This is a genomic window from Pigmentiphaga sp. NML080357 (assembly GCF_002188465.1).
Lineage (GTDB): Bacteria > Pseudomonadota > Gammaproteobacteria > Burkholderiales > Burkholderiaceae_B > Pigmentiphaga.
Map to the genome: position 1 here is coordinate 222,082 of NZ_NINW01000003.1, position 55,742 is coordinate 277,823.

Annotated in this window: 55 protein-coding genes and 1 pseudogene (2 of these 56 only partly in view); 28 read left to right on the plus strand and 28 right to left on the minus strand. The window is 67.7% G+C overall.

Annotation, left to right across the window (positions count from 1 at the left end; genetic code table 11):
* Window positions 1-418: the end of a citrate synthase/methylcitrate synthase gene (locus tag CDO44_RS01225; protein WP_198951263.1), read on the plus strand. The gene continues 674 nt to the left of window position 1, outside the view; 418 of the gene's 1,092 nt are visible here — the last part of the coding sequence; its start codon lies off the left edge, out of view; the stop codon is at window positions 416-418.
* A gap of 183 nt (window positions 419-601) precedes the next feature.
* Window positions 602-1,846, plus strand: coding sequence for a polyamine aminopropyltransferase (speE, locus tag CDO44_RS01230; RefSeq protein ID WP_087778306.1), 1,245 nt, complete (start codon window positions 602-604; stop codon window positions 1,844-1,846).
* Between the two features lie 21 nt (window positions 1,847-1,867).
* Here speE and CDO44_RS01235 read toward each other — a convergent pair whose 3' ends face one another.
* The 8 genes from CDO44_RS01235 to CDO44_RS01270 form a co-directional block, all read right to left on the minus strand.
* Window positions 1,868-2,842, minus strand: a complete 975-nt coding sequence (locus CDO44_RS01235; RefSeq protein WP_158213182.1) for a tripartite tricarboxylate transporter substrate-binding protein — start codon at window positions 2,840-2,842, stop codon at window positions 1,868-1,870.
* A complete protein-coding gene (locus CDO44_RS01240; RefSeq protein ID WP_087778308.1) occupies window positions 2,839-3,609 on the minus strand; it encodes a hypothetical protein in 771 nt (256 codons plus the stop codon). The genes CDO44_RS01235 and CDO44_RS01240 overlap by 4 nt, the downstream gene beginning before the upstream one ends.
* 115 nt (window positions 3,610-3,724) lie before the next feature.
* Entirely contained in the window at window positions 3,725-4,222 is a 498-nt protein-coding gene (locus CDO44_RS01245) for a MarR family winged helix-turn-helix transcriptional regulator (RefSeq protein ID WP_144389446.1), read from the minus strand.
* A 156-nt stretch (window positions 4,223-4,378) separates the two neighbouring features.
* Complete coding sequence (locus tag CDO44_RS01250) at window positions 4,379-5,383, minus strand: tripartite tricarboxylate transporter substrate binding protein (RefSeq protein WP_158213183.1); 1,005 nt, start codon at window positions 5,381-5,383, stop codon at window positions 4,379-4,381.
* A gap of 78 nt (window positions 5,384-5,461) precedes the next feature.
* Window positions 5,462-6,565 (minus strand): cupin domain-containing protein, encoded by a 1,104-nt coding sequence (locus CDO44_RS01255; RefSeq protein ID WP_087778311.1) that lies wholly within the window; start codon window positions 6,563-6,565, stop codon window positions 5,462-5,464.
* Window positions 6,562-7,335, minus strand: a complete 774-nt coding sequence (locus CDO44_RS01260) for an alpha/beta hydrolase (protein WP_087778312.1) — start codon at window positions 7,333-7,335, stop codon at window positions 6,562-6,564. The genes CDO44_RS01255 and CDO44_RS01260 overlap by 4 nt, the downstream gene beginning before the upstream one ends.
* A gap of 56 nt (window positions 7,336-7,391) precedes the next feature.
* Window positions 7,392-8,342 (minus strand): LysR family transcriptional regulator, encoded by a 951-nt coding sequence (locus tag CDO44_RS01265; RefSeq protein ID WP_087778313.1) that lies wholly within the window; start codon window positions 8,340-8,342, stop codon window positions 7,392-7,394.
* Between the two features lie 33 nt (window positions 8,343-8,375).
* Window positions 8,376-9,272 carry a LysR family transcriptional regulator gene (locus tag CDO44_RS01270; RefSeq protein ID WP_087778314.1) on the minus strand — a complete coding sequence of 299 codons (897 nt, stop codon included), beginning with the start codon at window positions 9,270-9,272 and terminating at the stop codon, window positions 8,376-8,378.
* 229 nt (window positions 9,273-9,501) lie between these two features.
* Between CDO44_RS01270 and CDO44_RS01275 the strand changes: the two genes are divergently transcribed.
* Both CDO44_RS01275 and CDO44_RS01280 read left to right on the plus strand, forming a co-directional pair.
* Window positions 9,502-10,701 carry an MFS transporter gene (locus CDO44_RS01275; RefSeq protein ID WP_233145986.1) on the plus strand — a complete coding sequence of 400 codons (1,200 nt, stop codon included), beginning with the start codon at window positions 9,502-9,504 and terminating at the stop codon, window positions 10,699-10,701.
* Window positions 10,698-11,444 (plus strand): SDR family oxidoreductase, encoded by a 747-nt coding sequence (locus CDO44_RS01280; protein ID WP_087778315.1) that lies wholly within the window; start codon window positions 10,698-10,700, stop codon window positions 11,442-11,444. Before CDO44_RS01275 ends, CDO44_RS01280 begins: the two co-directional genes overlap by 4 nt.
* A 12-nt stretch (window positions 11,445-11,456) precedes the next feature.
* Here CDO44_RS01280 and CDO44_RS01285 read toward each other — a convergent pair whose 3' ends face one another.
* Window positions 11,457-12,404: a LysR family transcriptional regulator gene (locus CDO44_RS01285; RefSeq protein WP_087778316.1), complete on the minus strand. Its 948-nt coding sequence runs from the start codon at window positions 12,402-12,404 to the stop codon at window positions 11,457-11,459.
* Between the two features lie 186 nt (window positions 12,405-12,590).
* Here CDO44_RS01285 and CDO44_RS01290 point away from each other — a divergent pair, with 186 nt between their 5' ends.
* The 8 genes from CDO44_RS01290 (at window position 12,591) to CDO44_RS01325 (ending at window position 19,528) form a co-directional block, all read left to right on the plus strand.
* Window positions 12,591-12,998, plus strand: a complete 408-nt coding sequence (locus tag CDO44_RS01290) for a RidA family protein (RefSeq protein ID WP_087778317.1) — start codon at window positions 12,591-12,593, stop codon at window positions 12,996-12,998.
* A 15-nt stretch (window positions 12,999-13,013) separates the two neighbouring features.
* Window positions 13,014-13,820 (plus strand): alpha/beta fold hydrolase, encoded by an 807-nt coding sequence (locus tag CDO44_RS01295; protein WP_198951264.1) that lies wholly within the window; start codon window positions 13,014-13,016, stop codon window positions 13,818-13,820.
* Window positions 13,821-13,830: 10 nt separating this feature from the next.
* The gene (locus tag CDO44_RS01300; RefSeq protein WP_087778318.1) at window positions 13,831-15,186 is read left to right on the plus strand and encodes an amidohydrolase family protein; all 1,356 of its coding nucleotides are present in this window, start codon (window positions 13,831-13,833) and stop codon (window positions 15,184-15,186) included.
* Window positions 15,187-15,210: 24 nt separating this feature from the next.
* On the plus strand, window positions 15,211-16,491 hold the full coding sequence (locus tag CDO44_RS01305; protein ID WP_087778319.1) for an aromatic ring-hydroxylating dioxygenase subunit alpha: 1,281 nt from the start codon (window positions 15,211-15,213) through the stop codon (window positions 16,489-16,491).
* A gap of 15 nt (window positions 16,492-16,506) precedes the next feature.
* A complete protein-coding gene (locus CDO44_RS01310) occupies window positions 16,507-17,025 on the plus strand; it encodes an aromatic-ring-hydroxylating dioxygenase subunit beta (protein WP_087778320.1) in 519 nt (172 codons plus the stop codon).
* Window positions 17,026-17,074: 49 nt separating this feature from the next.
* Window positions 17,075-18,049, plus strand: coding sequence for a tripartite tricarboxylate transporter substrate binding protein (locus CDO44_RS01315; RefSeq protein WP_087778321.1), 975 nt, complete (start codon window positions 17,075-17,077; stop codon window positions 18,047-18,049).
* A gap of 22 nt (window positions 18,050-18,071) precedes the next feature.
* Window positions 18,072-18,935 carry a fumarylacetoacetate hydrolase family protein gene (locus CDO44_RS01320; protein ID WP_087778322.1) on the plus strand — a complete coding sequence of 288 codons (864 nt, stop codon included), beginning with the start codon at window positions 18,072-18,074 and terminating at the stop codon, window positions 18,933-18,935.
* A 116-nt stretch (window positions 18,936-19,051) separates the two neighbouring features.
* Window positions 19,052-19,528, plus strand: coding sequence for a BON domain-containing protein (locus CDO44_RS01325; protein WP_233145987.1), 477 nt, complete (start codon window positions 19,052-19,054; stop codon window positions 19,526-19,528).
* Between the two features lie 7 nt (window positions 19,529-19,535).
* On the opposite strand, the gene CDO44_RS01330 is transcribed toward CDO44_RS01325, so the two are convergent.
* The 3 genes from CDO44_RS01330 to CDO44_RS01340 all read right to left on the minus strand — a co-directional run bounded on the left by CDO44_RS01330 (window position 19,536) and on the right by CDO44_RS01340 (window position 22,460).
* The gene (locus CDO44_RS01330; RefSeq protein WP_087778323.1) at window positions 19,536-20,504 is read right to left on the minus strand and encodes an alpha/beta fold hydrolase; all 969 of its coding nucleotides are present in this window, start codon (window positions 20,502-20,504) and stop codon (window positions 19,536-19,538) included.
* Window positions 20,501-21,451: a bifunctional helix-turn-helix transcriptional regulator/GNAT family N-acetyltransferase gene (locus CDO44_RS01335; RefSeq protein ID WP_087778324.1), complete on the minus strand. Its 951-nt coding sequence runs from the start codon at window positions 21,449-21,451 to the stop codon at window positions 20,501-20,503. Before CDO44_RS01335 ends, CDO44_RS01330 begins: the two co-directional genes overlap by 4 nt.
* A gap of 79 nt (window positions 21,452-21,530) precedes the next feature.
* Window positions 21,531-22,460: a LysR family transcriptional regulator gene (locus CDO44_RS01340; RefSeq protein ID WP_087778325.1), complete on the minus strand. Its 930-nt coding sequence runs from the start codon at window positions 22,458-22,460 to the stop codon at window positions 21,531-21,533.
* 134 nt (window positions 22,461-22,594) lie between these two features.
* On the opposite strand from CDO44_RS01340, the gene CDO44_RS01345 reads away from it, so the two are divergent.
* The 9 genes from CDO44_RS01345 to CDO44_RS01385 all read left to right on the plus strand — a co-directional run bounded on the left by CDO44_RS01345 (window position 22,595) and on the right by CDO44_RS01385 (window position 30,910).
* Window positions 22,595-23,191, plus strand: coding sequence for an NADPH-dependent FMN reductase (locus tag CDO44_RS01345; RefSeq protein ID WP_087778326.1), 597 nt, complete (start codon window positions 22,595-22,597; stop codon window positions 23,189-23,191).
* Between the two features lie 28 nt (window positions 23,192-23,219).
* Window positions 23,220-24,377: an ABC transporter substrate-binding protein gene (locus CDO44_RS01350; RefSeq protein WP_087778327.1), complete on the plus strand. Its 1,158-nt coding sequence runs from the start codon at window positions 23,220-23,222 to the stop codon at window positions 24,375-24,377.
* Between the two features lie 16 nt (window positions 24,378-24,393).
* Entirely contained in the window at window positions 24,394-25,278 is an 885-nt protein-coding gene (locus tag CDO44_RS01355; protein WP_158213184.1) for a branched-chain amino acid ABC transporter permease, read from the plus strand.
* Window positions 25,275-26,264 (plus strand): branched-chain amino acid ABC transporter permease, encoded by a 990-nt coding sequence (locus CDO44_RS01360; RefSeq protein ID WP_087778329.1) that lies wholly within the window; start codon window positions 25,275-25,277, stop codon window positions 26,262-26,264. Before CDO44_RS01355 ends, CDO44_RS01360 begins: the two co-directional genes overlap by 4 nt.
* Window positions 26,261-27,049, plus strand: a complete 789-nt coding sequence (locus CDO44_RS01365; RefSeq protein ID WP_087778330.1) for an ABC transporter ATP-binding protein — start codon at window positions 26,261-26,263, stop codon at window positions 27,047-27,049. The genes CDO44_RS01360 and CDO44_RS01365 overlap by 4 nt, the downstream gene beginning before the upstream one ends.
* Window positions 27,042-27,773, plus strand: coding sequence for an ABC transporter ATP-binding protein (locus tag CDO44_RS01370; RefSeq protein ID WP_087778331.1), 732 nt, complete (start codon window positions 27,042-27,044; stop codon window positions 27,771-27,773). The genes CDO44_RS01365 and CDO44_RS01370 overlap by 8 nt, the downstream gene beginning before the upstream one ends.
* A gap of 25 nt (window positions 27,774-27,798) precedes the next feature.
* On the plus strand, window positions 27,799-28,329 hold the full coding sequence (locus CDO44_RS01375) for a VOC family protein (protein ID WP_087778332.1): 531 nt from the start codon (window positions 27,799-27,801) through the stop codon (window positions 28,327-28,329).
* A gap of 20 nt (window positions 28,330-28,349) precedes the next feature.
* Complete coding sequence (locus CDO44_RS01380; RefSeq protein WP_087778333.1) at window positions 28,350-29,528, plus strand: S9 family peptidase; 1,179 nt, start codon at window positions 28,350-28,352, stop codon at window positions 29,526-29,528.
* A gap of 257 nt (window positions 29,529-29,785) precedes the next feature.
* Window positions 29,786-30,910, plus strand: a complete 1,125-nt coding sequence (locus CDO44_RS01385; RefSeq protein ID WP_087778334.1) for a porin — start codon at window positions 29,786-29,788, stop codon at window positions 30,908-30,910.
* Between the two features lie 50 nt (window positions 30,911-30,960).
* On the opposite strand, the gene CDO44_RS01390 is transcribed toward CDO44_RS01385, so the two are convergent.
* A complete protein-coding gene (locus CDO44_RS01390) occupies window positions 30,961-31,851 on the minus strand; it encodes a dioxygenase (protein ID WP_087778335.1) in 891 nt (296 codons plus the stop codon).
* 135 nt (window positions 31,852-31,986) lie between these two features.
* Between CDO44_RS01390 and CDO44_RS01395 the strand changes: the two genes are divergently transcribed.
* Window positions 31,987-32,907 (plus strand): LysR substrate-binding domain-containing protein, encoded by a 921-nt coding sequence (locus tag CDO44_RS01395; protein WP_087778336.1) that lies wholly within the window; start codon window positions 31,987-31,989, stop codon window positions 32,905-32,907.
* A gap of 21 nt (window positions 32,908-32,928) precedes the next feature.
* Here the strand turns inward: CDO44_RS01395 and CDO44_RS01400 are convergent, their stop codons facing one another.
* The 9 genes from CDO44_RS01400 to CDO44_RS01440 form a co-directional block, all read right to left on the minus strand.
* Window positions 32,929-34,080, minus strand: coding sequence for a CaiB/BaiF CoA-transferase family protein (locus CDO44_RS01400; protein WP_087778337.1), 1,152 nt, complete (start codon window positions 34,078-34,080; stop codon window positions 32,929-32,931).
* A gap of 45 nt (window positions 34,081-34,125) precedes the next feature.
* Window positions 34,126-35,094 (minus strand): tripartite tricarboxylate transporter substrate binding protein, encoded by a 969-nt coding sequence (locus CDO44_RS01405; RefSeq protein ID WP_087778338.1) that lies wholly within the window; start codon window positions 35,092-35,094, stop codon window positions 34,126-34,128.
* A gap of 55 nt (window positions 35,095-35,149) precedes the next feature.
* Entirely contained in the window at window positions 35,150-35,971 is an 822-nt protein-coding gene (locus tag CDO44_RS01410; RefSeq protein ID WP_087778339.1) for a citryl-CoA lyase, read from the minus strand.
* 125 nt (window positions 35,972-36,096) lie between these two features.
* Window positions 36,097-37,143: a LacI family DNA-binding transcriptional regulator gene (locus CDO44_RS01415; RefSeq protein ID WP_087778340.1), complete on the minus strand. Its 1,047-nt coding sequence runs from the start codon at window positions 37,141-37,143 to the stop codon at window positions 36,097-36,099.
* 82 nt (window positions 37,144-37,225) lie between these two features.
* Window positions 37,226-38,239: a tripartite tricarboxylate transporter substrate binding protein gene (locus tag CDO44_RS01420; RefSeq protein WP_087778341.1), complete on the minus strand. Its 1,014-nt coding sequence runs from the start codon at window positions 38,237-38,239 to the stop codon at window positions 37,226-37,228.
* A 40-nt stretch (window positions 38,240-38,279) separates the two neighbouring features.
* Complete coding sequence (locus tag CDO44_RS01425; RefSeq protein ID WP_198951266.1) at window positions 38,280-38,783, minus strand: 3-isopropylmalate dehydratase small subunit; 504 nt, start codon at window positions 38,781-38,783, stop codon at window positions 38,280-38,282.
* Window positions 38,780-40,039 carry a 3-isopropylmalate dehydratase large subunit gene (locus CDO44_RS01430; protein WP_087778343.1) on the minus strand — a complete coding sequence of 420 codons (1,260 nt, stop codon included), beginning with the start codon at window positions 40,037-40,039 and terminating at the stop codon, window positions 38,780-38,782. Before CDO44_RS01430 ends, CDO44_RS01425 begins: the two co-directional genes overlap by 4 nt.
* Before the next feature lie 19 nt (window positions 40,040-40,058).
* Window positions 40,059-40,979, minus strand: a complete 921-nt coding sequence (locus tag CDO44_RS01435; RefSeq protein ID WP_087778344.1) for a ketopantoate reductase family protein — start codon at window positions 40,977-40,979, stop codon at window positions 40,059-40,061.
* An 11-nt stretch (window positions 40,980-40,990) separates the two neighbouring features.
* Window positions 40,991-42,157, minus strand: a complete 1,167-nt coding sequence (locus CDO44_RS01440; RefSeq protein WP_087778345.1) for an enolase C-terminal domain-like protein — start codon at window positions 42,155-42,157, stop codon at window positions 40,991-40,993.
* A 189-nt stretch (window positions 42,158-42,346) separates the two neighbouring features.
* Here CDO44_RS01440 and CDO44_RS01445 point away from each other — a divergent pair, with 189 nt between their 5' ends.
* Together CDO44_RS01445 and pcaD are read left to right on the plus strand one after the other, a co-directional pair.
* Window positions 42,347-43,708, plus strand: a complete 1,362-nt coding sequence (locus tag CDO44_RS01445; protein WP_158213185.1) for a lyase family protein — start codon at window positions 42,347-42,349, stop codon at window positions 43,706-43,708.
* Window positions 43,709-43,711: 3 nt separating this feature from the next.
* The gene (gene pcaD / locus CDO44_RS01450; protein ID WP_087778347.1) at window positions 43,712-44,878 is read left to right on the plus strand and encodes a 3-oxoadipate enol-lactonase; all 1,167 of its coding nucleotides are present in this window, start codon (window positions 43,712-43,714) and stop codon (window positions 44,876-44,878) included.
* Between the two features lie 320 nt (window positions 44,879-45,198).
* Here pcaD and CDO44_RS01455 read toward each other — a convergent pair whose 3' ends face one another.
* The 3 genes from CDO44_RS01455 to CDO44_RS01465 all read right to left on the minus strand — a co-directional run bounded on the left by CDO44_RS01455 (window position 45,199) and on the right by CDO44_RS01465 (window position 49,653).
* Window positions 45,199-47,058 (minus strand): PhoX family phosphatase, encoded by a 1,860-nt coding sequence (locus tag CDO44_RS01455; RefSeq protein ID WP_087778348.1) that lies wholly within the window; start codon window positions 47,056-47,058, stop codon window positions 45,199-45,201.
* Window positions 47,059-47,226: 168 nt separating this feature from the next.
* Window positions 47,227-48,000 carry a citryl-CoA lyase gene (locus CDO44_RS01460; protein ID WP_087778349.1) on the minus strand — a complete coding sequence of 258 codons (774 nt, stop codon included), beginning with the start codon at window positions 47,998-48,000 and terminating at the stop codon, window positions 47,227-47,229.
* A gap of 60 nt (window positions 48,001-48,060) precedes the next feature.
* Window positions 48,061-49,653, minus strand: a complete 1,593-nt coding sequence (locus CDO44_RS01465; RefSeq protein ID WP_087778350.1) for a class I adenylate-forming enzyme family protein — start codon at window positions 49,651-49,653, stop codon at window positions 48,061-48,063.
* Window positions 49,654-49,806: 153 nt separating this feature from the next.
* On the opposite strand from CDO44_RS01465, the gene CDO44_RS01470 reads away from it, so the two are divergent.
* The 4 genes and pseudogenes from CDO44_RS01470 to CDO44_RS01485 all read left to right on the plus strand — a co-directional run bounded on the left by CDO44_RS01470 (window position 49,807) and on the right by CDO44_RS01485 (window position 54,322).
* Window positions 49,807-50,781, plus strand: coding sequence for a tripartite tricarboxylate transporter substrate binding protein (locus tag CDO44_RS01470; RefSeq protein WP_087778351.1), 975 nt, complete (start codon window positions 49,807-49,809; stop codon window positions 50,779-50,781).
* A 70-nt stretch (window positions 50,782-50,851) separates the two neighbouring features.
* Entirely contained in the window at window positions 50,852-51,544 is a 693-nt protein-coding gene (locus tag CDO44_RS01475) for a GntR family transcriptional regulator (RefSeq protein WP_087778427.1), read from the plus strand.
* A 469-nt stretch (window positions 51,545-52,013) separates the two neighbouring features.
* Window positions 52,014-53,279 (plus strand): annotated as a pseudogene (locus CDO44_RS01480) (malic enzyme-like NAD(P)-binding protein); the annotation flags it as partial.
* A gap of 68 nt (window positions 53,280-53,347) precedes the next feature.
* A complete protein-coding gene (locus CDO44_RS01485) occupies window positions 53,348-54,322 on the plus strand; it encodes a D-2-hydroxyacid dehydrogenase (protein WP_233145988.1) in 975 nt (324 codons plus the stop codon).
* A 188-nt stretch (window positions 54,323-54,510) separates the two neighbouring features.
* Here the strand turns inward: CDO44_RS01485 and queC are convergent, their stop codons facing one another.
* The 3 genes from queC to CDO44_RS01495 form a co-directional block, all read right to left on the minus strand.
* Complete coding sequence (gene queC, locus CDO44_RS01490) at window positions 54,511-55,221, minus strand: 7-cyano-7-deazaguanine synthase QueC (RefSeq protein ID WP_087778353.1); 711 nt, start codon at window positions 55,219-55,221, stop codon at window positions 54,511-54,513.
* Window positions 55,221-55,382, minus strand: coding sequence for a DUF6726 family protein (locus tag CDO44_RS27765; protein WP_198951267.1), 162 nt, complete (start codon window positions 55,380-55,382; stop codon window positions 55,221-55,223). The genes queC and CDO44_RS27765 overlap by 1 nt, the downstream gene beginning before the upstream one ends.
* Window positions 55,383-55,524: 142 nt before the next feature.
* Window positions 55,525-55,742, minus strand: partial view of an MFS transporter gene (locus CDO44_RS01495; protein WP_087778354.1) — the 3' end only. It continues 1,015 nt past the right edge of the window; the window shows 218 of its 1,233 coding nt (coding positions 1,016-1,233); its start codon lies beyond the right edge, outside the window; it ends in the stop codon at window positions 55,525-55,527.

Below are 55,742 nucleotides of genomic sequence, written 5' to 3' on the forward strand. Positions count from 1 at the left end.
GCGCGCATGGCTGGAGGCCGTGCTGGACCGCGGGGACAGGCTGATGGGCTTCGGACACCGGGTCTATCGGGTCCGCGATCCGCGCGCCGACGCGCTCAAGTCCGCCTTGGGCCCGCTGCTCCAGGACGGCCGCGCCGACCGCGAACGCGCCGCGCTCGCGCAGGCGATCGAAGCGGCGGCCCTGGATACGCTGCGCCGGCGCAAGCCAGGCCGGACCCTGGAGACGAACGTGGAGTTCTACACCGCGCTGCTCCTGGATGCGCTGGGATTCCAACGCGACACCTTCACCTGCGTCTTCGCGATGGGACGCGTCGCCGGATGGATCGCGCATGCGCGCGAGCAGGCCTCGACGGGACGCTTGATCCGCCCGCAGTCCCGCTACGTGGGCCCGCCGGTAGGCGAGGCGCAAGAACGCTGACGCATGGACCTCGCGGCTCCTCGTCTCGCGCATCCTGGTGGGTTGGGGTAGACTCGGCCATTTTGCCCAGCCGTTCCGCAAGGAACGGGCCGTTGTCACTCGAATCGGAGGCCATTGGTCTTCCGGGCTTTCGTTGTGCCATCCCCTTGGTCGCAAGACTTCTTTCCAAGGAGCATCGACACCATGCAAGGCCTGCACCTCACCGCAGATCTTTATCACTGCGCCTGCGAGTCCGCCCTGATGACGGACGCCGACACGCTGGCGCGTCTTTGCCGCCGCCACACACTCGAGGCCGGGCTCACCCTGGTCGACGAGAAGTGGCACACCTTCCCCGAGTTCCAGGGCCAGCCGGGCGGCGTCACCGGCATGCTGCTGCTGGCCGAATCCCATCTCGCGGTCCATACCTGGCCCGAGCGCAGCGGCGTCACGCTCGACGTCTACGTCTGCAATTTCCAGGAAGACAACTCGCGCAAGGCCGAAGCGCTCATGAAGGCCGTCGTGGAAGCCTTCCGGCCGAACGACCTGCAGCGCCAGCACCTGATCCGCGGCGACGTCGACGGCCCGTCGGACGCGGGCGAACTGGTGCTCGAGGACGTGGCCGACGCGGCCTATTTCGGCTTCCGCTTCGACCGCCGCATCCTCAGCCGGCAGACGGCCCACCAGAGGCTGGAGCTGCTCGAATCCTCGACGCTGGGCCGCACCCTGAGATTGGACGGCCGCTACATGACGTCCGAGGCGGAGGAGTTCTTCTATCACGAGGCCATCGTGCACCCGGCCGCCACGGCCCATCCCTCGCCACGCACCGCGCTGATCATGGGAGGCGGCGACGGCGGCGCCCTGGAGGAATTGCTCAAGCACCGCGGCATGGAGCGCGTCACGCTCGTCGACCTGGACGGCGAAGTCATCGAGGTGGCGCGCCGGTATCTCGAGAAGATCCACCGGGGCGCCCTGGACGATCCGCGCGCCACGGTGCTGGTGGAGGACGGCGCGGCCTTTCTTGCGCGCACGTCGGAACGCTACGACCTGATCCTGCTCGACCTGACCGACCCCGATACGCCGGCGGGCCCGCTCTATACCCCGGAGTTCTTCCGCCGCTGCAAGCAGGCCCTGGCGCCGGGCGGCGCCCTCGTGCTGCACATCGGCTCTCCCTTCCATCAGCCCGACCAGGTCCGCGCGTTCTGCCGGACGCTGCGCGGCGAGTTCGCGCACGTGCGCCCTTACGGCGTGCACATCCCGCTGTACGGCACCTACTGGGGCCTCGCGGTCGCCTCCGACGGACTCGATCCCTGCGCCGTACCGGGCGAGACGATCCACGCGCGGCTGGAGGAACGCGGAGTCGGCGACCTGCAGTACTACAACGCGCAGGTCCACGGCGCACTGTTCGCGCTGCCGAACTACTATCGCCGGCTCACCGTGGACGCGGACTGAGGCATCCCCAGGCGGCGCGCGTCATTGCCTGACCCACCCCGAAGCGGCAATGACGGGCGCCCACTGGTCCAGCTCGGACGCGATGCGCCGCTGCAGCGCCGAGGGCGGGCCGGGCCTCGGATCGAAGACCACCGCCGCCATGCGTTCGCGCACCTTGGCCGCGGCCAGCGCCTTGTTCAGCGACGCGTTGAACCGCTCGACCACGGGCGGGGGAGTCCCCGCGGGCGCGAACATGCCCACCCAGAAATCCAGGCGCAGCGGATAGCCGGACTCCGCCGCCGTGGGGACCTCCGGCAGCAGGCTGGAGCGGCGTTCGCCCGTCACGGCGACCACACGCAGCTTGCCGGCCCGATGGAACTCGAGGAAGTCGCCGAGCGCGGTGATGCCCGCCACGATGTGCCCGCCGGCGAGATCCTGCACCATGGGCACCGAGCCGCGGTAGGGCACCGCCGCAAGCGGCAGGTTGCGCGCCTTGGCCAGCGCGTCCAGCTGGAATTGCGGCTTGCTCCCCGGCGCCGACACGCCCACGCCGCCCGACCCCGGGTGCGCCTGCACGTAGCGCATCAGGTCCGGCAGGTCCTTGACGGCGCTTGCCTGGCTCACGGCCAGCGCGCCCGCGTAATCGGCCACCATCCCCACCGGCGCGAAGTCCGTGCGGCTGTCGAAGCCGGGCCGGGCCACGGTCAGGGGAACGATGACGGCGGTATGGTCGGGCGCGATCATCAGGGTGCGGCCATCCGGCGCGGCGCGCTTGAGAGCCTGGGCCGCGAGCTGGCCGCCCGCGCCGGCCAGCGTCTCGACCACCACGGGCACCGCCAGGTCCTCCTGCATCTGCTCGGCCACCAGCCGCGCCACCAGGTCGATGGTGCCGCCGGCCGGAAAGCCGACGAGGATCTTGACCGGACCGGGCACCGCGGTGCCGGCGGCCGGAACGGAACAGGGAAGCGCCATCGCGGCGGCGGCAAGCAAGCGGCGCAATGCGCGAAACGGGCTCATGACGCACTCCTGGCGGAAGACAGCAGCAATTGGCGCGACACGCGCCGCGCATCGATTTCTATCTCGATATCGCGCACCGGCGGACGAACCCAGTGCCATGCGAGGCCGCCCGCGAGCAATCCGCGGCGGACGAATTCCGACGCGATGGCGGGATACAAGTCATGGACCGTGTACAGGCTCATGTCCGTCACGTCCCCGGCGGACACGCCCAACGCGTCGAGGCGCGATTGCAGGTCGCCCAGCGCGAAGCGCAGTTTGTCCATCAACGCGTCGGGCGAGGTTTCCCCCAACCGGACGATGCTTGCGCGGTAATTGGGCCGGTCCGGACATTCCGCCGCGCCGGAGGTCACGAAATCGGGCGGGCCATCCGTCGACGCGGGCACCGTGTAGCTGAACGCGTAAAAGCCCGCCTCGGGGGGAGGCGACGCCTCGGGGACCAGGTTGCAACGCGCAACGGGATTCGCCCCGTCCTTGTAGAGTCCCCAATCGGCCAGCGGCTGCACGTACCGGCGATTGAAGGCGACGAAGTCGGGTTCGCTCATGGGCGCCGGCGACCGCAACTCGCACGCGCATAGCGCGGTCAACGGCCGGCCCCGGGCGGCCAGGTGTTCCCGGACGCGGTCGAACCCCTCGGCCAGCGGCACCGGCCGGTCAAAGCGCGCCCGCTCGATGGCGTGGCCCGCGTCGGCGACGACCGCGGCGCTGTACTGGAATCCTCCGGGCAGATAACGATAGTTGCCTGGAGCAAATGCGATGAGTTCCGCCATGGACACGCGCCCCTGTGGTAGACATTCCCACGCCGGCCGCGCCGGCTCGATGGCGCATTTAATACGAATACGTAGTTTTATGCGATCAGGAAAACCCCCGGGGGACAGGCTCGCCTTATTCGTCGAAACCCAGCATCTTGCGCAGCAGGGCAGTGAGCTGCTCGCGCTCGTCCTTGTCCAGTCGCGCCGCCAGCCTGGCCTGGTACCGGGGCGCGACGGCGACCGAGGCCGCCATGACCTCACGGCCGGTTTCCGTCAGATCCAGGCAGAACGTCCGCCGGTCCGTCTCCGATCGCCGGCGCACCAGGTATCCCTTGGCAACCGTGCGCGCCACGAGGTCGCTGCAGGTGTTCAGGTCCAGTCCGATGGCCTGCGCGACCTGGCTCTGCGAGGCGCCCGGCATCTGGTGGACGGCAACCAGCAGCGCCATCTGGCGGGACGTGGCGCCGTCATCCGACATGCTGGCGAACAGCGCCTCGGCCTCGAAATGGGCACGGCGCAGCAGGTGCGGAAGATGGCGGCGCAGGTCGAAATGCTTGGCGGATCTCAGGGCGGGCCTCCTGGCGGGAACGCGGATGCATTGTAGAGGACGGTCCCGGCATGGCGCTGTCACGCCGCGCACCACGGCGGCCGGGGCCGGGAGGCCTTCTTCAGCATGTCCACGAACAGCCGAGCCTGTGCGGCCGGCCGTGCCCGCGCCGGCGCTGCATTACGGCGTGCCGGTCGATACCGAGGCGATAGCGTCGCGGCCCGCCTCGTCGCCCCCTGTTTAATCCAGCACGATGTTGGCCTCGGCGGCGATGCGGCGGAACTTGGCAATATCCTGGACGACCTGGGCAGCCAAGGCATCGGCCGGGGCGTACTGCACATTCAGGCCGATATCGTAGGCCTTGCGGCGGAAGGCTTCGTCCGCGGCCATGGCCCGCGCCGCCCGCCCCAGCCGGTCCACCACGTCGGGCGGTGTCCCCGCCGGCGCCATCAATCCCTGCCACCAGGTCATGTCATAGCCCTTCAAGCCCGCCTCGTCCACCGTCGGCAGGCCGGGAAAGCGCGGATCCCGGGCGATGCCGGTGGTGGCGATGGCCCTGACCTTGCCCGCGTCGACATGGGGCTTGGCGGCGCCATCATGGGTGCAGCTGACCTGGCCCGCGATCACGTCCTGCAAGGCCGGGCCGCTGCCGCGGTAAGGCACGTGCACGATCTTCACGCCAGCCATCACGTTGAACAGCTCGCTGGAGAAATGATTGCCCGTGCCAGGCCCGGCACTGGCATAGCTGAGCTTGCCGGGATGCGCCTTGGCGTGGGCCACGAGTTCGGCCACCGAGCTGGCCGGCACCGAAGGATGACAGACAATGGTGGACGCATACCAGAACAGCTTGGCCACCGGGGTGAAATCCTTGACGGGATCGAAGGGCAGCGAGGCCGCCGTGGCCGGCAAGGTGCCGTGCGTGATGGAGTTGGCGTAGAGCAGCGTGTAGCCGTCTGGCGCGGCGCGCGCGGCCTCGGCCGCCCCGATGCGCGTGCCGCCGCCACCCTTGTTCTCCACGTAGACGGTCTGGCCCAGCAGCTCGCCCAGCTTCTGCGCCACCAGCCGCGCCGACACGTCGGTGACACCGCCCGGCGCATAGGGCACGATCAGCTTGATCGACCTGGCGGGATACGATTGCGCGGTCGCCTGCCCCGCGCCCAGGACCAGGCCGGCGGCGGCAAGCGCCGCGGCCAGGCGCCGCCCCATTCTCAAGGCACGGCCCAACGCTCCATGTTCGTGCTTCATCTCCATCCTCCTGGCTGCGCCGCCCCTCTTCGGAGGCTCGCGCGTGATCGGTCCCTTCCCGAGGGCAGGGGGCAACGCTCAGGCCCGTTCCGCGTCGAACGTGATGTTCACCTTGCGGAAAGCTTCGACGACGTCGGGGCCGAAACGCTGTCGCACTTCCTCGCCCACCTCGGGCGAGTACACGACGGTGTCGCTCATCCGTTCCTGCCCCTGGATGATGACGAACAGCCGCGCGGTTTTCTTGCCGGTATTGCGGAAAGCCCGCATCGCGCCGGTGGGCACGCCGACCAGGTCAAAGGCGCGCAACGGGATGCGGAACTCGTCTTCGAACCCCCAGCTGACGTCCCACTCGCCGTCCAGCACGAAGAACGACTCCTGCGTGTCGAAATGCGCATGCGGCAGCGGACCGTCGTCCGGCACGCATTCGGCGATCGCCACATACAGGCCGGGCAGCCCTTTGAGCGGCGCATCCTGCGAACGTCCGGCGTGTCCTTCGGGAACCAGCAGCGGGAACACCGAACTGGCGGTCAGCCACTCGGTGGCCTCGGGAGGAATGGCGCTGCGCGCGTTCAGGGCGCGCTTGTACGGCACCAGCGAAGCAAAACGCGTCACCCGCCGCGCCAGCGCCTCGGGGTCGACGTCGCAACCGCCGCCGGAATCGAAACTCGCATTCAACAGCGCCAGCGTGCCGGTGTCCGCCGTGGCGGGGGGCTGGCCCCGGAACACCGCGGGATAGGCGCAATCCGGAGCGCCATTGAGCATCATCAGCGCCTTGGCGCCGCCCGTCTCGCCGCAGCTGACTTCGTGCAGCACGTTGGCGGGAATGGAAAGCATGTCGAAGCGCTCCAGCCGGATCTCGTGCGCCAGGTCCGGGCCCATGCGCACATGCAGCGCGCCTTCCAGGCACAGGATGTTCTCCATTGCATCGGGATTGCGATAAGGAAGCGACCTGCCGCCCGCGCCCCAGGCGGCGTAGCCAGTGCAGGCGCGCGCCGGGCTGGGTACGCGGGGATCGGTAAAACGGCCCCGGGTATTACGCGCGCCCATCAAGGCAACCAACTGCCCGCCCCACAAGGCCCGCGTGGCGGCGGCCCGCGCACCGTCCGGTTCCGCTCTGGCATAGTCGTCGAAGCGCGCCGTGCGGGTGCGCATGGTTTCGGGAGATACATCCAGCGTTTTCATCCAGGCTCCATCGATGATGGCCGGCCCGCGGCCGGCTGGCTCGCGGCATGCAGCCGCTTAACGAGAAAGGCGGCGGCGTCCTCGAGCCGCTCGCCGGCGAGTTCCAGGTGCGGTCCGGGATAGGCCACGAGCCGCTTGTCGCGGCTGCCTATGGCATCGAACAGCTCGGCCACGCCCGCGCGGTCGAAGATTTCATCGTCCCATTGCTGGGTGAACCATACGGATGCCCGCACCCGCCTGGCGGCCGGTGCGAGATGCTCGCTGGCCGGATACGACGTGCCCCACAAGCCCAGCACGGCCGCGCGCACACGTCCGTCCTGGGCGAGATAGGGCAGCCCATAGGCGGTGCCCATGGACACGCCGATATAGCCCACCGGGCATCCCGACAGCGCGGGCCGCGCGAGCAGCGCATCTAGAAAGGCCCGCCAATCCTCGGTCATGTCGTCGCGGGCGGCGCCGTTGCGCCAAGCGGCCCGGAAATCCGCCCGTGCGGCGCCGGGATCGCGCGAACCATCGGCCCGGCGGTCGCCATGCACCGGACCATCGATGGCGGCCACCGCATGCCCTTCGGGCAGCAGCCGGTCGCGGATGGCGAGCACGGCGGGTGATTCCTTGTGGCCGCTGCCGCCGTGGCAGGCCAGCACCAGCCCGGCGCATGCTCGCGGCGGAAACCATGCGATGCCGGGCACCGCGCGGCCGCCGACCTGAAGGCTGAAGCGTTCTTCCCGCCAGGGGCGGCCGGTGGAAGAAAAAGGGCGATCGTCTTGCATGCCGGCGATTACAGCAAGCCGGCCTGGCGCGGGACAATCGCCCGCATCCGATACCGCTATTGAGGCCCGTCAATCGCAGCGTCTTGCCGCAGCTGGGCGGCCACGTCGCGCATCACTCCACGCAGCCAGACGTGCGCGGGCTCCCGATGCACCCGCTCGTGCCACAGCATGCTCAGGTCGGCGCGGTCGGCTTCGAAGGGCAGCGGCAGGATCTGCAGCGGCAAGGCGCGCGCCGCGTCGCAGGCGATGCGCTGCGGCACGATGGCCAGCATGTCGGTCACCGCCACCACGTCGGCCGACAGCAGCACATTGGGCACGCGCAGGCCCACGTCGCGCGCGAGACCGCGGCGCTCCAGGATGTCGTCCACCATGACTTCGATGGTGGGATAGGGCACGGGACCCGTGCCCCACACCACGTGCGGGTAGGCAATGAACTGCTCCAGCGTGAGCGAGCCCCGGATATCGGGATGGCGGGCCGCCGCGATGCATACGATGCTCTGCGGATACAGCACCGTCTGGTGCAGGTCCTGGGGAATCTGCCGGACGTAGCCGATGACCAGATCGCCTTCGGCGTCGCGCAGGTACTCGTGGGTACGGCGGATGTCCACCGGGCGCGACGTGAAGCGCAGCCGCGGCGCCTCGCGCCGCGCACGCGCCATGACGCCCGGCAGGAACTGGCGGGCCACGCCTTCGGAGGCCAGGATGCGGAAATGCCCCTCGGCCACGGCCGGCACGAACTCGTCGGTGCCTCGGGTAGCCGCCTCGATGAGGTCCAGCGCCTCATGCACCTTCCGCGCCAGCTCCAGGCCACGGGCCGTGGGCTCCATGCCCGCGGACGTCTTGACCAGGAGCGGATCGCGGAAGATCTCCCGCAGCCGGGCCAGCGCGCTGGACATGGCCGACTGCCCGATGCCCACCCGCTCGGCGGCTCGCGTCACGTGCCGCTCCTTCATCAGGGCATCGAGGTAGGCCAGCAACTGGAGGTTGATTCGCTTATGGTCCGGCATGAAGTCTCCCTGCTTCCATTCTTGACGGGCGAGCTACGTGCGCGCGGCGGCCCGCAGCCCCAGCACCGCCTCGCTCACCATCCCCAAGGCGCGGCTCAGCGGTTTGTCGCGCCGCATGACCCAGGCCAGCGTCCGCTCCAGGCCCGGGGCGAGCCGGACGACGTCCAGTCCCCCCCGCCGCCCCGCGGGGGCAACGGCGAGCTCGGGCAGGATCGACCACCCGAGCCCCGCCGCCACCATTTCCTTGATCGCCTCCACGCTGCCGAGCTCCATGACGGGTTTCACGCGGCAACCCGCCCGCGCGAACCATTCGTCGATCAGGCGGCGGGTATTGGCGCCGGTTTCGAACAGCACGAGCGGATGGCGCGCCAGTACTTGCGGCGAGATCCGGCGCGTCGCGGCATCGCCGCGCGGCGCGATGGCGACGAAGGCATCGAGAATCACGGGCTTGATATCCAGGCTGCGTCCCACCGCGGGGAGGGTCACCAGCGCGGCGTCCAGCGTATTGTCTTCCACGCGGCGCAGGATTTCCGGCGTGTTGCCGGTGCTGACCACGATGTCGAGCAGCGGCATCCTGCGCTTGAGCTGCTTGAGGACCGGCGGCAGCAAGTGGATGCACGCGGTGGCGCCCGTGCCGATGCGCACCAGGCCGCCCGGCGTGCTGGCATGGCGCTGCATGGCCGCTTCGGCGTCATCCAGCGCCAGCTTGATGCGAGCGGCGTGCTCCAGCAGCAGCTGGCCCGCCTGGGTCGGCGCCACCCGGCGTCCCACCCGCTCGACCAGGCGCAGCTGCAACCGCCGCTCGAGTTCGCGGATCTGATGGCTGACGGCGGGTTGGGTCATGCCGGCGCGCTCGGCGGCGGCCGTGAAGCTTCCCAGCTCCATTGCGCTGCTGAAGGTAAGCAGGTAGGCGGGATTCAGCGATTTCATAGAAAGAATTTATGCATTGCATAAGAAAGCGGCGATTCATTTATGTAACGCCAAAAGCTAGAGTGCGGTCAACGGCGTGCAAACCCGGTTTTCCCGCCCTCCTGCCGCTCATCCGCGGCCGCCGTGCCGCCGCAACCAGACCGCCTTTCCGCACGCCACCATGCCCGACCGCCCCGCCATGTCCGCCCGCGAACCCGCGGATGCCGTTCCCGCGCCAGCAGGGCTAGCGATGGATACCCCGGCAGGCGAGGGCGCCATCCCCGCGCGCCTCATTGTCTGCCTCGGCCTGGCGCAGATCGTCGCCTGGGGCACGATGCACTACCTGGTATCGGTATTCGGCCCCGCCATGCAGGCGGAACTCGGCTGGAGCCCTGGCTTCGTCTACGGCGGCTTTTCGTGCGCGCTGGCCGTCATGGGCCTGGCATCGGTCCGGGTAGGGCGCTGGATCGATGCGCGCGGCGGGCGCGCCGCGATGATGACCGGTTGCGGGCTCGGCGCCGCGGGCTGCGTTGTGCTGGCCGCCGCCCATCACGGCTTCGTCTACTACCTGGGCTGGGTGCTGCTGGGCCTGGGCATGCGCCTGGCGTTGTACGACGCGGCCTTTGCCGCGCTGGCCCACCTGGGAGGCTCCGGCTCGCGCCAGGCCATGTCGCAGGTCACCCTCTTCGGCGGCCTGTCGTCCACGCTCTTCTGGCCGCTGGGCCAGTGGATGGATCACGCCTGGGGCTGGCGCGCCGCGCTGCTGGCCTACGCGCTGCTGCTGGCGGCCTCGTCGCTGCTGCACCTGGCCCTGCCGCGCGGCCGGCGAGCCGCGGCCGCCGGAACCGGCCGGGCCGTCGCCGATCCGCCGCCCGCCGCTGCACGCATGGACGTGATGCTGTACGGGTGCATCGCGACCCTGGTGCTGTTCCTCCAGACCGGCATGTCGGCGCACCTGCCCGGCATCCTGCGCGGCCTGGGCTGGGCGCCCGCCGCGGCGGTCACGCTATCCACCCTGTTCGGCATCGGGCAGGTCGCCGGGCGCGTAGGCATTGCCCTCGCCGGCAATCGCATCGGCGTCCTCGCCGTCAATCTCATTCCCTGCGCGCTGCTGTGCCTGTGCTTCGCCGCCGCGCTGGCGGCGGGCGCCTCGCTGCCCGGCGCGGCCGCCTTCACCTTGCTGTACGGCGCGGGCAACGGCATGGCCACCATCATGCGCGGCGCCATCCCGCTCGTGTTGTTCGACACGCGGCAATACGGGCGCATCGTGGGCGGCGTGCTGCGTCCGGCCTTCATGCTGTGCGCGACGGCGCCGGTCGCCTTCGCCCTCGCCATCGATAGCTTGGGCTACCCCGGCATGCTGGCCGTCACGCTGGTCCTGGCTGGGATATTGCTCGCGGCCGCTCTCGTCCTTCATCATCGCCATCGACCCAAGGAGATCCAACCATGACCCACCCAGGTACCGTCATCGTCACGGGCGGCAGCCGCGGCATCGGCGCCGCCACGGTCCGCCTGGCCGCCGCCGCGGGATACGACGTCTGCTTCACCTACCGGGAACAGGACGCCGCCGCCCACGACCAGGTACGGGAGATCCAGGCCCTGGGCCGCCAGGCGATGTGCGTGAAGGCGGACGCCGGCGGCGACACGGCCGCGGAGCACGTGTTCGAACTGGCCGGCGCCCTGCCGCAACCCGTAACGGCCCTCGTCAACAACGCCGGCATCACCGGCCCCATCGGCCCCTTTTCCGCCACGACGGCAGCCACCATGCGGCGCGTGCTGGACGTGAACGTCATGGGCACCATGCTGTTCAGCCAGCAAGCGGTACGCAGGTGGCTGGAAGAAGGGCGCGCGGGCAGCATCGTCAACATCTCCTCCATTGCCGCCACCCTGGGCGCGCCCGGCGAGTATGTGCACTACGCGGCATCCAAGGCGGCAGTGGAAGGCTTTACGGTTGGTTTGGCGCGCGAAGTGGCGGCCCAAGGGATACGTGTGAATGCGGTGTCGCCGGGCACCGCCCTGACGGACATCCATGCCACGGCGGGGGAGCCCGACCGGCCCAGGCGCATAGCGGCGAAAGTGCCGATGGGCCGGGTGGCGCATGCCGAGGAGATCGCGGAGGCGGTGGTGTGGCTGCTGTCGGACAAGGCGCGATACGTGACGGGGGCCGTCCTGCGGGCGGCGGGCGGGCTATAGGGTTCAGCCGCCCTACGCCGTCCGGGTTTCCTGCTTGAGCCATTCCCGGAACTGCTTGACCACCTCGCGCTTGGAAGCCGGTTCGTTGCTTACGATGTGATAACTCGACGCCAGCCGCACCTCCAAGGGGAATGGGGCCACCAAACGGTGGGTAGACAGATAGAGGTGAGCCAGTTCCTTGGTGGTGGCAACGACGCCCTTGTTGGCCACGGCTGCTTCCATTGCCGGAATCGAATGCCAGAAATGCAACCCCCGGCTGGTGTCTACCCCTTCCACGCCGGCCTTCTCGAGCCACATCTCCCAGAATGACGGGCCCTCGTAGAGCACCCCGCGGTCATCGTGCAGCAACATGTGATGGCGCAGGTCCTCGGGTTTTCGCAACGGATGGGGACCTTCCAGCAGCGCCGGGCTGCACAGCGGCGTCACGGTCAGCGGAAGCAGCATGTCGACGCGCGTGCCGGGATAGTCTCCATTGCCGAAGACCACCAGCACGTCGACTTCATCGACCCATCCCATGACGCTGGCCACGTCGCCGCGCACGCCGCGGGGCAGTTGCGAAAACTGGCGCACCCGCGTCGATACGCGCACGTCGACCTCGGGATAGGCCGACACGAAGCGGTGCAGCCTGGGCATCAGCCAGTTGGAAATAAACGATGGCGGTGCCCCCACTTCCAGCACATCGGCGCCGCGATGCTCGCGCAGCCGGCCCACCGCCTGGCGCAGGCACTCGAATCCCTCCTGCAGCTTGGGGGCAAAGATCTCGGCACTGGCCGTCAATTCGATGCCTCGATGCACCCGGCGGAAAAGCCGTACGCCCAGCAACTCCTCGAGCATCTGTATCTGATGACTCACGGCCGCCGGCGTGACATTCAGTTCTTCGGCGGCCTTCTTCAGGCTGCGATGCCGGACGGCAGCCTCGAACGCACGCAGGGCCGTCAAAGGGGGCAGGGACGCGCTCATTTCAATTTAGTTTTACTAATCTGAATCGAAAACATATTCGTGTGACAGCGGCGTTGCCCCTCTCTATATTGGCCGAACGGTTCATTGGGAATTCCGCTAGACATAGCATCCAAGGAAAGCGCCGCGGCAGCTGGCCTTCGGGTTCAGTTTAGTTCACCTAACGATTTCTTCGTCCACAGGTTTGCCATGCCCCAGATTCAGATCCTCAATCCCGCCGGCTTGGGTACGCCGCTAGCCCAGTATTCGCAGGTCGCCCGCGTCAAGGCTTCCGAGCTCCTGTTCATCGCGGGTCAGGTGTCCACCAATGCCGCGGGCGATACGGTCGGAGCCGGCGATTTCGACGCGCAGTGCGTCCAAGTATTCCGCAACATCGGTATCGCCCTGGCGGAAGTCGGCGCGGGATGGCAGAACGTCGTGCAATTCACCACCTACCTGGTGCATTCGCAGGACATTCCGCGGCTGGGAGCCTTTCGCACTCGCGAGTTCCCGGCGATGTTCGGCGACCGCGCCTATCCGACCAACACACTGCTGATGATCGATCGCCTGCTGCGCGAAGACTTCCTGATCGAAGTCCAGGCGATCGCCGCGCTATAGCAGCAGGTTGGCATCATGGAAGAACGCCGCTTCACCTGCCGGGGAATGTCCTGCCGCTACGTCGAGGCCGGTTCGGGCGCACCCTTGCTCATGCTGCACGGGTCGGGCGCCGGAGCCTCCACCGAGGGGAACTGGCGGCGGGTGCTGCCTGCGCTGGCAGAGCGCCATCGGGTGTATGCCATGGATCTCATCGGTTTCGGATCGTCGGACCCGAAGCCGGCTGCCCCGCATTTCGACTATCCGCTGTGGTTGGAACAGTGTCGCGAAATGCTGCGCCGTATCCCTGGCGACGGCATCGGCATCGTCGGCCATTCGCTCTCTGCCACGCTGGCATTGCGCTTGGCCGCACTTGAGCCCCGGGTCAGGAAGGTCATGACGACCGCAGCGATGGGCGCGTCCTTCGAGCCCAATGCTGCAACCGAGCTTGCTTGGACCTTCCCGCGGAACCGGGACGAGCTCCTGCGGGTAGCGCGCTCTCTGGTCCACGACCCCCGGCTCATCGATGACGCCTATCTGGCCAACAGGGAGAGCATCCTGTTCAGTGGCGATTACGCACAACGTTTCTCCGACATGTTCTCCGGCGACAAGCGCCGATTCATCGACGAGACTGCGCTCGCGCCAGCCGAGCTCGAGCGTATCCAGTGCGAGGTACTCATGCTGCATGGCCGGAACGATGCCGGCTTCCCGGCCGAGGCGCTGACGGTGCAAATTGCCCAATGCATCCCGCAGGCCGACGTTTACCTGCTCAGCCGCTGCGGACACTCCGTGGCCTTCGAGCACCCCGAAAAATTCCTCGCGCTGGCTGGCGCTTTTTTCGGTTGAGGAGCGTCCCATGCCAGATACGCCGGCTTACGTCATCAAGGGGAAAATCATCGACGGAACACTGGGTCCGCCGATCGCGAACGGCGCCATCGCCACGAGAGGCGAACGGATCGAATGGGTCGGCGAGGCGTCCGCGCTGCCCGAGTCCTGCCGGAGCCCCGATTACGAAGTCATCGACCTTCCCGGCCGCAGCATCCTGCCCGGCCTGATCGACGGTCATATCCACATATCGTTCGGGGAAGCACGCTCGGAGGAAGAGCTGGCGTTGTACACGCCAGTGGAGTTCCGCACGCTCAAGGCGGTCTGGAATGCCCGGAAGGTCCTGCAAGCCGGCGTTACGAGCGCGTTTGACGCGGCGACGACCTACAACATCGCGCAATCCGTGCGCGATGCCATCGACAGCGGCATGTTCGAGGGGCCGCGGCTGGCCGTTTCGGGACGCCAGCTTACCTCTCATCAGGGGCTGGAGGACTCCTTCCCCAACGGCATGGAGTTTCCCCCTGGCCAGGCCGGGGTGCTGATTCGCTCCAAAGACGACCTGATCGAGCAGATCCGTTACCAGGTGAAAGACAACGTAGATGCCATCAAGGTCTCGGGTTCGAACGATTCCTTCATCACCCCCGACTCCCTCGACGGCTCCGCCTTCACCTATGAGGAGTACCGAATCGTCGCCGACGAGGCTCATCGCCTTGGCCGCATGTGCACGGTCCACGCGCGTTCGCGCGATGCAGTTGCCGACGCGGCCAGAGCTGGGTTCGACGTCATTTTTCATGCCTCGTTCATCGATGAAGAAGGCATAGACTGGTGCTTGCGCAACCAGTGCGTCATCGTTCCCACCCTGCCGCTGCTGGTCAACGCGATTGCCGCCACGGGAGGATCCGGAAATCCCGCGAACGCCGGCTTTCAGCGCGAGGTCGATGCCGCCATCGTCAATCTCGGACGCGCTCACCAGGCAGGCGTCCCACTGGCGCCAGGGTCGGAAAGCGGATGGTCACCGGTTCCATACGGCCAGTGGCATGCCCGGGAATTGCAGATCTTCGTCGACGATCTCGGGATGTCGCCGCTTCAAGCCATCCATGCCGGCACACTGGGCGCCACGCGGTTATTCAAGCGTTTCGGCGCCGATATCGGGCGACTCGAACCGGGCCGCTATGCCGATCTCATCGTGATCGACGGCGACCCTGGCGAGGACATCGCGTTATTGCAGAAGCCGTCGCGCTTCGACTGGATATTCAAGTCGGGCCGGCCGGTGGATCGCACTCCGCCCGCACCGCGCCGCCGGATGCACTACGAACGCCACAAGATGTTCCTCGATGGCTTCTATCAGTACGACGAGGATGAGGGCAGGGGCGTCTTGAGGCGCTGACGGATACACCGAGAGGAAGCTCGAATGACATATACGAACGAAGAATTCGCAAACATGGTGCAGGCCGATCGCGTGCATCGCGCCTACTACACCGACCCGGATGTTTTCGACGTCGAAATGCGCAAGGTGTTCGGCAAGGTATGGGTCTACGTCGGTCACGACAGCCTGGTGCCCAGGCCGGGCGACTACTACTGTACGACGCTGGCCGGCCAGCCGGTAGTGCTGAGCCGAGACGACAAGGGAGGGGTACACGTCCTGTACAACCGCTGCGGACACCGGGGCGCCAAGGTGCTTTCGACGACGCGCGGCAATGCCAGGGTCTTTTCCTGCATGTATCACGGCTGGGGGTTCCGCCCCAACGGCGAGCTCGCGGGAGTTCCCATGCGTGCCGATTTTCCCGAGGCATCGTTGAACGAGGCCCGCGCCGGAATGGAACGGCTTGCGCGGGTGGACAGCTATCGCGGCTTCGTTTTCGCTTCCATGGATCCGGACGTCATGCCGCTGCTCGATTTCCTCGGCGTGGCCAGGCAGGGCATCGACGAGCTTGTCGACCGCTCTCCGGAGGGGCGGATCGAGTTCTCGGCGGGGTGCCATCGCTACCATTTCCGCGGGAACTGGAAACTGCAGATGGATAACATGGCCGATACCTATCACCCCGCGGCGGCCCATGGCTCGACGGTCGGCCGCGATGGACGCCAATTCCAACGCCGTGCCGGCCAGGAAGGAGGGGCCGCGCTCTTCTTCGCCCCCAACGGCGAAGCCGTCGTGTCGCAGCTAGGCGTACGGGGTTTCAAGCATGGCCACAGCTCCGAACAATCACTGTTCGACAAGGAGCAGTCGGGCGGTGTTTGGGACGAGTATCGCGCGATGCTGGTGGCACGCCACGGCGAGGAACGTACAGCCGACATCCTGAAAAACCGCCGGCACAGCCTGACGCTCTTTCCCACCCTGGACATCCTGATCGCGCAGACTTCTGTCCGCGTGGTCAAGCCCATAGCCGTGGATTTCACGGAAGTGGAAGTCTGGCCGGTGCGGCTCGCCGGCGCGCCGGAAGTGATCTCCGAAGACCTGGTCAAGTACCTGAACATGACCCATTCCGCATCTTCATTCATCCAGACGGACGATCTTGAAGCCTTCGAACGCTGCCAGGAGGGCATGAAAGCGCATGGCAGCGACTGGATCCTGGTCGCCCGTGGCATGGGGAGCGAAATCGACGAAGGAGACGGCGTGCTGTTCGGTGCGCGTTCGAGCGAAGTCGGCCAACGTGCGAAGCACTATGCCTGGCGCGCCCTGATGAGCGCCTGACCCAAGGAAGACGATATGAAAACCGTTGCAAACCTGGCCCCCGTCGGCCAGGCCGGCCCGACGCTGGAAGAACTGCGTGACTTCATCGAGCACGAGGCCGAGCTGCTTGACGAACGCCGATTCGACGAATGGCTGGATCTCTACAGCGAGGACGCGGTGTACTGGGTACCTGCCGCTCATGGACAGCAGGATTGGACCAGTCACGTCTCGCTCTACTACGACGAGAAACATACCATGAGGACCCGCGTCACGCGCCTCAAGCATCCCATGATCCATTGCCAGGATCCCCCCTCGGCGACGGTTCGCGTGCTTTCCAATTTCAAGCTGGCGCCCGCCGGCGATACCGGCGGCGAATATCGGGTACACAGCAAGTTCATCATGCTGGAGGACCGCGTGGGCGCAGATCGCCGCGTATTCGGCGGCCGCTACCTTCACACGCTGCGCCAGGAAGATCGCCGCCTGCGGATCGTTCAGAAACGCGTCCAGCTTACCAATTGCGATCAGAGTTTTCCCCTGCTGACCCAGCCCTTCTAAGCTTGGCCGGCGGTTCGTCATCCCCATCCACGTCCATTCGAGGTCCTAGATGAACCCCCGTCGTCGCACAGCTTGCATCCTGGCAGGATTGGCCCTGCTGGGAAGCGCCATATCCATACACGCCCAGACCTACCCCACCAGACCGGTGCGCATGATCGTGCCCTACGCGCCGGGAGGCGCTCCCGACGTCCTTGCACGATCGCTCAGCCCATCGCTTTCCGATACCTTCAAGCAGCAATTCATCGTCGAAAACCGGCCAGGCGCCGGCGGCATAGGAGCAGCGGAGGCAGTGGCCCATTCCTCTGCCGATGGGCAGGTCCTGTTCTTCTCCGATATACAGCAACTGGCAATCAATCCTTATCTTTTTGCCAAGCTGCCCTATGAGGTCGCGAGAGACTTCACCCCGGTCGCGCTGGCGGCAACCATTCCCCTGTATGTCGCCGTGCAATCGTCGCTGAACGTCCATAACCTGGCCGAGCTGGCGGCATTGGCGAAGGCCAAACCGGGGGTGCTGACGTACGGCTCCTCTGGAATAGGCAGCATTCATCACATCACGATGGAGTCGCTCAAGAACGGCTTGGGCATAGACATCGTGCACGTTCCCTACAAGGGTTCGGGCCAGTCCATACCGGCCTTCATGGGTGGAGAGACCTCGTTGGTCATCGCCGCCTATCCGGCCCTGGAGCAGTATGTCAAGACGGGCAAGGCGCGCTTCATTGCCGTGACGACGCTGGATCGTCCCACCATGACTCCGGACGTACCGGCGGTCTCCGAGACCATTCCCGGCTTCGACTTCAGTTCCGAGATGGGGATCGTCGTGCCGGCGGGTACTCCCGCCACTATCGTCAATCAGCTATCCAGCGCTCTTGCCGCCGCGCTCAAGCACCCCGATGCCGTCCAGCGCCTGAAGGCAATGGGTGCGACCCCCATTGGCAGCACACCGGAGGGCTACGCCTCGAATATCCGCACGAACTTGGAAAAGTTCGGCAAGGCCGTGAAGCTGGCCGGTATCACACCCAATTGATGCACCATTATCGGAAACGGAATTGAAGCTATTGAGATACGGTCCCGCCGGACAAGAGCGCCCCGGCCTGATGGACGCGCAGGGCCTGATCCGCGACTTGTCCGGACTGCTGGACGACATCGGGCCGCGCACGCTGGATCCGGCGGCGCTAGGCGCTTTGGCCGCGCTCGACACTTTTCGCCTGCCGATAGTCGAAGGCTCGCCGAGGCTGGGCGCGCCGTGGCGGGGTATCGGCAAGTTCGTGGCGGTGGGCCTAAACTACCGACGGCACGCCGCAGAGGCCGGCATGCCCATTCCCTCGGAACCCACGCTATTCCCCAAGTGGACCAGCTGTATCGGCGGGCCGAACGACGATATCTTGATACCTCGGGGCTGCGACCGGCTCGACTGGGAGGTCGAACTCGGCATCGTCATCGGGCGGCGCGCACGCTCCATCAGCGAAGCCGATGCCCCCGGTCACATTGCCGGCTACTGTCTGGCGAACGATGTGTCCGAACGCGAATATCAGCTCGAGCGCAGTGGCGGCCAGTGGGGCAAAGGCAAAGGGTTCGACACCTTCGGCCCGATAGGCCCGTACCTGGTAACCACCGATGAGATCGATGATCCGCAGGCGCTGGAGCTCTGGCTGGATGTCAACGGCGTTCGCCAGCAGCAAGGCCATACCGCCGACATGATCTTCTCGTGCGCTCAGTTAGTCAGTTACTGCAGCCATGTGATGACGCTCGAACCGGGCGACCTCATCATCACAGGAACACCCGCTGGCGTGGGCATGGGCGCTCGCCCGCCGCGGTACCTGGCCGCCGGCGACACCGTCACGCTGGGCGGCACGGGCCTGGGAACCCAGACACAGCGCGTGGTCCGTCAACCTGGCAGGGAAGCGGGATAACCGCAAAGGGGGTTGCTGGTCGTTTCTTCTACAGGCACACGCCGTGCTACGAGAACGGTGGCGAGGACCGCGCGTAGGCCTCGCATCCATCCGCCACAGATCGTCGGGAGAAACACGTGAAAGCCTTACTCAACTATGCCGCGGCTGCCGTGCTGGGCGCGACAGCCATGTATCTTCTCGACCCCAGACTGGGACGCCGGCGCAGGGCATTGCTGCGCGACAAAGTGGTCGCGGGCCGCCACGACGTGGACCGCTATGCGCGCAAGACGGGCAAGCGCGCAGCGGACCACCTGCGGGGCATGGCGGCGGAGGCCCGGGCAGGAGCGGGCCTGGGCGCGCACCCGCCGGGAGACAGACAGCTGGAGGAACGGGTTCGGGCCGCGCTCGGCCGGGCAGTGAGCAATCCCGGGGCTGTCGATGTCGGCGCGGCCGACGGCCAGGTTTGCCTCAGCGGAAAGATCCTGGCTTCCGAGCACGAGCGCCTGATCGCGGAAGTGAGCAGCGTCGCCGGCGTGGAGAGCGTGGAGGACCGCCTGGAAGTCTACGAACGGCCGGGCTTCGTTCCCGAGCTGCAGGGCGCCACAAGGTCGTAGGCCACGTTCAACCGGGCCATGCGCGGGCAGGCACGCCGAGCAATCGGCCGGTGTCCTCGCGGCTCGCGCCTTGCAGCCACGCCAGCGCCACCGGCCACAGACTCTGCTGGTAATCGCTGTGGAAGAACGCGAAATGCCCGACTCGCTCCCGGCCGATCTGGCCTGGCGCGATGCGCAGGTGAGTGCGTTCGCTGCGTTCGAAATACCCGAGCGTACGCTCGATGGCCTCGACCGTTCCGAACGGGTCGTCGGTCAGGCTCACGGCGAGGATCCGGGCGCGCGCCTGTGCCGCGGGCAGCCCCGCGCCGAAGGCCCCGCGAGCGCTGGGCCGGTCTTCGTAGCGCGGCGTGGGCGTGCTCCAGTCCAGCGCCACGCCGGTCGGCGTATCTTCCAGCCAGCCGAGCCGGCGGCCCGGGAAGTATCCGCATAACCGCGCCAGGAGCGGCATGGCCACATGCCATTTGATGGCCATGCGCCAGCGCACGTTGGCGGCATAGTCGCGCCAGTAGGCGAACTGCGCGCCCACGGTGACCATCCGGCCGATGAGCGGGCACGACCGGGCCAGCGCCGGCGCCCACCCGCCGAAGCTGTGGCCCACCAGGTGGAGCTCGCGTCCCGGCCACATCCGCGCCGCATAGTCGAGCACCGCCTCGCAATCGAGCGCGCCCCAGTCGGTCCAGCTGGCCTGGAAGCCGCGCAGGCGGGTAGGCCGCGATTCGCCTATGCCCCGGTAGTCGTAGGCGACGACGTCCATGCCGTTGTCGTGCAGGTATTGCGCGAAGCGAAAGTAATAGCGGCACTTGACCGAAGTCGCCGCGTTGATGACGACCACCGGACGGGGCGCAAGGGCGGGAGAGTCGACGCCGCGCCAGACGAAGGCGGCAAGCGGATAGCCGTCGGCGGCCGGGATGGTGACCGGAAGCGCGGCGCCGGGCAGGTCGAAGCCCGTCGGCGGCGGCTTGGGCAGTGCGCTCATGGGCGGCTCCTTTCGAATCGCTGCTCGACCACTTCCTTGCCCCATTGGTTGCCCGTCCATTCTTCGGCCAGGACAAAGCCGCGGGCTTCGTAAAGGCGGCGCGCGGCATCGAGCCCCTGGAAGGTCCAGAGCCGGACGGTACCGAAGCCTTGCTTGTCGCAAAAGGCGACCGCCTCGTCCAGCAACTTCCCGCCTATGCCCGCGCCGCGCAATCCGTCGTCCACGATGAACCAGCGCAAGTGCGCGATGCCGGGGCCGAGATCCTCGCCATCGATGGCGACGGCGCCGACGATCTGGCCATTGTGCGTTGCCGTCCAGAGGCTGCTGCGCGGCGAGGCGGGGCGGGCGCAGAACTCGGCCAGCCCGCTCGCGACCTTGCTTTCGAAGTACGCGCCGAAACCCGCGGCTCGAGCATAGAAACGGGCGTGCATGTCGACGACGCGGCCGATGACCCCCGGCCGGTAGCCTTGCTCGATGTGGACCGCGGGCGTCTCGGGGCGGCCGGCCTGCCGCCCGGCCAAGGCCTGCGCATAGGTCAGCAAGCCATTCTCCACCGCATGGCGCTGCGCCGCGGACAGCGGGGCCAGCGCACGCGAGACCTGCGTGCTGCCATAGGCGTCGATGGCGGCCAGCGTGCGCCGGCCGCGCGCCGTAAGCGAGAGCAGCTTGACGCGGCCGTCTTCGGGGCACGGATCTTCGCGCAACTCGCCGGCTTCGACCAGCTTGCGCACCATGCGGCTGACGCTGGATTTCTCCAGCTTGAGCAGCTCGGCCAATTGAGCGCCCGCCAGCGCGCCGCGCCTGCCGATTTCGACGATGGCGTGCACCGCCGAGGGCGGATACTCCGTAGCGGCCAGGGTGGGCTTCATGAATCCCAGTTCGCGCACGATCCTGCGCGAGGCTTCGCGGACCTGGTCGATGAGCGGCGGTTCGAGTTCCGTTGCCATGGCGCCTCCTTTCAAGGTTGTACGATACAACTAATTGGCCGGATCGCCAATGCCGCCCGGGTCCCCGGGGTGGCTGTCCTCAGTTCCGCGCGGCCTTGCGCCCCACCCGCAGCGTGGACGCCTTGTCGTACACCACCTGCCGCAGCCATCGATAGGCCGGCTCGGCATGCAGCCGCTCGTGCCAGTACTGCCGCACCTGGAAATTCGCCAGCTCCAGCGGCGGCTTGAAGATCTTCACGTCCAGCAGCGTGCTGAAAAGCGTTCCCAGGTCTTCAGGTACGGTCACGATGAGGTCGGACTGCGCGATCAGGAAAGGCAAGGCCGAGAAACGCGGAACGTTGAGAATGACGTCGCGCGTGAGCCCGCGCTGGGCCAGCGCCTGCTCCATGGCGTAGTACTGGGAGCCGCTGTTCATGTACATGGCGTGGCGGCAGCGCAGGAATTGCTCGAGCGACAGCGACTGCCGGATCTCGGGATGGTTGCCGGCCACCATGCATACGTAGCGCGTGGTCCGCAGGTTCTGCTGGCGCGCCCAGTTCGGCATGCCCAGGAAGTAGCCGATGGCCAGGTCGATGTCACCGTTGTCCAGGGCATCGACCACTTCATCCGGCCGCAGGTCGACGATGGTCAGGCGTGCGTGGGGCGCATGCTCGCGCATGTAGGCGAGCACCCCCGGCGTCGCCACGATGAGTCCGACGTCGTTGATGTAGACGCGGAAGTTGATCGTGGTGGTGGCCGGCGAGAATTCGGCGGAGGTGTCGACGCTGCGCAGCGTTTCCAGCACCTGAGCGATCTTGGGCGCGATACCGTCGGAAAACGGCGTAGGGCGCATCCCGCGCGAGGTGCGAACGAACAAGGGATTGTCGAAGTGGGCGCGCAGCCGCTTCAGGGCTGCGCTGACGGCTGGCTGCGTGAGGTTGAGTTCGTCGGCGGCCGCCGAAAGGCTCTGGTGCCGGTAGATGGCGTCGAAACACAGCAGCAGGTTCAGGTCGAAGCGCAGCAGGTCCATGATCCGGTGATATCAACGCCATTGATATTGAAGATAAACCATTTTGCTAGGAATTGATATCGCCAAGGCATAGACTGGTTCCAGCCATCACAAGAACATAGGCGCCCATCGGGAGGGCGCAAAGGGAGACACGCTTGGACGCGAATACCCAGGGCGCGCGGCAGGCAGACGAGATCCGCATTCTCGGCATCTGCGGCAGCCTGCGCCGCCGTTCCTACAACCGCATGGCGCTCCTGGCGGCCCGCGAGCTCATGCCTGCGGGCATGTCCATGGAACTGGCGGATCTCGACGCGATTCCCATGTACAGCGGCGATCTCGAGGCCGAGGGATTTCCCGAACCGGTCCGGCAACTGGCGGCCCGGATCCGCGATGCGGACGGCCTGCTGATCGCCAGCCCCGAATACAACTTCTCGGTCAGCGGTGTGCTCAAGAACGGCATCGACTGGCTGTCGCGCCTCGATCCCCAACCCTTCAGGCACAAGCCGGCGGCATTGCTGTCGGCCACGCAGGGGCCAGTGGGCGGCGCCCGCAATCAGTACGACCTGCGCAAGATCCTGGGATGCCTGGAAGCGCAGGTACTGCTGCGGCCCGAGGTTTTCATCGGCCTGTGCCATACCAAATTCGATGCCGGCGGCCGGTTGGCGGACGCCCCTACCCGTAAGGTGCTGGGCGACCAGATGACCGCCTTCGCCGCATGGACGCGCTGCCTGCGCGGGCTGGCGCGCCCCTAGCAAAAAACGACGATAAGGAGGAGACATCATGAAAACCGCATTGCGTCGCGCATGCTGTAGGGCAGTCCTCGCGCTGGCGGCCGCCACGCTGGCCGCCGCGCCCGCCTGGGCGCAGCCGATCAGGATCGGCGTCATCACCGACAAGGTCGGCCCGGCCAAGCCGTACGCCGAACCGGTCACGGCAGGCGCGGTATTCGCCGCCAAGGAGCTCAACGCGCAGGGAGGCATCCTGGGCCGGCCGGTGGAGCTGCTGATCGAGGATGACCAGGCGCGCCCCGACATTTCAGCCACCGCGGCGCGCAAGCTGGTGGACGCAGGCGTCACCTTCATTCTTTCGATGTCGCTCACGCCCTCGACCCAGCAGGTGCAGACCGTCACGCTCGAGACCAGGACGCCGCAGCTCACGCCGTCCAACAGCGGCGATACGCTGACCACCCAGATCGACAATCCGTACTTCTGGCAGACCGGGCCCCTGGGCTCCACCCAGATCGCCACCCTGCTGGCCTATGCCGCCAACAAGAATTTCAAGCGGGTGGCCCTGGTGGGCGAGAATTCCGACCTCGGCCAGTTGACCAACCGCTCGTTCAAGGCCGGGCTGGAGAAAGCCGGCGTACAGATCGTGGCGGAGGAAATGGTGCCGCGCGGCTCGACCACGGCGGACCCGCAGATGCAGAAGGTGCGCGCGGCCAAGCCCGAGGCGATCTTCCTGACCGGCGTGACCACGCCCGAGAACGTGCTGATCCTGCGCTCGTACCGGCAACTGGGCCTGAAGATGCCGGTGCTGGGCAATTTCAACCTGTCGGTGCCGCAGACGGCGGTCGTGGCCAAGGGCCTGCTCGATGGCGTGGTGTTCGTCGACGCCTTCGATCCCGCCAAGCCGCAGGCGCGCCGCTTCATCGAGGCCTACAAGAAGGAAAACGGCGTCGAGCCCTACAACCTCAATGGCTACGGCTACGACGGGGTAATGCTGGTGGCCGATGCCATCAAGCGGGCCGGCGGCACCGACAAGGAAAAGGTGCGTGCCGCCATGCAGGCCACGCGCGGCTATGTGGGCGTACTGGGCGCGGCCGGTTCGTCCTACGGCTTTGCCGAGGGCAAGCGCACCGGCTTCGACCCCAACGGCATGGTGGTGCGCGTCTACGAGGGCGACAAGCAGGGCAAGGTCGTCTTCTCGGGCGCGCAGTGACGCGGACGGCAGCCTCATGAGCGATTTCCTCGAACTGATCGTCAGCGCTGCCGCCAGCGGTTGCGTCTACGGACTGGTGGCGCTGGCCTACCTGCTCATCACGCGCCCCACCGGCATCATCAACTTCGGCGTGGGCGAGTGGGCCACGGTGGCCGCCTTCGGCGCCTATGTCGCGCTGTCCCGCGTCGAGCTGCCCTATGCGCTGTCCATCGCGCTGGTGGCGGCGCTGATGCTCGCCGTGGGCTGGCTGACCGAGCGGTTGACCGTGCGGCCGCTGGTGGTCAGGGGAGCGCCTCCCCTGGCGCCGGTGCTGGCATTGCTGGGCATGCTGGTGGTGGTGCGAGAACTCGTGTCGCTGGGATTCGGCCCCGATCCGCAACCGGTGCCGCCGGCCTTCGGCTTCGGGCGTCTGGAACTCGGGCCGCTGGCCGGCTCGTACCAGAGCTTCTTCATCATCGCCGTGGCCGCCGTGGTGTTCGCCAGCGCCTGGTACTTCTTCGAACGCACGCTGGCCGGCAAGTCCTTCGAGGCCGTGGCCCTGGATCGCCGCGCCGCCGCACTGATGGGCATCAACCTGTCGCGGGTGACCGCCCTGTCGTTCGCGGCGGGCGCGGTGGTGGCAGGGCTGGCGGGGCTGCTGGTCGCGCCCAACGTTTCGGCCCACTACCTGATGGGCATGCCGCTGGCCATACAGGGTTTCACCGCGCTGGTCATCGGCGGCGCGAGCCGGGTCGAAGGCGCCTTGCTGGGCGGCCTCATCCTCGCCGTTGCCGAACAGTTCACCGTGCGCTATGCGCCGGTGCCGCCCGGGCTGGCGATGGGCGTGCCGCTGGTGCTGCTCATCGTCTTCCTGCTGGTGCGGCCCGCCGGGCTGCTGCGCCCCCGGGAGGCGCGCGCATGAAAACCGTCCTGTCCTATCTGGCGGCGGCCGTGGCGCTGTCGGCGATCGCCTTCCTTCTGGGTGCCTACCAGACCGACGTCTACCGCAAGCTGCTGCTCTGGATCGCCCTGGCCATCAGCTACAACTTCCTGTTCGGCATCTCCGGGCAGATCGCCTTCTCGCACTTCAGCTTTTACGGCATCGGCGCCTACACCATCGTCATCCTCATCACGCAGGCCGGGTTGCCCCTGCCCCTGGCCGTGCTGGCAACGGTGGCGGTGTGCGTGGCGCTGGCGCTGGTGGTGGCCATACCGGCCACGCGGCTGGAAGGCTTCTACCTGGCGCTGGCGACGCTGGCCTTCGCGCAGTTGTTCATCGTGGTGCTGAACGAAGGCGGCTCGATCACCGGCGGCACCGGCGGACTGGCCAGCTACCGGCTGCCGGACATCCTCGGCGTGCGGGTGGCCGGCCCCTGGTACACGGTCGTCATCGTCGTGCTGATGCTGGCCACGCTCGCCATCGTCGGACGGCTGGACCGCTCGTGGTTCGGCCGTGCCTGCCGTGCGGTGCGCGACAACCCCGAGGCCGCGGCCGCCATGGGCGTCAACGTGCGGCGCACCAAGATCATCGCCTATACGATCACCAGCGCGCTCGCGGGCGTGGCCGGCATGGTCTACGCCTTTGTCGACAACACCGTCAATCCTCACATCTTCGGCCTGGAAAACGCCTTCCTGCTGTTGTTCATGGTCATCGTGGGCGGCAGCGGACGCATGGCGGGCGCCATCCTGGGCGCGGTGCTGCTGTACGTCATGCCCTTCGTGCTGTCGCCGCTCATCGGCCATCACCATGCCCTGGTGTTCGGCATCTTCATGGTGCTGGCGGTGCTGTTCCAGCCGCGCGGGCTGATCGGGCTGTGGGACCGCTGGCAACGCCGGCGGCGCCCGCCGCCCGCTCCCCGCCCGCAGATCGCCAAGGGCGAGGCAGTGAAGCGGGAGGGTCTCGCATGACGGCCGCCGCTCCCTTGCTGCAGGTGCGAGGCCTGTGCAAACGCTTCGGCGGACTGCACGCGGTCTCGGACCTCGACCTGGACGTACGGGCCGGCGAAGTGCTGGGCGTGATCGGCCCCAACGGCGCTGGCAAGACCACCACATTCAACATGATCGCCGGCGCCTTCGAGCCCACCAGCGGCGACATCGTGTTCGACGGCGAATCGCTGGCGGGCGTCCCCACCCACGGGTTCGCGCCGCGCGGCATCGTGCGCACGTTCCAGCACAACAAGTCGTTCGACAGCCTGTCGGTGTGCGAGAACGTGATGGTGGGCATGCATACCCGCATGCCGGCCTCGCTGTGGCAGGTGCTGGCCGGCACGCCGGCCTCCCATCGCGCCGAGCGCGAGGCGCGGCGGCGGGCCGAGGAGCTGGTCGACTTCGTGGGCCTGGCCGAGTTCGCGCAGGCCGAGGTCTCCACGCTGTCGTTCGGCCAGGGACGGCTGCTGGAAATCGCCCGCGGCCTGGCCGCCCGGCCGCGCCTGATGCTGTTCGACGAGCCGGCGGCCGGGCTCGCTCCCGGCGAATGCGCGCGCCTGGAGGAAATCATTCGCGGCATCGCCCGGCAAGGCATCGCGGTACTGCTGATCGAGCACGACGTGCGCTTCCTGATGGCGCTGGCCGACCGGGTGGCGGTGCTCAATTTCGGCCGCAAGATCGCCGACGGCACGCCCGAGGCCGTGCAGGCGGATCCCGCCGTGATCGAGGCCTACCTCGGCAATGTGGAGAACCTCGCCCATGCTTGAACTTCGCAACGTCAGCGGCGGCTATGGCCATGCCCCCGTGGTGCGCAACGTCAGCCTGCGGATGGACAAGGGCGAGACCGTCGCGCTGCTGGGTCCCAACGGCGCCGGCAAGACCACCTTGCTCGCCGCGCTCTCGGGCATCCTGCCGCAGCGTTCGGGCCTGGTGCGGCTGGACGGCACCGACCTCGCCGGATTGCCCAGCCACCGCATCGTCGAGCGCGGCCTGGTCCAGGTGCCCGAAGGGCGCCACGTCTTCGCGCCGCTGTCGGTGGAAGACAACCTGCGGCTGGGCTCGGTCGCTCTGGCGCGGCGCGGCAAGGCCCGGGCCGACGAACAATTCGACTTCGTCTATGGCCTTTTCCCGCGCCTGGCCGAACGGCGGCGCCAGCTCGCCGGCACGCTGTCGGGCGGGGAACAGCAGATGGTCGCCATCGGCCGCGCGCTGATGTCGGCGCCGGGCATGCTGCTCCTGGACGAACCTTTTCTTGGCCTGGCGCCGCGCGTGGTGGACGAGATCCGCGCGGCGCTGGACCGGCTGCGCGCCCAGGGCCTGACCATGCTTCTGGTCGAGCAGAAGCTCGACATCGCGCTGCCGTTCACCCAGCGCGCCTATGTGCTGCTGAAGGGTCGCATCGCCATGACAGCCGACAGCGCCGTGCTCGCCCGCCGCGACGACCTGGCGCAGCTCTATTTCGACCTGGCGCGGCAGGAGCAGCCGGCCTGAGACATTTTTCATCCGGAGCAACACCATGACTTCTTTCGTTCCCATCCGCGGCCTGCACCACTTCGCCTACCGCTGCCGCGACGCCGAGGAGACCCGCCGTTTCTACGAAGACGTGCTGGGCCTGCCCCTCACCCACCTGGTACGGGCCGACACCATCCCGAGCACCGGCGAGAACTGCCCCTACGTGCACCTGTTCTTCGAGATGACCGACGGCAGCAGCGTGGCCTTCTTCGACCTGGGCGACGACCAGGCGGCCGAGCCTTCGCCCAACACGCCGCGCTGGGCCAACCACCTGGCGCTGCGGGTCGACTCGGTACAGGCGGTCGAGGAAGCGCGCGCGCGGCTGATCGCGGCCGGCGTGGACGTGCTGGGCCCGGTGGACCACGAGGGTTTCGTGCAATCGATCTATTTCTTCGATCCCAATGGCGTGCGGCTGGAGCTGACCACCCAGGTGGCCAGCGAGGAGGAAATGGCGGCGTACCGCGCCAGTGCCCGTGCCCTGTGCGACGCCTGGACGCAAGAGAAGGCCGCGCGCCGCGCGGCCGCCGCCCGCTGAACCGAAGGAACCCGCCCAGCATGAGCAACGACAGACAGGTCCATGACACCCAGGCGGAATGGGTGCACATCGAGTTTCCCGAACAGGCGGCGTTCAAGTCCGTCTATGGCTTTGCCGGTTCGCTCGGAACCATCCATCTCGAGGGCGTACGCTACGTGCCCCGGGGCGTGCCTTCCCGCACCCTGCTGGTCTACATGCACCCGGCCACCACGCTGCAGCTGCTGCCCATGCCGCGGGCCATGGCGGCGCGCGGCATGCACGTGCTGTGCGCGGGCAGCCGCTACGCCCGCAACGACAGCGCCCTCATCATGGAGAACGTGGTGGTGGACCTGGGCGCCTACATCCGCCATGCCAGGGAAGTCTGGGGTTACGAGAAAGTCGTGCTGATGGGCTGGTCCGGCGGCGGCTCGCTCTCGCTGTTCTACCAGTCGCAGGCCGAACGTCCCACCATTACCCACACGCCGGCGGGCGATCCCTGCGCCATTACCACCGCCGGCCTGATCCCGGCCGACGCCCTGATTTTCCAGGCGGCCCACGTGTCGCGGGCCGTCACCTTCGCCGACTGGATCGATCCCAGCGTCATCGACGAAAACGACCCCGACCGGCGCGACCCGGAACTGGATCTCTACCATCCCGACCGCAAGCCGCCCTACTCGGCAGAGTTCCTCGCGCGCTACCGCGCGGCCCAGCTGGCCCGCATCCGGCGGCGCACGGCCTGGGTCAAGGAAACGCTGGAGACGCTGCGGCGCGGCAACGGCAAGGAGATGGAGCGCGGTTTCGCCACCCATCGCACGATGGCCGAACCGCGCTTCCTGGACGGCAGCATCGACCCCAACGACCGGCCGATCGGCACCTGCTTCATGGGCATTCCCGAGACGGCCAATAACGGCCCCATCGGACTGGCCCGGTTCTCCACGCTGCGTTCGTGGCTGTCGCAATGGTCGCCGGACGACACCAACGCGCATGGCGAGAAATGCGCCGCGGGCGTCCACGTGCCGCTGCTGGCGATCGAGCACTCGGCCGACGACGCCGTGCCGCAGCCGCACACCCGCCGCATTTTCGATGCGGCCGCCAGCCGCGACAAGAGCATGACCGTCATCAAGGGGGCCAACCACTACTTCGTCGGCCAACCCGAACATCTACAACAGGCAGGGGACCTATGCATCGACTGGCTGCGGCAGCGCAAGCTGCTTGATTGACCGGCGGGGCGTCGGCCCGCGGGACAGGTCCTGACGGCCCGGCAGACCGCCACTTCACCTGGCGACACGCATCGCATCCGGACGCCCGCGCGCGCCTGGAGGGCGTTGCTTTGCCTGTCGCCAGGCATGGTCCCGGGCCGGGAGGGGGAGCCCGGGAGCCGTCGTTCCCCTCGCTTGGCTTGGCGGGCAGGAGGCAGACACGGGAGAGCCCGCTCCCGGCACGGCAGTCGTTCATCCATCAAACAAGAGGAGACACCATGAAAACACGCATCGCGACATCCGCCGCGATCGGCGGCCTCGTGGCCGCCGCCCTGGCCGGCGCCGCCCAGGCGCAGACCAACGTCACGCTGTACGGCATCATTTCGGAGGGCCTGTCCTACACCACGAACGTCGGCGGCAAGAGCCTGACCGAACTCAAGGGCAACGTCATGCAGGTCTCGCGCTGGGGGCTGCGCGGCACCGAGGACCTGGGCGGCGGCACGCGCGCCCTGTTCAACCTGGAGAACGGCTTCTCGCCGGATACCGGCGTCTGGACCCAGGGCCGCCTGTTCGGCCGTACCGCCATCGTCGGCCTGGCCAACGACAAATGGGGCCAGCTCACCATCGGCCGGCAGATGGACGCCATGTCGCAGACCCTCGCGGGTTACGAATCGGCCATCCAGTTCGCCTCCATCGGTACCCACATCGGCGACAACGACAACCTCTTCCCGGTCGCGCGCGTCAGCAACTCGGTGCAGTACATGCACAGGTTCTCCGGCTTCCAGTTCATCGGCGTCTACGGCGCAGCGGAAAAGCCCGGCGACTCCAAGGACAACCGCAGCATCAGCGCCGGCCTGGGCTACACCCGGGGTCCCTGGTCGATCAGCGCGGCCTTCCACGACATGCGCCGGCCCAACAGCGCCACCAATCCCAACGGCGCCGTCTACGGCGACTGGGGCGTCACCTCGCCCTTCGTCACCAGTCCGGGCGGGGCCGGCGTGGAGCGCCAATCCATGTACGGCGCCGGGACCTCCTACGCCATCACCCCGGCGCTGAAGGTGTCGGCCCTGTACACGCACAGCAAGTTCGACTACTTCGACAACAGCGACCTGAAGCTGTCCAACTACGAAGGCACGATCACCTACTTCATCAATCCCAGCACGCTGGTGGGAGCCGGCTACATCTTCACCGACGGCAAGTACAGCAGCAACGGCAACAAGCCCAAGTGGCACCAGCTCAACCTGGGCATCGACTACTTCCTGTCCAAGCGCACCGACATCTTCCTGGTGGGCATCTACCAGAAGGCGGCCGGCGACGCGCGGTACGCGCAGATCTTCAGCAACCTGCCGTCGGACTCGAAGACGCAGATGTCCGTCATCGCCGGGATACGGCACAAGTTCTGAGGAACCCGCGGGCCGCCGCCGAAGGCTCGCGCGGCGGCCCGCCACGGCGTTCAGCGAGGCGCCAGCCGGAAATCGTAGTGCGCCTCCCAATAGGGCCGGTCCAGCACGCGGCCGTCGCTGGCGGTTCCCGGGCCCATGCGCTCGAACGGCACGATGAGGCTGTCCCGCACGCCGAACACGACGTCCGTCTCCAGGTACGGGCTGTCCGCCACGAACAGATGCGTCGCCACGGGAACGTGCCCGTCGGCGGAGACGATCATATGGATATGCCCGGGCCGGTTGGGGTCCCGCCCCATGCGCTCGATCATGCGCCCCACCGGACCGTCCATGGGAATCGGGTAGAAGCTCGGGCGGATGGACCAGAACCAGTAGCGTCCGCCCTCGTCCGTGCGGATGCGGCCGCGCGCCAGCATCTGCGTATTGCCCTCCAGCTGCATGTCGTAGACGCCTTCGCCGTCCCCGGACCAGATGTCCAGCAGCGCCCCGGCCAGGGGGCGGCCTTCGGTGTCGGTCACCCGGCCTTGATAGAACGCCGGCTCGCCGCGCACGCCGGCCCCCAGGTCGGCGCCCAGCGGCAGCTCGGGCGCGCCTTCCCAATAGTAGGGTCCCAGCACCGTCGCTTCCGTCGCCGGCGTGGCGGCGCCGGCGGCCGCGCCGCTCGCCCGGGCCTGCGCCAGCGCGACGACCAGCATGGACAGTCCCAGCGTATCGGAAAGCAGGATGAACTCCTGTCGCTTGTCGTCGCATGTCTGGCCGACCGCCGTCAGGAACTGGATCGCCCCCATCCACTCCTCGGGACGCAGGTCTACCTTGCGCGCGAAGGCGTGCAGATGCTCGACGAGCTGGGTCATGACGAAGCGAAAGCGTTCATCCTCGCAGCCCGACAAGGTGGCAATGACTTCTTCGGTCAGATCCAGCGCACATGTGTCCGGTGCATTCATTTTCATGTCTCCTGATTTCCTGTTGCGTGGGGCGGCGGCAATCCCCGCCCGGCGGGCGCTCCGGCACGGCCGGCGTCCCGCCGTGATAATCTGGCCCCCCTTCCTGTGGAGAGAGGCGGCCGGCCGCCGCACGCCATGGAACTTCGCCATCTACGATACTTTTCCGCCCTGGCGGAATGCCTCAACTTCACGCGGGCGGCCGAACGCGTCCACGTGACCCAGTCCACGCTCTCGCACCAGATACGGCAGCTGGAAGAAGAGCTCGGACATGTGCTGTTCGAGCGCATCGGCCGCAAGGTCATGCTCACCGAGGCCGGCGAGACCTTCCTCGGATACGCATCCCGGGCATTGCGCGAAGTCGACCAGGGATTGGGCGAGCTGCGGCAGGCATCGGGTTCGCTGAAAGGCGAAGTCCGGATCGGCGCGACGCTCACCTTCAACATGAACTTCCTGCCGGAATGCCTGGCGCGGTTCATGGGCAGGCATGCGGGCGTGAAGATCGTCGTCGAGGAGCTGTCCGCCCAGGACATCGCCAACGGCCTCATCGCCGGACAGCTCGACGTCGGGGTGGCATACCAGCCCCCCGACCCGCAGGCCCTGTGGTTCGAGCCGCTGCACAGCGAGGAAATGGTCCTCGTGGTCTCGTCCTCGCACCCATATGCCCGGCGGCGGCGCGTCGGCATGGTGGAATTGCACAAGCAGCCTCTCGTGCTGCTGTCGTCGCAATTCACCACGCGCCGCCTGCTGGACGAATGCTTCGCCAGCTGCGGCGCGCAGCCGCTGGTCGTGGTCGAGATGAACGCAGTCATGCCCATGATCGGCCTGGTCGCCAAGACGCAGTTGGGAACGATCATCTCGGAGCATGCCGTGCCGGAACGCAGCGACATCTGCGTGCTCCCATTGGAAAACCCCAATCCACTGCGCACGCCGGGACTGCTGTGGAAGCGCGGAGCGCCGCAGTCGCCCGCGGCGAAGGCGCTCGCCACGGAGATCCGGCGCACGGCGCTCAAGCGCAGCCTGCGCAAGTTCACGGCCGCGCCGCCGGACAAGGCATAGCGCCCGCCCTGCGCCGCCGCGTCAGCGCCGCGCGGCCAACCGCTCACGCGCCGCCCCGAGGACCGCATCGTTATGTTCGCCGAGCGTGGGCGGCGCCGTGACCTCCGTTCCCCGCTGGCCATCGAAGCTGACGGGCGAGCGCACGGTCCGCCAGCGTCCCACGGTCGGATGCTCAGTCTCGATCTCCAGCTGCAGGTGCCTGGCCTGGGGATCGGCCAGCGCCTCGCTGGTGTCGTACATGGGAGCATGCGGCACATCCTGGGCCTCGAGCCGGGCGCACCAGTAGGCGCGGGGATGGCGGGCGAACGCCTCGCCCAGTATCCCGATGAGATCGTCCTGGTGGCGGATGCGTCCCTCCCTCGTCGAAAAGCGGGGATCGTCCAGCAGGCCCGGCTGCTCGATCGCCAGCGCCAATCCCCGCCAGAACTTCTCGGGCGAGGACATGTGCAGGGCCACCCATTTGCCGTCCTGGCACTCCAGCACATAGGACTGGGAGACGCTCGGGCGGCTGAAGGGTCCCATGATTTCCCCTTCGGAGAAGTAGTGGGTAAAGGCGTCCAGATTGAAATGGCACATCGCCTCCAGCATCGACACGTCCACCCGCCGGCCCACGCCCGTACGCTGTCTCTCGATCAGCGCGCCCATGATTCCGTAGGCCGCATAGAAGCCGGTCAGCGCGTCCGCCATCGCCGGACCGACCACCCGCGGGTTCGCCGGATTGACCAGGAGGCGCAGATAGCCGCTGGCCGCCTGCGCCACGGTATCGTAGGCCGGCCGCCGCGCGGCCGGGCCGTCCTGGCCGAAGCCGCTGATGGCGCAATAGACGAGCCGGGGATTGATCCCGCGCAGCCGTTCGCAGCCGGCGCCCAGGCGCTCCGCCGCGCCGGGGCGGAAGTTCTGGATGTAGACGTCCGCTTCCCGCACCAGTTCGTCGAACACCGCGGCGTCGCCGGCCGCCTTGGTGTCCAGCGTGACGCTCTTCTTGTTGCGGTTGTAGGTCTGGAAATGCGGGCTGTAGAGCCCGCCCCGGAATGCCCGGAACGGGTCCCCGGTCTGCGGCTGTTCGATCTTGATCACCTCCGCGCCCAGGTCGGCCAGCAACATGCCGGCCGCCGGCCCGGTGATGAATGTCCCCTGTTCGAGAACCCTGATTCCCTCGAGTACCTTGGGCATAGATGCTTCCGTTGAAATGCGTGGTCAATGCGTTTCGTGCCTGTCTCAATCGACCCGGATGTTGCGCGTCTTGGCGATGCGCCCGTAGATTTCGGCGTCCCGCCGCACCATCGCAGCCATGTCGGCACGGCTCACGCCCAGCGGCTCGGAGTTGAGATCCCTTATGCGGCGCTGCAGACCGGCATCCTGGCTCGCCGCAAGCATGGCCGCGTGCAGCCGTTCAAGCACGGCCGGCGGCGTGGCGGCGGGCGCCCAGAAACCGTGCCAGGACATCATCGCCAGATCGGGCACGACTTCGGCAAAGGTGGGGGTATCCGGCAGCGCGGGATGGCGCTGGGGTCCGGAATAGGCCAGCGGCTTGACCTTGCCGGCCGCGATCAGGGGATAGGCGCTCGCCATGGGCTCCAGCACCACGTCCACCTGCCCGCCCATGAGATCGGGAATCGGCGAGGTGCGGTAGGGCACGTGCAGCATGTTGGTCCCGGTCTCGTCCTTGAGCCATTCCATTACGAGGTGGGAGGGGCTGCCCGCGCCATAAGAGGCGTGCGAGATCGCGCCAGGCCTGGCCTTGGCCTGGTCCAGCAGGGCCCGCAAGGATTTGGCCGGGAACTGCGGGCCCGAGATGAGCACCAGGCCCTGGCTCATCGTCGTGGAAACCGGCACGAGGTCCTTTTCCGGCTGGAACGGCAGCTTGCCGTAGATGGACGGATTGATGGTGAACGCCGTCGAGACGTTGTAGAGGATGGTGTAGCCGTCGGCCGGAGACTGGGCCACCGCGGCCCCCGCCAGATTGCCGGCCGAGCCTGGCTTGTTCTCGATGACGAAGGGCACGCCCAGGTTCTTGGTCGCATATTCGCCGTACATGCGCGCGAACACGTCGGGCGGCGTGCCCGCCGCGAACCCCACGATCACGCGTATGGGCTTGCTGGGCCACTCCGGCGAGGCCGCCGGCGCCGGCGTCGAGGCGAAGAGAGCCAGGCCGCAGCATGCGGCCAGCAGTGTTCCGAATTTCATTCGATGTCTCCGGTTCTCGTTTTTCAGGAAGCCGCTATCCCGGCGGCGGCGGGGATCAACGGTTGGCGGACGGCGCTCCGTCGCTCCAACCTGGGGGAAGTTCGCCTTCGTAGGCCACTTCGCGCGTGGCCTGATAGGAAAGCGCGAATCCGATGGACTGTTCGAGCTCTTCGGCGAGGTGCGCGACCAGCCCCGCCGTCCTTGCCAGGATGGGAACGCCTTTCAAGGCCGTTACCGGATAGCCGACATCCAGCAGCACGGCGGGAATCGCCGCCGATACATTGAGCTTGAGCTCCTTGCCGAGCACGGCGGGTATGGTCCGTTCGACGGCCTCGGCGATGGCGACGAAACGCGCTTTCCTGCCGTGCCGGTCCGCAACGCCGAACAAGGCATCGACGCGGGGGTCGCGGGCCTTGTGCAGCGGATGTCCATAGCCGGGAATGGCGCGGCCCGCGGCCCGATAGGCGCGGATCACGGACTGCGCCGCCGCATCGATGTCGCCCTGCGGACCGGCTTCGCGGTCGATCTCGCTGAACATGCGGCCGGCGTTCTCGGCGGCTCCCAGTATTACGGAACCGCAGCCGAGAATGCCCGCCGCCACTGCCCCTTGGAGCGCCTCGGGCGCCGCCGCCAGCGTCATCCGGCTGGCCTGGACGCTGGGCACCAGGCCATGTTCGGCGATGGCCACGAGTGTCGCATCGAGGATCGCCGACGTCGCCGCGTCGGGGCGACGTCCGGTGACCAGAAAGTGGAAGTAGTCGGTGAACGACAGCTTGCCGATGAGCTCGGCACAAAGGTCCTGCCCCCGAACCACGATGCGATGCTCGTCCGAAGTCGAGATACGGGTCCTGGGCCGGGTTTCCTTGCCGATCTTCATGCCGTCATCCTCCGCTTGCTGTCGTTGGCGACATCTTAGGCAAGCCGCACCGAAGACAGAAATGATGATGGTCAATGCAATCCATCGTTGGTGTCGATGGATGGGAGGAAGCGGAAGGTGCCGGCTCAGCGGCGCGGGGCGATGGCCGAGCCGCGGGCGATAAGTTCCGGCCGGATGCGGATGCGGCGTGGCGCGGACACCGGCCCTCCGGCGGCGTCCCTGGCGTCGATGCGGGCAAGGAGCAGTCCGGCGGTGGATTCGGCCAACGCATCAATGGGCAGCCGGATGGCCGCCAGCGGCGGTGTCGTCAATTCGTACCACTTGGGGTCGCCGTAGCCCACCACCGAGATGTCCGACGGAATGGACAGGCCATGTTCGCGGATGACCGCCAGCGCGACGATGGTCAGCTCGGAACTGCCGATGACCACCGCGGTGGGCCGCTCTCGCGCGGCCAACAGCCGGCGCATGGCCTCGGCGCCGTACTCCTGGCGCGGCGGCACCTGCACGACCAGATCGGGGTCCGGTTCCAGTCCCGCCTCGGCATGGGCCTTCACGAAGCCACGCAGGCGGTCCCGGCCGGGCTTGATGCGCGCGTATCCGCCCACGTAGCCGATGCGCCGGTGGCCCAGCGCCAGCAGGTGGGCCGCCGCGTCATGCGCCGCCGCGGCATCGTCCATCGCCACCACGTCGGTGGCCAGCGCCGCGACGCTGCGTATCAGTTGCACCGCGGGCGTGCCGGCCAGCAGTTCGACCGTGCGGGGCAGGGGCGCCGGTGAAGGCGTGATGACGATCCCGGCGGCGCGGGCCTGGATCAGCGCCTGGACTTCGCCGCACTCGGCGTCGGGATCGTCCTCGGTGATCGCCAGCACCATCTGGAAGCCGGCGTCCCGGCAGCGTTCGGCCAGGCGCTTGGCGATGGCGCTGTAGAAATCGTTCTGGATGTCGGGGATGACCAGTCCCACCAGCGGGCTGGCGCCGCCCCGCAGGATGCGCCCGGAGGCGTTCAGCACGTAGCCCAGTTCCCGCGCCGCCTGCCGCACCCGCGCCTTGGTGTCGTCGCTGAGCTTGGGATGATCGTTCAGCGCGCGCGAGACGGTGGTGTGCGAAATGCCCAGCGCTGCAGCGATGTCCTTGATGGTGACGGGACCGTGGGCGGGCTTGGAACTGGCCATGGGCTTCCTGTGGGCATCCGGTGCCCAGAGTGTACCCGTCCGCCTGTCCGCGCGCGGGCAGGCGGCCACTGCAGGCACGCGGCTATTGCACGCTGATGCCGGCGTCCTTGACGATGCGCGCCCACTTGGCGAGGTCCTCCTTGATCACGCCGGCGAAGGCCTGCGGCGAGTCGCCGATGGGTTCGCCGCCCAGTTCCTGGAAACGGCGCCGCACGTCGTCGGCCTGCAGGATGCGCGCCAGTTCGGCATGCAGCTTATCGATGACGGGCGCGGGCGTGCGGGCCGGCGCCAGGATGCCGTACCACGACGAGACATCGAAGCCCGGCACGCCGCCCTCGGCCACGGTGGGAATGTCGGGCGCCCCGGCCGCGCGCTTGCCCGAGGTCATCGCGATGGCCTTGAGCTTGCCGCTCTTGATGAAGGGGTCCGCGGTGGCCAGCGCCGTCACCAGCAGCGGCACCTGTCCGCCCACCACGTCCGTGACCGCCTGCCCGCCGCCCTTGTAGGCCACGTGCGACATGCGTATGCCCGTGCGGGACTTCAGCAGTTCGCCCGCCAGATGGCCGGTGCTGCCCAATCCCGCGGACGAGAAATCCAGGTCGGCGTCGGCGCGCCTGCCCAGGGCCACGAGCTCGGGCAGCGTGGAGGCCTTCAGCTGCGGATTGGCGACGATGATCAGCGGCACCAGCACCACCCGCGACACTGGCGCGAGGTCGCGCTCGACGTCGAAGGGCAGCTTCTGGTACAGGCTGGGATTGATCACCATGGTGCCGTCGGCGGCGAACAGCAGCGTATAGCCGTCCGGCTCGGCCTTGGCGACGATGTCCGTGCCGATGTTGCCGTTGGCGCCGGGCCGGTTCTCGACCACGACCTGCTGGCCGAAGGCGGTGGAGAGCTTCTGGCCCACCAGCCGCGCGAACACGTCGCTGGTGCCGCCCACCGCGAACGGGACGATCAGGCGGATGGGCTTGTCGGGATAGCGGGCGGCGGGCTGGGCGGACGCCGGTCCGGGATTTGCCAGCAGCAGGGCGGGAAGCAGGCTGGCGGCAAGCGCGAGGCGCCGCCCGCGGCCGCATCGTCGGGTATCGGGGTCCATATGCATGTCTCCTCTGGCGTCTGTGCGCCTCGATGGTGAGTCAGTCCGGACCGGTCTCGGCCAGTCGCCGCCTGACGTATTCCACCAGCCCGCCCTGCCGGATCATGTCGGCCAGGAAGGGCGGATGGACGGGAAACGGGTAGGCGCGCGATCCCAGCCAGACCTGTCCGCCGTCCAGGTCCACCCGGATCGCGTCGCCTTCACGGGCGTCGCGGACCGCGTCCGGGCAGGCCACCAGCGGCAGCCCGTTGTTGAGCGCGTTGCGAAAGAAGATGCGGGCGAAGCTCTCGGCCACGATGCACGAGATGCCTGCCGCCTGCAGCGCCAGCACCGCATGCTCGCGCGAGGAACCACAGCCGAAGTTGCGGCCCGCGACCAGCACGTCGCCGGGCCGGACCCGTGCGGCGAATCCGGGGTCCAGCGGTTCCATGCAATGGCGGGCCAGCACTTCCGGACGATGCGAGGTCAGGTAGATGGCGGGAATGATCACGTCGGTGTCGATGTCGTCGCCGAAACGGCGCACTGTTGCGCTGACTTGCGTCACAGCGCCTCCGGATGGATGAGTTCGCCCGCCACGGCGCTGGCCGCCGCGACGTGGGCGTTGGCCAGATAGACCTGGGAACCCGGATCCCCCATGCGGCCGCGGTAGTTGCGGTTGGTGGTCGCCACGCAGACCTGCCCCTCGGCCAGCACGCCCGTGCTCAGCCCGGCGCAGGCGCCGCAGGTCGAGGGCGACACCAGCGCGCCGGCCTCGGCGAAGATGTCGATCAACCCCTCGGCCAATGCCTGCCGGTAGATGTCCCGCGTGGCCGGCACGACCACGCAGCGCACGCCGCGCGCCACCTTGCGTCCGCGCAGGATGGCCGCGGCCTGGCGCAGGTCGGTCAGGGTGCCGTTGGCGCAGTTGCCGATGTAGGCCTGGTCCACCCGCACGCCGCGCACCTCGGCCACGGGCGCCACGTTGCCGGGCGAGTAGGGCTTGGCGCACAGGACCGGCAGCGTCTCCAGCGCCACCTGCAGGCGGCCGGCATAGTCGGCGTCCGCGTCCCCGTGCTCGATCATGCCTGCGCCGCCGGTTGCGCGCCGTGCCCATGCCCGCGTCGTGTCGTCGGGCGGCACGATGCAGGTCTTGGCGCCGGCTTCCACCGCCATGTTGCACAAGGCCATGCGCTCGTCCATGGTCACTCCGCCCATGCCGGGGCCGCCGAACTCCATGCTTTGGTAAGCCGCCCCGTCCACGCCCAGGCGCTGGAGCAGGTGCAGGATGAGGTCCTTGCCGGTTACGTAGGCCTGCCGCAGGCCATGGAACTCGATGCGCAGCGTGCCCGGAACGGTGAACCACAGCTCGCCCATCGCCAGCGCCGCCGCGATGTCGGTGGAACCCATGCCTATGCCGATCGCCCCGAAGGCGCCATAGGTGCAGGTATGGGAATCGCCGCCGACGATCAGGTCGCCGGGCCGCACCAGCCCCAGCTCGGGAAGCAGGGTGTGCTCGATCCCGCCCGTGCCGATGTCGTAGTGGTGCCGCACGCCGTGCTCGTCGGCGAAACGCTGGAGCGACCGCAGCGCGCGCGCCGAGGCCACGTCCTTGGGCGGCGCGAAATGATCGCCCACCAGCACCGCCAGGTCCGGCTGGCGCAATCGCCGCACGCCCATCTGCGCCAGCCGTTCGAAGGCGATCGGCCCGCTGACGTCGTTCAACAGCGCGCGGTCGATACGGGCCGTCACGATCTCGCCGGCGCGCACACGGTTCTTGCCGGCATGCCGGGCGAAGATTTTCTCGGTGGCGGTCATGCCCATGGCGGTTCCCGGTGAGCCTTCAACGCGCGGCGCGGCGCTCGCGTTGGCGGACGAGCGCCGACAGCGTCGCGTTGACCGGAGCCTGCATTCCCGCCAGCGCGGCTTCCCTGGGCACGGCGCCGTTGATCACGTCGATCTCGCTCGGCCTGCCGTTCTCCAGATCCTGCAGCAGAGACGGCTTGGCATTGGGAATCTTGGCGCCGAATGCGCGCACGTGGGCCACCGGGTCCTGCACGGCCAACGCAACGCCGCGCGCCCGCGCGACCTCCCAGGCCTCGATTGCCGCGGCCCGGCTGACCGGTCCCATGTCGACGTCGTCCATGACCTCGCCCACCGTCATGCCGGTCAGCGCGCACGGCGCGCTATAGGCCACGTTGCAGATCAGCTTCTCCCACTGCATGACGGCGATGTTGTCCACGGCCTCGGCCTTGAAGCCGGCCGCGCGCCACAGGGCCGCGATGGCATCCACCTGCTCGCGCGCCAGCGTCGAGTAGGCGCCCATGCGGATGATCTCCATCCCGTTGTGGAAGGTGTGGGCGGGGCCGCGCATCTGCGCGCCGAAGCCGCCGGCGATGCCCACCGCCACCCGCTCCGCGCCGACCGCCCGCGCCACCAGGTCCGCGCTGCCCATGCCGTTCTGGATCGTCAGCACGCGGGTGGCCGGTCCCACGGCCGGAGTCAGCCGGCCCGCCGCCTCGGCCACGTGGGCGGCCTTGACCGCCACCACGATCAGGTCCATGGGTTCGGCGGGCACCTGCTCCAGTGCGCGCACCCGCACCACCCGGTCGCCGCTCGCGCCTTCCACGCGGAGCCCACGCTCCTGCATGGCGGCTACGTGTTCCGTCCAGGTGTCCACCGCCACCACGTCGTTGCCGCCGCCCGCCAGCAGGCCGGCATAGATGGAGCCCATGGCCCCGCAGCCCATCACCAGGATCTTCATGCGCGTCTCCTTCACGCCAGCAGTTGTCCGATAGCCTCGCGCAACTCCGGCTTGCGCTCCAGCCCGAAGCCCGGCGCGTTCGACGGCGCGATGCGGCCATCGCCCGCCACACACTCGTCACCATAGCCGCCGAAGGGCTGGAACACGCCGGGATAGGCCTCGCAGCCGCCCAATTGCAGCCCCACGGCGATGTGCAGGTTGATCAGGTGGCCGCCATGGGGATAGAGCTGCGCGCGCCGGTAGCCGTGGGCCTCCATCTCGGCCAGGATGCGGGCGTACTCCGTCAGGCCATAGCTCAGCCCCGCGTCCATCTGGAAGATGTCCCGGTCCGGCCTCATACCGCCGAAGCGCATGAGGTTCCGCGCATCGGCAGCCGAGAACAGGTTTTCGCCCGTGGCCACCGGCCCCGGGTAGTGTTCGATGAACCGGCGGTTGGCGTCGAAATCCAGCGGGTCGCAGGCTTCCTCGAACCATCTCAGGCCGTAGGGCGCCAGGGCGTGGGCATAGGCCGCCGCCTCGTCGATGGAAAAGCGGCCGTTGGCATCGACCGCCAGCCGGGCGCCCTCGCCCGCGACCTCCAGCGCCGCCTCGACCCGCGCGATGTCGGTGGCCAGGTCGGCGCCGCCTATCTTCATCTTGAAGGCCGGGAATCCCATGTCGCGATAGCGCTGCAGCTCGTCGCGCAGGATGGCGCACGGATCGCCGGGATAGTAGTAGCCGCCCGCCGCATAGACGTCCACGTCGTCGCGCAGGCGCGAGACACCGTGCGCGCGGCCTATGGTCTGGAATGCCGGCTCGTCGTCCAGCTTGGCGTTGAGGTCCCAGAATGCCAGCTCCAGCGCGGCCACCGCCGCCGCCCGGTCGCCATGGCCGCCGGGTTTTTCGTTGCGCATCGCGCAGGCATGCACCTTCGCGGGATCGAAGCGGCGGCCCGACGCATCCAGCAGGGATTCCGGCCGGGCCGCCAGCAGGCGCGGGAAGAAGCGCTCGCGCAGCAGCCCTCCTTGCGCATAGCGGCCAATGGAGTCGAAAGCGATGCCGGCCACCGGCCTGCCGCCACGCACGACGTCGGTGATCACGGCGACCAGCGACACGGTGTGCTCAGAAAAATTGACCAAGGCGTTGGAGATGTCGCCGCGCAGCGGGACCGTCAGTTCCCGCAGCTCCTTGATGATCATGGTGACGCTTCCTTTCGGGGATGTTTGCGGCGACCCGGCCGGCCGCAGCTTTTCATCCTGGCCGCCAGGATAAATGCACACGTGTGCATCAGTCAAGCGATCCCTCCACCGGGGGGAAACCCGCGCCCCCGCCATGCTATCGTCATGGCCAGTCCGGCCGCCCCGCGGCCTCCGATACGGCACGCCACCATGGACGCTCTCAACGCATTCTTTTCGACCCCGGTCATCCGGGCCATCTGGACCGACCAGGCGGTAACCGCCGCCATGATCCGCTTCGAGGCCGAACTGGCCGCCGCCCAGCGCGACTGCGGCGTCATCCCGGCCGAGGCGGCGGCGATCATCATCGCCACCTGCTCGTCGTTGTCCGTAGACGCCGGCAAGCTCGCGGCCGACGCCCGCGTGGCGGGCACCCTGGCCATCCCCCTGGTCAAAATGCTCAAGGCCGCCGTCTCGAAAAAGGACGAAGGCGCCGCCGCCTACGTGCACTATGGCTCGACCAGCCAGGATCTGGCCGACACCGCCATGGTCACGCTGGCCAGGCAGTCGCTGGACCTGCTGCGGACCGAACTGGTCCGGCTCGGCAACGCGCTGGCCGCCCAGGTCGAGGCTCATCGGCACACGCCGCTGCTGGGCCGCACGCTGATCCAGCCCGCGGCGCCCGTCACCTTCGGCTGGAAGGTCGCCGGCTGGCTCGATGCCGCGGGGCGCAGCAGCGTGGCCCTGAAACGCGCGGGCGACGAAGCCTGCACGCTGCAGTTCGGCGGTGCCAACGGCACGCTGGCCACCCACTACGGCGAAGGCCAGCGCGTCGCGCGGGCGCTCGCCGACCGGTTGGGCCTGCGCGTACCCGCCATCTCGTGGCAGGGCGGCCGCGACCGCGTGGCGCGGCTGGGCAGCGAACTGGCCATCCTGTGCGGCGCGCTGGGCAAGATCGGCCGCGACCTCTCCCTGCTCATGCAGGCCGAGGTGGCCGAAGCCTTCGAGCCCACCGGCGAAGGCCGCGGCGGTTCGTCGGCCATGCCGCACAAGCGCAATCCCGTCTCCAGCATGTACCTGCTGGATGCCTCGTACCGCGCGCCGGCCCTGGCCGGCATCCTGGCGGGCGAACTGACTTCCGAGCACGAGCGAGGCCTGGGCACCTGGCCGAACGCGCTGCCGGTGCTGGCCGACCTGTTCAGCCTCGCGGCCAGCAGCATTGCCGCAGCCATCGACATCGCCGAAGGCATGCGCGTCGATGCCGCGGCCATGCAGGCCAACATCGACCGCCTGTACGGCGTGGTCTATTCCGAAGGCATCTCGCTCAAGCTGTCGGCCCTGCTCGGGCCCGCGCAAGCGCAGCGCATCGTCGGGCAGGTGTGCGAAAAGGCCATTTCCACGCGCACGCCGGTGGCCGAACTGCTCAAGCAACTACCCGAAGTGACCGCCGTCCTCGGCACGGACGAGATCGACACCCTGGCCGGCCCGCAGCCGCAGATCGCCGCGTGCCAGCCCATGTGCAGCGCCGTGCTGTACCAATGGCAGGAACAGAAAACCCTTATCCAGGAGGACTAGAACATGCCCCACGTTGTGAGCGGCGACGCCCGCATCTACTGGCGCAGCGACGGCGACGAGAGCCTGCCGCCGCTGGTGCTCGGCAATTCCATCGGCACGGACTTCGCGGTCTGGGACGACGTGCTGCCGCGCCTGATGCGCCACTTCCGCGTGATCCGCTTCGACGCCCGCGGCCACGGCGCCTCGGATGCGCCGGCCGGCGACTATACGCTCGAACAGCTCGGCAATGATCTCGACGCGATCGCCACGGCCGCCGGCTGCGAGACCTTCGACTATGCCGGCGTGTCGCTGGGCGGCATGGTGGGCATGTGGTACGGCATCAACAAACCCGGCCGCCTGCGCCGGCTGGCGCTGTGCAACACCTCCGCCCAGATGGACCCCAAGGCCTGGCAGACGCGCATCGACACCGTGCGCGCCAACGGCATGGCCAGCATCGTTGACATGGCGATGGGCCGGTTCTTCACGCCGGAGTACGTGGCGCGCAACAGCGTGGCCTACCAGCGCGTGCGCAACACCTTCCTGCAGACGTCTCCCACCGGCTACACCGGCTGCTGCGCCGCCATCCGCGACATGCAGATTGCCGACGACCTCGCGCGCATCAACGTGCCCACACTGGTCATCACCGGCGAACGCGACGTCTCCACGCCGCCGGCCACGGGCGAGTTCATTGCCGGCAAGATCCCGGGCGCCACGACGCGCATGCTGCCCGCCGCCCACATCGCCGCGAGCGAAGTGCCGGTGCAGTTCTGCGATGCCCTCATCGAGTTCCTGACCGAACCGCCGGTCGTGACCGAGCAGGACCGCTACGACTATGGCATGGCCCGCCGCCGCCAGGTGCTGGGCGCGAGCTACGTCGATGCGCGCAACGCCGCGATCACGCCGTTCAACCGCCGCTTCCAGGCCTTCATCACCCGCTACGCCTGGGGCGAGGTCTGGACTTCCAGCCGCTTCGAGGACACGACCCGCCGCATCGCCGTGCTGTCGATGATGCTCGCCCTGGGCCGCTGGGAAGAGTTCGAAATGCACGTGGCCGCCGCGCTGCGTGCAGGCATCGAGCCCGAGGTGATCGAGGAAACGCTGGTGCAGGCCGCCATTTATTGCGGCGTGCCGGCCGCCAATACGGGGTTCCATCTGGCCGGCAAGGTCATCGAGAAGCATAAGCAGGGCTGACCCCGCTTCCATGCGGGGCGTCTCTCGTCGAGACACGATGAAGTCGTACCAGTTGCCGCCATTGCCGCTCGTGCTCCGGGTCCCATCCAGCGTCAGATGCAGCTTGTCGTAGACGTGGAACACGGCACCCGGCGCCGTCGCGGCTGGAGTTGGCGAACAGCAAGGTGACGCTCGCCACCTTGGCATCCGCCCCGCCCGGTGGCGTGCAGTTCGTACGGCCGCGCCCGCGACGGATAAAAAAAGCCCGGATGGCGTTTGCCATCCGGGCTGCAAATGGGGGTGTGTCCTGAACCGCCAGGAGACGCCCCCTCCTTGAACGATCAGGCGCCTACGGGCTTGCCGTCGGTGCGGCGAACCACCACCGTGGCGGAACGGGCGTCGTTGCCGGCAACCGTGTTCCACCCCTTGTTCGGGTGCTGGATGTTGATGAAGAACGTGGTCAGGTCGGGCGTGTAGGCGATGCCCGTGATCTCGCAGCCCTGCGGCCCCACCAGGAAGCGCTTGGATTCGCCCGTTTCCTGGTCGATGTAGTACATCGAGTTGTTGCCGAAAATGCTGGTTACGCCGGAACCCGTGCCCGCATCGGTCTGCACCCACAGGCGGCCCTTGGGGTCGACCCGGATGCCATCGGGGCTGGAGAACTCATCGCCCTTGATGTTGCCCGTTACGTTGGCCGCGGCGCCATCGGCGGGGTCCTGACCAGCCAGCAGCAACAGTTCCCATTCGAAGGTCGTGGCCAGCGGCGAATCATTGCGCTCCTTCCAGCGCACGATGTGGCCATGCGAATTGTTGACGCGCGGGTTGGCGGCACTGGTCCGCATGCGGCTGCTATTGTTGGTCAATGTGCAGTAGACCGTCTTGTCCACGCCCACGGTGATCCACTCGGGGCGGTCCATCAGCGTGGCGCCGGCCACGCGAGCGGCGGCCTTCGTGTTGATCAGGACATCGGCCTGGTCGGCGAAATTGACGATAGCGGTCGGCGGCGGCTGGTCGGGACGGACCTGAGTGAAATTGCCCGGATCGATCGCGTTCAACGTCAGGTTGTTCTTGCCGTGCGTCAATTCGACCCAGTTGCCGCTGCCGTCATCGTTGAAGCGCGCGGCATACAGCGTGCCCTCGTCCAGCAGGTTCATGTTGTTGGCGCGATTGCTAGGATCGTACGGTTTGCTGGGCACGAACTTGTAGATGCAGCCGGGCGTGCCGTCATCGCCCATATAGAACGCAACGCGATTGTTCTCGCCCACCATATAGGCGGTGTTCTCGTGGTCGAAGCGGCCCATGGCCGTACGCTTGACGGCAGTCGAATTCGGATTTTGCGGATCAATCTCGACTACCCATCCATAACCCACTTCGGGCTGGGTGTTATCCCAGTAGTTATTGGTAGTTTCTTCGCAGGTCAGATACGTGCCCCAGGGCGTATCGCCGCTGGCGCAATTGTTCAGCGTGCCGACCACGGTGCCGGTAGCGCTCACCTTCGCGGCGGCCGGGCCGCTCACCTTGTAGACCGTGTTGCCGGTGTAACGCTTGTTATAGCGAGAGTTCGTATTCACGGACCACTTGCCATCGCCGCCACGCACGACTTCGATCACCGACACGCCCACGTTCGACAGGTTGGTCTTGACCTCCTCGTTCGTCAAGTCCAACGTAGCGTTATCCGTGTTCTCATGGTTGAGCACCAGCAAGCCGCCCTTGTTGGGGTCCACGCCTTCGAGCGGGTAGTAATGCATGCCGTCGTGCTGGCCGCCGGCCTGGGTCTCGGTGGCGGGCCACGACTGCTTCACACCTGCGTAACCCGCGGAACCGATCATGCACTTGTCGCCGGCCGAATACAGCACCTCGGCCACGTAGCCCTCGGGCACGGTTACCGTGTCGGCGGTGATCTTGTCGCCCAGCGGCTTGAACTTGACCGAGTAGTCGGGCCCCACCGGATCGGTGCCGCCGCCATCGCCGCCATCGCCGCCATTGCCCGGCCCCGGCGCGGCATCGTCGTCGTCCCCGCCACAGGCGGCCAGCGACGTCGCACCGAACACCGACAGGATCGACAGGCCGACGCTATTCCTCAGCAGCGTGCGGCGCGCGGGATTCGCGGCGACGATCTCGTCGAACATCTGGCCGGGAACGGTGACTTCCCCCTGCGCCTCGCGATACGGAGCGCGCAACTTATCTGTCAGGTAGGACATTCAAACCTCTTGGAATTGAGAACGGTCGTTAAGCTGTTTGTCAGCCGAACCGAGCGCGAGGTTAAAAGCCTTACGTGACACCCAAGTTACGAACGCGAAAACATCGAGGCGGACAAGCACGCTTGGCCGCCTCGATTTCCGTCCGGCAAGCCGTAACGGGGCGGTTCTTCAGCGCAGATGCGCCGTCGCCTGCTCCTCGACCATGGCCTTGATCTCGCGCGCCATGGGATCGCGCAGTTCTTCCAGCACGTGCGCCACCAGCCCGATGGCCCGCGACATGACGCCTATGCCGCGCACTACGCGCCAGGGGATGCCCAGTTCGCTGGCGACGGCGCCGATGGCGCCAGTGGCGTTGACCGGCAGGCTCTTGCCCAACCGAGCCTGCGCGGCTTCGGCTACGGCCTGCATCAGGGCCACGTACGGACCGTCGAAGCCGTTGTCGCGGGCGATCTCGAACAGGCGCGGCGCGCGCGGATCCACCGGCTTGTGGATGTGGTGACCGATGCCGGGCACCGTGCGGCTGCGGGCGGCGTGGTCGTCGACGATGCGCGCCGCCAGGGCCGCGATGTCGCCCGGCCGGGCGGGATCCGGCACGGCCTCCTGCAGCATGCGGGCGGCGTTCTCCATGCTGCCCACGAATACGCTGCCCAGCCCGCTCAGTCCGGCAGCCACCGCGGCCTGCATGGCCTCGGGCGCGCCGGCCAGCGTCATCCGCGTCACGATGGCGCTGGGCGTCATGCCGTGCTCGACCAGGATCACGGCCAGGGCATTGAACACGCGCGATTCGCGCTCGTCGGGCAGGCGGTCCATCATCTCCAGGAACGCCATGTCGCCCAGCGACACCTTGCCCATGATGTCCTGGCACAGGTCCAGTCCCTTGATGGTGATCTTGTCCTCGGTGCTCCAGCAGATGTCGGTTCTCAGTTGCTTGCGCTTGGCCATGGGGCTCGTCTCCTTCGGTATCTCGTTACGCATTGTGCCCCGGCGGGGCGGGTGGCGTGTTCAGGCCTGCAGGTCCACCGTGCGCGCCTTGACCGCGGGGTCGTCGCGCAGCACGTTCTTGGCGATCTTGTGGGTGGGCGTATGCGGCAGCTCGGGCAGCAGCGCCACGTAGCGGGGCACCTTGATGGCCGCGAGCCGTTCCCGGCACCACGCGGCGATGTCGGCCTCGGCCAGCGTTGCGCCCGGACGCGGCGCCACCACCATCAGAATCTCGTCTTCGCCCAGTTCCGAAGGCACCGCCAGCGCGGCCGCCTCGAATACCGCCGGATGTTCGTTGACGACCATCTCGAGCTCGGCCGCCGCGATGTTCTCGCCGCGGCGGCGGATGATGTCCTTCTTGCGCGAGATGTGGAAGAAAAATCCGTCGGCGTCGCGCCGCACCAGGTCGCCCGTCTTGAGCCATTCGCCGTCGAAGGCCTGGCGGGTCTGCCCGGGATCCCGGAAGTATCCCTGCATAACGATGGGCGTGGCTACCCATAGCTCGCCGACCTCGTCCACTCCCACGTCGCGCCCGGCATCGTCGACCACCCGGCAGCGTGCCCACGGCCGGGCGGGATCCGGGTGCGAGGCCACCACGCCCATGCTGCCGGGCTTGTCCGGCCCGTCGTACGGATTGCAGGTGACGCCCGGGATCTCGGTCATGCCGAAGCCCGAGAATAGATGACGCACGCCGAACTCGTCGCGGAACACCGGCGCGGACTTCCTGCGCACGCCGTACACCACGCGCAGCCGGTGGTCGGGCCGGTATTCGCCCCGGTCGCGCGACGCCAGTATGGTGCCGATGGCCTCGATGATGTTGACCACAGTAGCGCCGTTGTCCGCCGCCACCTGCCAGAATGCCGACGCCGAGAACCGCGGCACCACGATCATGCAGGCGCCCGAGGCCAGCACTCCGCCAACCGAGTAGAACAGCGCATTCATGTGGAAGAACGGCAGGATGATCATCACGCGGTCGTCGGGCTGCAGGTGCACGCGCGCGACATTGGCCTCGCCGGCCGTGACCAGGTTGTACTGGCTGTGCATCACGCCCTTGGGGAACCCGGTGGTGCCCGAGGTATAGATGATGACGCAGGTATCCGATGACGCCGGAGCCGGCAGCGGGGCGCCGGCGGCGGGATGGCGCAAGGCGGCCGCGAGCGAGTCCGGATCGGCTTCCGGCGCATCGATCACCATCAGCCATGGACGCGCCGCGAATTCGTCGGCAATGGGCCGTATCAGCTCGAGCAGGCGCGCTTCGGCCAGGATCCCCTGCACGTCGGCGTGCCGCAGCGCGTAATCCATCTCGCGCGGGCCGAATTCCGGGTTGACCGGCACCATGATGGCGCCCAGCCGGGCCAGGGCGAACAGCGCCAGCACGTGCGCCTTGTCGTTGCGTCCCGCCACCGCCACCCGCATTCCCCGCCCGATGCCTCGTGCCGCCAGAGCGTGAGCCAGGCGTTCGTAGCGTTCACCGAATTCGCGCCAGCTCCAGCGCACTTCGCCCTGTATCAGGAAGGGCTCGTCCGCCTGGACCGCGCAGCGGCTCAGGAAGGCATCGTGCAGGGTGCCGTCGTGCGGGCGATAGCTGTTCAAGACGTCTAGCGGACTTTTCATGACTACGCGGGCGGGTACGGAAACCGCCACAGTTTACTTCTTGAATACGTGCGTGCACAATTGTATTCATTCAAATACGGACGTGCGGGAGCAACTGTCGCCAACCGCCGCCACATCCCGACGGACGCCACACCGGCCCATACAGGAGGAGACATGAAGCACGCACTCGGCGCAGCGGCCTGCCTGGCCGCATTCGCCCTGCCCGGCCATGCCGCGCCGGCCGACAACTATCCGGAAAGACCCGTGCGCATCGTCGTGCCCTTCGCGGCCGGCGGGGGTGGCGACTTCATCGCCCGCGCCTTCGCCGACAAGTTGTCGGACACCATCAAGCAGCCGGTCATCATCGACAACCGCGGCGGCGGCAACACGGTCACCGGCACGGAGGTCGTGGCCAAGGCCGAGCCCGACGGCTACACGCTGCTGATCGTCAGTCCCAGCTTCGCCACCAATCCCACGCTGCTGCCCAGCCTGCCCTACAAGACGCCGGACGACTTCGCCCCCGTGGGCCTGGTGATCACTTATGCCATGGGGCTGGCGGCGCGCTCCACGCTGGAGGCCAATGACATTCCCCAGCTGCTCGCGCTCGCGAAGAAGCAGCCGGGCAAGCTCACCATCGCCACCTCGGGCGAGGGCTCGGCCACGCACCTGGCCACCGAGCTGTTCAAGGCGGCCACCCACGTCAACATCATGGACGTGCCGTACCGCGGCGCCGGCCCCGCCATGCTGGACGTCGCCAGCGGCCACGTGGACCTGGCCTTCACGGGGCTGTCGCAAATCAAGCCCCACCTCGACAGCAAGCGCGCCAAGCTCCTGGCCACCACGGGCCTGAAGCGGCTGCAGTCGGCGCCCGACACGAAAACCATTGCCGAACAGGGCGTCAAGGACTTCGAAGCGGTGGTGTGGTGGGGCGTCTTCGCGCCGGCCGGCACCCCCAAACCCATCATCGACAAGATCAACGGCGCGCTGCGCACCAGCCTTGCCGACCCCGAGGTGGCCAAGCGGCTCGAGGTCATCGATGGCGAGGTCAAGGTGTCCTCGCCGGAGGAGTTCGACCGCTTCGTGCGCGCGGAGATCGCCCGCTGGCGCACGCTGCTCAAGCCCTCCAAGGCCTCCCAGGCCGCACGCTGAACGGCGGGCCGGCGCCGACGGGGCGGACTTGGTTATGATCGCTGCTTTGCCATCCGCCCTCCCGCCGTCCATGCCCAGACAAAAAGCGGCGCCTGCCGCGCCCAGCGCGAAGAATCTCGGACAGTCCGCGTGTTCGCGCGGCGAGCAGGCCTACCAGTACGTGCGCACGGCCATCCGCTCCGGCGAACTGGCCCCCGGCACGCGCCTGCGCGAAATCGAGCTGGCCGAACTGCTGGGGCTGAGCCGCACTCCCGTGCGCGAAGCCTTGAGCCGCCTGGAAAGCGAAGGCCTGGTCGTCAACGAGTCGGGCCGGGGGCTGGTCGTGACCGAGCTCGATCAAAGCATGATCAACGAGCTCTATGTAATGCGCGAGGTGCTCGAAGGCACGGCCGCGCGGCTGGCCGCGCGCCATGCCTCCGACGTGGAGATCTCGGCGCTGCGCGAAATCGCCGACCGCGATGCGCAATTGCTCGAGCAGCCCGACCAGTTGGCGGTCAACAATCACTTCTTCCACGAAACGCTGTACCGCTGCGCGCATAACCGCTACCTGCTGAAGACGCTGAACTCGCTGCAGGAGTCGATGTCGCTGCTGGGCCCCACTACGCTCGCCATGCCCGGCCGCGCGCAAAGCAGCTCGCGCGAGCACCAGGAGATGGTGGCGGCGCTGGAACAGCGCGATCCCGACCTGGCCGAGCGTATTACCCGCGAACACATCCGCGCGGCCTACAAGGTCCGGCTCACGCGCATGCTGCGCAACATATGAAGAAACGCGTCCGCGCGGCGATGATCGCCGAGAGATAGTTGTCCTTGCGCAACTGTCCCGCTGGCGGCCGGCGCGGGAATCGGCATCCTGGTTCCGATTCGATGCTCCCCATCCGGCGGCGGCCGCCGCGGCGAACAGGGTCTTGCATATGTCGATCCTGGCCGGGTTTGTTGTTACGCAGCATTGGCCGCGCACGCGTGGCATGTCCGTACACGGCACGAAATATGGAAAGCGCGCCATCGGGTGCGAAACCGTCATCTGGAATGCTGCAACGCATGATCGTTGACGGTGTCCCCTTCCAAGCTCGCCGGCAGTTGCGTCGGGGATTGGGAGCCCATCGTGCGCAGTGAAATCCTGGCCTGGCATGCATTGCCATGGCGGCCCCGGAGCCCCGAAAAACCTGGCTCTTTATGCAACCGGGCATACAATGTCGCTTCACGTGCCGCTGACTGTTTTACATACAAAACAAATGGATTCTTCGCTTACCGATAAGGCGCTCGCCTATCATCAGTTCCCCGTTCCCGGAAAAATCGCCGTCGTTCCCACCAAGCCTCTCGACAACCAGCAGGACCTGTCGCTGGCCTATTCTCCCGGCGTCGCCGCCGCGTGCGAAGCCATCGCCAACGAACAACAGGCCACGCGCTACTACACCTCGCGCTCGAACCTGGTCGCGGTCATCTCCAACGGCACCGCCGTGCTGGGCCTGGGCAACATCGGGCCGTACGCCGCCAAGCCGGTCATGGAAGGCAAGGCCTGCCTGTTCCAGAAGTTCGCCGGCATCAACGTGTTCGACATCGAGCTTGCCGAAACCGATCCCGACAAGCTCGTCGACGCCATCGCGATGATGGAGCCCACCTTCGGCGGCATCAACCTCGAAGACATCAAGGCGCCCGAGTGCTTCTACATCGAGCGCAAGCTGACCGAGCGGATGTCGATCCCGGTCTTCCACGACGACCAGCACGGCACCGCCATCGTGGCGTCCGCCGGCATCGTCAACGGCCTGAAGCTGGCCGAGAAATCGCTCGACCGCGTGAAGCTGGTCTGCTCGGGCGCCGGCGCCGCCGCCATCGCCTGCCTGGACCTGCTGGTGCGGCAAGGCCTGAAGAAGGAGAACATCCTGCTGGTGGACTCCAAGGGCGTCGTCTACGAAGGCCGCGACGCGTCGATGGAATTCAACAAGTCGCGCTACGCCACCACCAGCACGGCCCGCACGCTGGCCGACGCGGTCAAGGATGCCGATATTTTCCTGGGGTGCTCGGCGGCGGGCCTGCTCACGCCCGACATGGTCGCCACCATGGCGCTGCGCCCGCTGATCCTCGCGCTGGCCAATCCCGAGCCGGAGATCCGGCCCGAACTGGCCAGGGAAGTGCGTTCCGACTGCCTGATCGCCACCGGCCGTTCGGACTACCCGAACCAGGTCAATAACGTTCTGTGCTTTCCCTTCCTGTTCCGCGGCGCGCTCGACGTCGATGCCATGCGCATCACCGACGAAATGAAGCTGGCCTGCGTCAACGCCATCGCCAATCTCGCGCAGCAGCCCATCCCGCCCGAAGTGGCCAAGGCCTATCCCAACCGCAAGCTGGAATTCGGCCCCGACTACTTCATTCCCACGCCGTTCGATCCCCGCCTGATCAGCGAGGTCGCGGCCGCCGTGGCGCTGGCTGCCATGGATTCGGGCGTCGCACGCAGTCCCATCGCCGACATCGACGCCTACCGCGAATCCCTGGCAAGCTCTTCGTCCAACCGCTGACGCAAGACCGGAAGGGCGGCCGCCCCTTCCGCCTCCGAAGCGCAAATCCGAGAATGCCCACCATCATGTCGTCCGCGCACAAGATCGTCTTCCTGGACCGGGCCAGCCTGCAGGCCACCATCCGGCCGCCTGCCTTTCCGCATACATGGGTCGACCACGACATCACTTCACGGGAAGAAGTCGTGGACCGGCTTGGGGACGCATCCATCGCGGTCACCAACAAGATACCGCTGCGCCGGGCCGAACTGGACCGGCTGCCGCAGTTGAAGATGATCGCCGTAGCCGCGACGGGCACCGACATCATCGATCTTGCCGCCTGCCAGGAACGCGGCATCGTGGTCTCGAACATCCGCAACTACGCGACGGCCTCGCTTCCGGAGCACACCTTCGCGCTCATCCTGGCCCTGCGGCGGAACCTGCGCGCCTACGCGGCCGACGTCGAAGCCGGCAAATGGCAGCGGTCGCAACAGTTCTGTTTCCTCGACTACCCCATCCGCGACCTGGCCGACAGCCGGCTCGGCATCGTGGGCTATGGCGCGCTGGGGCGCTCGGTGGCGGCACTGGGGCGCGCCTTCGGCATGGAGATCTGCGTGTCCAGCCGCTCGCCGGTGGATGAACCCGGCATCGTGAACCTGCCGCTGCCCGAACTGCTGCGGACCTCCGACGTCGTCACGCTGCACCTGCCGCTGAGTCCGGCCACGCGCAACATGATCGACCGCGAGCAGCTCGCCTCCATGAAGCGGACCGCGCTGCTGATCAACACTGCGCGCGGCGGACTGGTGAACGAAGCGGCGCTGGCCGATGCCCTGCGCGACGGCACCATCGCCGGCGCGGGCTTCGACGTGCTGGACGGCGAACCTCCGGCCGACACCAATCCTCTGTTGCACGTCAAGCAGCCCAATTTCATCCTGACGCCGCACGTCGCCTGGGCAAGCCAGGAAGCGATGCAGAGGCTGGCCGACCAGTTGGTGGACAACCTGGAAGCCTTCGTCGCGGGCAAGCCGCGCAACGTGGTGCAGCCGAAGTAGGCGGCACCACGCCTCTCTCGGTCGGCTCTGCTCGAACGCCTCCCGACTCGCCGCTTCGGCCCTCTGCCCAATGCCGCGGTCCAACGTCCGCGCGACGCTTCGGACGCCGAACTGCAGACCTGGGCCGTCAACATGCTGGATGCCGCCACCCTGTCCCAGGTCTTCGGCGAATAGCGGCCAAGGCGGCCCTACATGCCGCCCGGCGCCTGCCGCCAGCGGCCATACCCCGCAGCCCGCAGCTCGCAAGCCGGGCAGGCGCCGCATCCGTAGCCCCATTCGAAGCGCTTGCTGCGATCGCCGAGGTAGCAGGTATGGCTGTGCTCGGCCACGATGTCGACCAGCGCACCGCCCCCAAGGTCGAAAGCCAGTTGCCAGGTCTGCGCCTTGTCCAGCCACATCAGCGGGGTCTCGAAGGTGAAGCGCTGCCCCATGCCCAGCGATACCGCCACCTGCAGCGCCTTGACCGTATCGTCGCGGCAATCGGGGTAGCCGGAGAAGTCGGTTTCGCACATGCCGCCCACCACCACGTCGAGCCCGCGGCGATAGGCCAGCGCCGATGCCATGGTGAGGAAGACCAGGTTGCGCCCCGGGACGAAGGTATTGGGCAGCCCGGCGTCGGTCAGCCGGATCTCGGTCTCGCGCGTGAGCGCGGTGTCGCTGATGGCGCCCAGCACCGACAGGTCGACGGCATGGTCTTCGCCCAGCCGGGATGCCCACGCGGGAAAGCGGGCGCGCATTTCGCGCAGCACGTTCCGGCGGGCCTCGAGCTCCACGCGATGACGCTGGCCGTAGTCGAAGCCCACGGTTTCGACCGCCGCATAGCGGTCCAGCGCCCACGCGAGGCAGGTCGTGGAGTCCTGTCCGCCGGAGAACAGGACGAGGGCCTTGCGGGAGTCCATCAGTCGATCACCGCGGCGCAAGCGTCGGTGGGCGCGGCGGCAATGTCGCCCACGACGGGCACGATCTTGAGGCCGGCGGAAGCCACGCGGCACGGCGCGGCCACCACGCCGCAGCCGTTCAGCGTGACCGCGAAGGCCATGGCAAGCAGAAGACTTTTCATGAAAAACCCTGGCAGGAGAATCGAAGGCGCTGGCGCCAGGGTAGCACTATAAGATGGCGCGGTTCGAGCCCCTGGCCTGCGTCTCATCCAATTGACGCAGGCCGGGAGCGAGGCGCCGGCCGCCGCCCGGCATCGCGCCTGTTCAGGCCTTGGCCAGCGCCTGCTTGGCGCGCGGCCGCCCAAGGTCGGGGAGGAACGCGGTCAACAGGCCCAGCAGCGGCAGGAACGAGCAGAGGTGATACACATACTCGATGCTGGTCACGTCGGCCACCTTGCCCAGCACCGCGGCGCCCAGGCCGCCCATGCCGAAGGCGAACCCGAAGAAGAGGCCCGACACCGTGCCCACCTTGCCGGGCATCA

Bases quoted from the DNA above. Each gene is read 5' to 3' on its own strand.
- CDO44_RS01295 (WP_198951264.1), top strand. From the start codon at position 13,014: ATGGAAGAACGCCGCTTCACCTGCCGGGGAATGTCCTGCCGCTACGTC.
- CDO44_RS01260 (WP_087778312.1), bottom strand. From the start codon at position 7,335: ATGCAAGACGATCGCCCTTTTTCTTCCACCGGCCGCCCCTGGCGGGAA.
- CDO44_RS01255 (WP_087778311.1), bottom strand. From the start codon at position 6,565: ATGAAAACGCTGGATGTATCTCCCGAAACCATGCGCACCCGCACGGCG.
- CDO44_RS01430 (WP_087778343.1), bottom strand. From the start codon at position 40,039: ATGGGCATGACCGCCACCGAGAAAATCTTCGCCCGGCATGCCGGCAAG.
- CDO44_RS01470 (WP_087778351.1), top strand. From the start codon at position 49,807: ATGAAGCACGCACTCGGCGCAGCGGCCTGCCTGGCCGCATTCGCCCTG.
- CDO44_RS01240 (WP_087778308.1), bottom strand. From the start codon at position 3,609: ATGGCGGAACTCATCGCATTTGCTCCAGGCAACTATCGTTATCTGCCC.
- CDO44_RS01235 (WP_158213182.1), bottom strand. From the start codon at position 2,842: ATGAGCCCGTTTCGCGCATTGCGCCGCTTGCTTGCCGCCGCCGCGATG.
- CDO44_RS01315 (WP_087778321.1), top strand. From the start codon at position 17,075: ATGAACCCCCGTCGTCGCACAGCTTGCATCCTGGCAGGATTGGCCCTG.
- CDO44_RS01455 (WP_087778348.1), bottom strand. From the start codon at position 47,058: ATGTCCTACCTGACAGATAAGTTGCGCGCTCCGTATCGCGAGGCGCAG.
- CDO44_RS01435 (WP_087778344.1), bottom strand. From the start codon at position 40,979: ATGAAGATCCTGGTGATGGGCTGCGGGGCCATGGGCTCCATCTATGCC.
- CDO44_RS01440 (WP_087778345.1), bottom strand. From the start codon at position 42,157: ATGATCATCAAGGAGCTGCGGGAACTGACGGTCCCGCTGCGCGGCGAC.
- CDO44_RS01335 (WP_087778324.1), bottom strand. From the start codon at position 21,451: ATGGCAACGGAACTCGAACCGCCGCTCATCGACCAGGTCCGCGAAGCC.
- CDO44_RS01420 (WP_087778341.1), bottom strand. From the start codon at position 38,239: ATGGACCCCGATACCCGACGATGCGGCCGCGGGCGGCGCCTCGCGCTT.
- queC (WP_087778353.1), bottom strand. From the start codon at position 55,221: ATGGACTCCCGCAAGGCCCTCGTCCTGTTCTCCGGCGGACAGGACTCC.
- CDO44_RS01390 (WP_087778335.1), bottom strand. From the start codon at position 31,851: ATGAATGCACCGGACACATGTGCGCTGGATCTGACCGAAGAAGTCATT.
- CDO44_RS01445 (WP_158213185.1), top strand. From the start codon at position 42,347: ATGGACGCTCTCAACGCATTCTTTTCGACCCCGGTCATCCGGGCCATC.
- CDO44_RS01270 (WP_087778314.1), bottom strand. From the start codon at position 9,272: ATGAAATCGCTGAATCCCGCCTACCTGCTTACCTTCAGCAGCGCAATG.
- CDO44_RS01415 (WP_087778340.1), bottom strand. From the start codon at position 37,143: ATGGCCAGTTCCAAGCCCGCCCACGGTCCCGTCACCATCAAGGACATC.
- CDO44_RS01305 (WP_087778319.1), top strand. From the start codon at position 15,211: ATGACATATACGAACGAAGAATTCGCAAACATGGTGCAGGCCGATCGC.
- CDO44_RS01330 (WP_087778323.1), bottom strand. From the start codon at position 20,504: ATGAGCGCACTGCCCAAGCCGCCGCCGACGGGCTTCGACCTGCCCGGC.
- CDO44_RS01370 (WP_087778331.1), top strand. From the start codon at position 27,042: ATGCTTGAACTTCGCAACGTCAGCGGCGGCTATGGCCATGCCCCCGTG.
- CDO44_RS01250 (WP_158213183.1), bottom strand. From the start codon at position 5,383: ATGAAGCACGAACATGGAGCGTTGGGCCGTGCCTTGAGAATGGGGCGG.
- CDO44_RS01290 (WP_087778317.1), top strand. From the start codon at position 12,591: ATGCCCCAGATTCAGATCCTCAATCCCGCCGGCTTGGGTACGCCGCTA.
- CDO44_RS01285 (WP_087778316.1), bottom strand. From the start codon at position 12,404: ATGAGCGCGTCCCTGCCCCCTTTGACGGCCCTGCGTGCGTTCGAGGCT.
- CDO44_RS01310 (WP_087778320.1), top strand. From the start codon at position 16,507: ATGAAAACCGTTGCAAACCTGGCCCCCGTCGGCCAGGCCGGCCCGACG.
- CDO44_RS01340 (WP_087778325.1), bottom strand. From the start codon at position 22,460: ATGGACCTGCTGCGCTTCGACCTGAACCTGCTGCTGTGTTTCGACGCC.
- CDO44_RS01395 (WP_087778336.1), top strand. From the start codon at position 31,987: ATGGAACTTCGCCATCTACGATACTTTTCCGCCCTGGCGGAATGCCTC.
- CDO44_RS01280 (WP_087778315.1), top strand. From the start codon at position 10,698: ATGACCCACCCAGGTACCGTCATCGTCACGGGCGGCAGCCGCGGCATC.
- CDO44_RS27765 (WP_198951267.1), bottom strand. From the start codon at position 55,382: ATGAAAAGTCTTCTGCTTGCCATGGCCTTCGCGGTCACGCTGAACGGC.
- CDO44_RS01465 (WP_087778350.1), bottom strand. From the start codon at position 49,653: ATGAAAAGTCCGCTAGACGTCTTGAACAGCTATCGCCCGCACGACGGC.
- CDO44_RS01365 (WP_087778330.1), top strand. From the start codon at position 26,261: ATGACGGCCGCCGCTCCCTTGCTGCAGGTGCGAGGCCTGTGCAAACGC.
- CDO44_RS01375 (WP_087778332.1), top strand. From the start codon at position 27,799: ATGACTTCTTTCGTTCCCATCCGCGGCCTGCACCACTTCGCCTACCGC.
- CDO44_RS01350 (WP_087778327.1), top strand. From the start codon at position 23,220: ATGAAAACCGCATTGCGTCGCGCATGCTGTAGGGCAGTCCTCGCGCTG.
- CDO44_RS01385 (WP_087778334.1), top strand. From the start codon at position 29,786: ATGAAAACACGCATCGCGACATCCGCCGCGATCGGCGGCCTCGTGGCC.
- speE (WP_087778306.1), top strand. From the start codon at position 602: ATGCAAGGCCTGCACCTCACCGCAGATCTTTATCACTGCGCCTGCGAG.
- CDO44_RS01410 (WP_087778339.1), bottom strand. From the start codon at position 35,971: ATGAAGATCGGCAAGGAAACCCGGCCCAGGACCCGTATCTCGACTTCG.
- CDO44_RS01460 (WP_087778349.1), bottom strand. From the start codon at position 48,000: ATGGCCAAGCGCAAGCAACTGAGAACCGACATCTGCTGGAGCACCGAG.
- CDO44_RS01400 (WP_087778337.1), bottom strand. From the start codon at position 34,080: ATGCCCAAGGTACTCGAGGGAATCAGGGTTCTCGAACAGGGGACATTC.
- CDO44_RS01355 (WP_158213184.1), top strand. From the start codon at position 24,394: ATGAGCGATTTCCTCGAACTGATCGTCAGCGCTGCCGCCAGCGGTTGC.
- CDO44_RS01275 (WP_233145986.1), top strand. From the start codon at position 9,502: ATGGATACCCCGGCAGGCGAGGGCGCCATCCCCGCGCGCCTCATTGTC.
- CDO44_RS01475 (WP_087778427.1), top strand. From the start codon at position 50,852: ATGCCCAGACAAAAAGCGGCGCCTGCCGCGCCCAGCGCGAAGAATCTC.
- CDO44_RS01380 (WP_087778333.1), top strand. From the start codon at position 28,350: ATGAGCAACGACAGACAGGTCCATGACACCCAGGCGGAATGGGTGCAC.
- pcaD (WP_087778347.1), top strand. From the start codon at position 43,712: ATGCCCCACGTTGTGAGCGGCGACGCCCGCATCTACTGGCGCAGCGAC.
- CDO44_RS01405 (WP_087778338.1), bottom strand. From the start codon at position 35,094: ATGAAATTCGGAACACTGCTGGCCGCATGCTGCGGCCTGGCTCTCTTC.
- CDO44_RS01300 (WP_087778318.1), top strand. From the start codon at position 13,831: ATGCCAGATACGCCGGCTTACGTCATCAAGGGGAAAATCATCGACGGA.
- CDO44_RS01360 (WP_087778329.1), top strand. From the start codon at position 25,275: ATGAAAACCGTCCTGTCCTATCTGGCGGCGGCCGTGGCGCTGTCGGCG.
- CDO44_RS01265 (WP_087778313.1), bottom strand. From the start codon at position 8,342: ATGCCGGACCATAAGCGAATCAACCTCCAGTTGCTGGCCTACCTCGAT.
- CDO44_RS01485 (WP_233145988.1), top strand. From the start codon at position 53,348: ATGCCCACCATCATGTCGTCCGCGCACAAGATCGTCTTCCTGGACCGG.